The organism is Stenotrophomonas sp. GD03877, assembly GCF_029840555.1.
Lineage (GTDB): Bacteria > Pseudomonadota > Gammaproteobacteria > Xanthomonadales > Xanthomonadaceae > Stenotrophomonas > Stenotrophomonas geniculata.
In genome coordinates this window covers 1-57671 of the sequence record NZ_JAOCCT010000034.1, presented here as the reverse complement: position 1 = coordinate 57671, position 57671 = coordinate 1, and the positions used below count along the sequence as shown (strand labels likewise).

At 68.1% G+C, this 57671-nt stretch carries 49 protein-coding genes (1 of these 49 running past the window's edge); 26 read left to right on the top strand and 23 right to left on the bottom strand.

Annotated elements, in window-relative coordinates:
* The 3 genes from N5D20_RS20400 to N5D20_RS20390 form a co-directional block, all read right to left on the bottom strand.
* Window positions 1–382 carry the start of a Gfo/Idh/MocA family oxidoreductase gene (locus tag N5D20_RS20400; protein WP_197578197.1) on the bottom strand. 974 nt of this gene lie to the left of the window's left edge, so only the first 382 of its 1356 coding nucleotides appear in the window; the start codon lies at window positions 380–382; the stop codon falls past the left edge of the window.
* A 65-nt stretch (window positions 383–447) separates the two neighbouring features.
* A complete protein-coding gene (locus tag N5D20_RS20395) occupies window positions 448–3423 on the bottom strand; it encodes a TonB-dependent receptor (RefSeq protein ID WP_197578196.1) in 2976 nt (991 codons plus the stop codon).
* A gap of 133 nt (window positions 3424–3556) precedes the next feature.
* The gene (locus tag N5D20_RS20390; RefSeq protein WP_197578195.1) at window positions 3557–6916 is read right to left on the bottom strand and encodes a TIM-barrel domain-containing protein; all 3360 of its coding nucleotides are present in this window, start codon (window positions 6914–6916) and stop codon (window positions 3557–3559) included.
* Between the two features lie 322 nt (window positions 6917–7238).
* On the opposite strand from N5D20_RS20390, the gene N5D20_RS20385 reads away from it, so the two are divergent.
* The 6 genes from N5D20_RS20385 (at window position 7239) to N5D20_RS20360 (ending at window position 14569) form a co-directional block, all read left to right on the top strand.
* Window positions 7239–8393 (top strand): SIS domain-containing protein, encoded by a 1155-nt coding sequence (locus N5D20_RS20385; protein ID WP_197578194.1) that lies wholly within the window; start codon window positions 7239–7241, stop codon window positions 8391–8393.
* Entirely contained in the window at window positions 8386–9324 is a 939-nt protein-coding gene (locus N5D20_RS20380; RefSeq protein WP_197578193.1) for an ROK family protein, read from the top strand. The genes N5D20_RS20385 and N5D20_RS20380 overlap by 8 nt, the downstream gene beginning before the upstream one ends.
* Before the next feature lie 17 nt (window positions 9325–9341).
* Window positions 9342–10676 (top strand): D-tagatose-bisphosphate aldolase, class II, non-catalytic subunit, encoded by a 1335-nt coding sequence (locus N5D20_RS20375; RefSeq protein ID WP_197578192.1) that lies wholly within the window; start codon window positions 9342–9344, stop codon window positions 10674–10676.
* Window positions 10677–10709: 33 nt separating this feature from the next.
* Window positions 10710–11486 (top strand): DeoR family transcriptional regulator, encoded by a 777-nt coding sequence (locus tag N5D20_RS20370; RefSeq protein WP_043399720.1) that lies wholly within the window; start codon window positions 10710–10712, stop codon window positions 11484–11486.
* Window positions 11483–12598 (top strand): N-acetylglucosamine-6-phosphate deacetylase, encoded by a 1116-nt coding sequence (nagA, locus tag N5D20_RS20365; protein WP_197578191.1) that lies wholly within the window; start codon window positions 11483–11485, stop codon window positions 12596–12598. Before N5D20_RS20370 ends, nagA begins: the two co-directional genes overlap by 4 nt.
* Window positions 12599–12790: 192 nt before the next feature.
* Window positions 12791–14569: an MFS transporter gene (locus N5D20_RS20360; protein WP_197578190.1), complete on the top strand. Its 1779-nt coding sequence runs from the start codon at window positions 12791–12793 to the stop codon at window positions 14567–14569.
* A 42-nt stretch (window positions 14570–14611) separates the two neighbouring features.
* Here the strand turns inward: N5D20_RS20360 and N5D20_RS20355 are convergent, their stop codons facing one another.
* The 5 genes from N5D20_RS20355 to N5D20_RS20335 all read right to left on the bottom strand — a co-directional run bounded on the left by N5D20_RS20355 (window position 14612) and on the right by N5D20_RS20335 (window position 19117).
* Window positions 14612–15082, bottom strand: a complete 471-nt coding sequence (locus tag N5D20_RS20355; RefSeq protein ID WP_159360690.1) for a hypothetical protein — start codon at window positions 15080–15082, stop codon at window positions 14612–14614.
* The gene (locus N5D20_RS20350; protein WP_006399985.1) at window positions 15079–15630 is read right to left on the bottom strand and encodes an HdeD family acid-resistance protein; all 552 of its coding nucleotides are present in this window, start codon (window positions 15628–15630) and stop codon (window positions 15079–15081) included. Before N5D20_RS20350 ends, N5D20_RS20355 begins: the two co-directional genes overlap by 4 nt.
* A gap of 58 nt (window positions 15631–15688) precedes the next feature.
* On the bottom strand, window positions 15689–16378 hold the full coding sequence (locus N5D20_RS20345; RefSeq protein WP_197578189.1) for a ComF family protein: 690 nt from the start codon (window positions 16376–16378) through the stop codon (window positions 15689–15691).
* Between the two features lie 96 nt (window positions 16379–16474).
* Window positions 16475–17644: an L-dopachrome tautomerase-related protein gene (locus N5D20_RS20340; RefSeq protein ID WP_197578188.1), complete on the bottom strand. Its 1170-nt coding sequence runs from the start codon at window positions 17642–17644 to the stop codon at window positions 16475–16477.
* A gap of 147 nt (window positions 17645–17791) precedes the next feature.
* The gene (locus N5D20_RS20335; RefSeq protein ID WP_197578187.1) at window positions 17792–19117 is read right to left on the bottom strand and encodes a chloride channel protein; all 1326 of its coding nucleotides are present in this window, start codon (window positions 19115–19117) and stop codon (window positions 17792–17794) included.
* A 203-nt stretch (window positions 19118–19320) separates the two neighbouring features.
* Here N5D20_RS20335 and bioB point away from each other — a divergent pair, with 203 nt between their 5' ends.
* The 5 genes from bioB (at window position 19321) to bioC (ending at window position 24158) form a co-directional block, all read left to right on the top strand.
* Window positions 19321–20364, top strand: a complete 1044-nt coding sequence (bioB, locus tag N5D20_RS20330; protein WP_197578186.1) for a biotin synthase BioB — start codon at window positions 19321–19323, stop codon at window positions 20362–20364.
* A 67-nt stretch (window positions 20365–20431) separates the two neighbouring features.
* Window positions 20432–21655, top strand: coding sequence for an 8-amino-7-oxononanoate synthase (gene bioF / locus N5D20_RS20325; protein ID WP_197578185.1), 1224 nt, complete (start codon window positions 20432–20434; stop codon window positions 21653–21655).
* Window positions 21656–21672: 17 nt separating this feature from the next.
* Window positions 21673–22452, top strand: coding sequence for a pimeloyl-ACP methyl ester esterase BioH (bioH, locus tag N5D20_RS20320; protein ID WP_071305544.1), 780 nt, complete (start codon window positions 21673–21675; stop codon window positions 22450–22452).
* Window positions 22453–22481: 29 nt separating this feature from the next.
* The gene (locus N5D20_RS20315; protein ID WP_057502367.1) at window positions 22482–23261 is read left to right on the top strand and encodes an SDR family oxidoreductase; all 780 of its coding nucleotides are present in this window, start codon (window positions 22482–22484) and stop codon (window positions 23259–23261) included.
* 12 nt (window positions 23262–23273) lie between these two features.
* Complete coding sequence (gene bioC / locus N5D20_RS20310) at window positions 23274–24158, top strand: malonyl-ACP O-methyltransferase BioC (protein ID WP_010482174.1); 885 nt, start codon at window positions 23274–23276, stop codon at window positions 24156–24158.
* 164 nt (window positions 24159–24322) lie between these two features.
* On the opposite strand, the gene N5D20_RS20305 is transcribed toward bioC, so the two are convergent.
* Window positions 24323–24967 (bottom strand): YdcF family protein, encoded by a 645-nt coding sequence (locus tag N5D20_RS20305; protein ID WP_197578232.1) that lies wholly within the window; start codon window positions 24965–24967, stop codon window positions 24323–24325.
* A complete protein-coding gene (locus N5D20_RS20300) occupies window positions 24952–25914 on the bottom strand; it encodes a pyridoxal-phosphate dependent enzyme (RefSeq protein WP_049435790.1) in 963 nt (320 codons plus the stop codon). The genes N5D20_RS20305 and N5D20_RS20300 overlap by 16 nt, the downstream gene beginning before the upstream one ends.
* Before the next feature lie 159 nt (window positions 25915–26073).
* Between N5D20_RS20300 and N5D20_RS20295 the strand changes: the two genes are divergently transcribed.
* Both N5D20_RS20295 and mnmG read left to right on the top strand, forming a co-directional pair.
* Window positions 26074–26556 carry a hypothetical protein gene (locus N5D20_RS20295; RefSeq protein WP_197578184.1) on the top strand — a complete coding sequence of 161 codons (483 nt, stop codon included), beginning with the start codon at window positions 26074–26076 and terminating at the stop codon, window positions 26554–26556.
* 548 nt (window positions 26557–27104) lie between these two features.
* Window positions 27105–28994 (top strand): tRNA uridine-5-carboxymethylaminomethyl(34) synthesis enzyme MnmG, encoded by a 1890-nt coding sequence (gene mnmG, locus N5D20_RS20290; RefSeq protein ID WP_197578183.1) that lies wholly within the window; start codon window positions 27105–27107, stop codon window positions 28992–28994.
* A gap of 132 nt (window positions 28995–29126) precedes the next feature.
* Here the strand turns inward: mnmG and smeC are convergent, their stop codons facing one another.
* The 3 genes from smeC to smeA are packed head-to-tail and all read right to left on the bottom strand — an operon-like array spanning window position 29127 to window position 34897.
* On the bottom strand, window positions 29127–30542 hold the full coding sequence (gene smeC / locus N5D20_RS20285) for a multidrug efflux transporter outer membrane subunit SmeC (RefSeq protein WP_197578182.1): 1416 nt from the start codon (window positions 30540–30542) through the stop codon (window positions 29127–29129).
* On the bottom strand, window positions 30539–33688 hold the full coding sequence (gene smeB / locus N5D20_RS20280) for a multidrug efflux RND transporter permease subunit SmeB (protein WP_197578181.1): 3150 nt from the start codon (window positions 33686–33688) through the stop codon (window positions 30539–30541). Before smeB ends, smeC begins: the two co-directional genes overlap by 4 nt.
* Before the next feature lie 12 nt (window positions 33689–33700).
* Window positions 33701–34897 (bottom strand): multidrug efflux RND transporter periplasmic adaptor subunit SmeA, encoded by a 1197-nt coding sequence (smeA, locus tag N5D20_RS20275; RefSeq protein ID WP_049412402.1) that lies wholly within the window; start codon window positions 34895–34897, stop codon window positions 33701–33703.
* A 117-nt stretch (window positions 34898–35014) separates the two neighbouring features.
* Here smeA and baeS point away from each other — a divergent pair, with 117 nt between their 5' ends.
* The 9 genes from baeS to N5D20_RS20230 all read left to right on the top strand — a co-directional run bounded on the left by baeS (window position 35015) and on the right by N5D20_RS20230 (window position 44613).
* Window positions 35015–36418 carry a sensor histidine kinase efflux regulator BaeS gene (baeS, locus tag N5D20_RS20270; protein ID WP_197578180.1) on the top strand — a complete coding sequence of 468 codons (1404 nt, stop codon included), beginning with the start codon at window positions 35015–35017 and terminating at the stop codon, window positions 36416–36418.
* The gene (locus N5D20_RS20265) at window positions 36415–37104 is read left to right on the top strand and encodes a response regulator (protein WP_197578179.1); all 690 of its coding nucleotides are present in this window, start codon (window positions 36415–36417) and stop codon (window positions 37102–37104) included. Before baeS ends, N5D20_RS20265 begins: the two co-directional genes overlap by 4 nt.
* A gap of 116 nt (window positions 37105–37220) precedes the next feature.
* Window positions 37221–37751, top strand: a complete 531-nt coding sequence (locus N5D20_RS20260) for a gamma carbonic anhydrase family protein (protein ID WP_164191639.1) — start codon at window positions 37221–37223, stop codon at window positions 37749–37751.
* Between the two features lie 124 nt (window positions 37752–37875).
* Entirely contained in the window at window positions 37876–38565 is a 690-nt protein-coding gene (locus tag N5D20_RS20255) for an RDD family protein (RefSeq protein ID WP_010482196.1), read from the top strand.
* Entirely contained in the window at window positions 38562–39554 is a 993-nt protein-coding gene (locus N5D20_RS20250) for a stage II sporulation protein M (protein WP_197578178.1), read from the top strand. The genes N5D20_RS20255 and N5D20_RS20250 overlap by 4 nt, the downstream gene beginning before the upstream one ends.
* Complete coding sequence (locus N5D20_RS20245) at window positions 39544–41154, top strand: DUF4129 domain-containing protein (RefSeq protein ID WP_279914956.1); 1611 nt, start codon at window positions 39544–39546, stop codon at window positions 41152–41154. Before N5D20_RS20250 ends, N5D20_RS20245 begins: the two co-directional genes overlap by 11 nt.
* On the top strand, window positions 41151–42335 hold the full coding sequence (locus tag N5D20_RS20240; protein WP_197578176.1) for a DUF4350 domain-containing protein: 1185 nt from the start codon (window positions 41151–41153) through the stop codon (window positions 42333–42335). Before N5D20_RS20245 ends, N5D20_RS20240 begins: the two co-directional genes overlap by 4 nt.
* Complete coding sequence (locus N5D20_RS20235; RefSeq protein ID WP_014648782.1) at window positions 42332–43318, top strand: MoxR family ATPase; 987 nt, start codon at window positions 42332–42334, stop codon at window positions 43316–43318. The genes N5D20_RS20240 and N5D20_RS20235 overlap by 4 nt, the downstream gene beginning before the upstream one ends.
* A complete protein-coding gene (locus N5D20_RS20230) occupies window positions 43315–44613 on the top strand; it encodes a DUF58 domain-containing protein (protein ID WP_197578175.1) in 1299 nt (432 codons plus the stop codon). The genes N5D20_RS20235 and N5D20_RS20230 overlap by 4 nt, the downstream gene beginning before the upstream one ends.
* Window positions 44614–44717: 104 nt before the next feature.
* On the opposite strand, the gene N5D20_RS20225 is transcribed toward N5D20_RS20230, so the two are convergent.
* From N5D20_RS20225 to N5D20_RS20215, 3 genes are read right to left on the bottom strand one after another with little or no spacing between them, the layout of a single operon-like run.
* A complete protein-coding gene (locus N5D20_RS20225; protein ID WP_197578174.1) occupies window positions 44718–45365 on the bottom strand; it encodes a hypothetical protein in 648 nt (215 codons plus the stop codon).
* Complete coding sequence (locus N5D20_RS20220) at window positions 45365–46543, bottom strand: glutathionylspermidine synthase family protein (protein ID WP_197578173.1); 1179 nt, start codon at window positions 46541–46543, stop codon at window positions 45365–45367. Before N5D20_RS20220 ends, N5D20_RS20225 begins: the two co-directional genes overlap by 1 nt.
* A gap of 7 nt (window positions 46544–46550) precedes the next feature.
* Window positions 46551–47123, bottom strand: a complete 573-nt coding sequence (locus tag N5D20_RS20215) for a DUF1190 domain-containing protein (protein WP_014038869.1) — start codon at window positions 47121–47123, stop codon at window positions 46551–46553.
* 359 nt (window positions 47124–47482) lie between these two features.
* Between N5D20_RS20215 and ilvD the strand changes: the two genes are divergently transcribed.
* Both ilvD and N5D20_RS20205 read left to right on the top strand, forming a co-directional pair.
* Window positions 47483–49321 (top strand): dihydroxy-acid dehydratase, encoded by a 1839-nt coding sequence (gene ilvD, locus N5D20_RS20210; protein ID WP_197578172.1) that lies wholly within the window; start codon window positions 47483–47485, stop codon window positions 49319–49321.
* A gap of 104 nt (window positions 49322–49425) precedes the next feature.
* Complete coding sequence (locus tag N5D20_RS20205; RefSeq protein WP_197578171.1) at window positions 49426–49992, top strand: hypothetical protein; 567 nt, start codon at window positions 49426–49428, stop codon at window positions 49990–49992.
* Window positions 49993–50028: 36 nt separating this feature from the next.
* Here N5D20_RS20205 and dinG read toward each other — a convergent pair whose 3' ends face one another.
* The 3 genes from dinG to aroE all read right to left on the bottom strand — a co-directional run bounded on the left by dinG (window position 50029) and on the right by aroE (window position 53501).
* The gene (gene dinG / locus N5D20_RS20200; protein ID WP_197578170.1) at window positions 50029–52131 is read right to left on the bottom strand and encodes an ATP-dependent DNA helicase DinG; all 2103 of its coding nucleotides are present in this window, start codon (window positions 52129–52131) and stop codon (window positions 50029–50031) included.
* A gap of 167 nt (window positions 52132–52298) precedes the next feature.
* Entirely contained in the window at window positions 52299–52652 is a 354-nt protein-coding gene (locus tag N5D20_RS20195) for a hypothetical protein (RefSeq protein WP_043402795.1), read from the bottom strand.
* Window positions 52653–52655: 3 nt separating this feature from the next.
* Complete coding sequence (gene aroE / locus N5D20_RS20190) at window positions 52656–53501, bottom strand: shikimate dehydrogenase (protein WP_043402797.1); 846 nt, start codon at window positions 53499–53501, stop codon at window positions 52656–52658.
* 48 nt (window positions 53502–53549) lie between these two features.
* Here aroE and N5D20_RS20185 point away from each other — a divergent pair, with 48 nt between their 5' ends.
* On the top strand, window positions 53550–54422 hold the full coding sequence (locus tag N5D20_RS20185; RefSeq protein ID WP_197578231.1) for a PD40 domain-containing protein: 873 nt from the start codon (window positions 53550–53552) through the stop codon (window positions 54420–54422).
* A 55-nt stretch (window positions 54423–54477) separates the two neighbouring features.
* On the opposite strand, the gene N5D20_RS20180 is transcribed toward N5D20_RS20185, so the two are convergent.
* The 4 genes from N5D20_RS20180 to N5D20_RS20165 all read right to left on the bottom strand — a co-directional run bounded on the left by N5D20_RS20180 (window position 54478) and on the right by N5D20_RS20165 (window position 57077).
* A complete protein-coding gene (locus tag N5D20_RS20180; RefSeq protein WP_010482214.1) occupies window positions 54478–54747 on the bottom strand; it encodes a hypothetical protein in 270 nt (89 codons plus the stop codon).
* A gap of 32 nt (window positions 54748–54779) precedes the next feature.
* Window positions 54780–55769 (bottom strand): porphobilinogen synthase, encoded by a 990-nt coding sequence (hemB, locus tag N5D20_RS20175; RefSeq protein ID WP_010482215.1) that lies wholly within the window; start codon window positions 55767–55769, stop codon window positions 54780–54782.
* A 19-nt stretch (window positions 55770–55788) separates the two neighbouring features.
* Window positions 55789–56706 (bottom strand): bestrophin family ion channel, encoded by a 918-nt coding sequence (locus tag N5D20_RS20170; RefSeq protein ID WP_010482217.1) that lies wholly within the window; start codon window positions 56704–56706, stop codon window positions 55789–55791.
* A 122-nt stretch (window positions 56707–56828) separates the two neighbouring features.
* Window positions 56829–57077, bottom strand: a complete 249-nt coding sequence (locus tag N5D20_RS20165) for a hypothetical protein (protein ID WP_006475755.1) — start codon at window positions 57075–57077, stop codon at window positions 56829–56831.
* 184 nt (window positions 57078–57261) lie between these two features.
* Here N5D20_RS20165 and N5D20_RS20160 point away from each other — a divergent pair.
* The coding region (locus N5D20_RS20160; protein WP_279948006.1) for a hypothetical protein at window positions 57262–57671 on the top strand (410 nt) is incomplete at its 3' end.

Below are 57671 nucleotides of genomic sequence, written 5' to 3'. Positions count from 1 at the left end.
CCCCGGCATGCATGGCGGCAATCGCCATCGGTGCGTGGTATTCCCACGGCGTGGCGATGATCACGCCATCGATGCCCTTCTGTTCCAGCAGGCGCTTCCACGCATTGGTGTCGCGGTCCTGACCATAGGTCTTCGGGGCCGGCTTGCCAGCCTTGGTCACCATCTCCACGGCGCGACCGAGCATGATCGGCTCGATATCGCACACGGCGACCACCTCGACATCGTCGCGGCGCACCAGTTCCTTCAGCAGCACCAGCCCGCGCATGCCGGTACCGATCATGGCCAGGCGCACCTTGCGCCCGCGTGCCCATGCCGGGGTCTGCGGCAGCAGGCTGCTGGCGGCGACAGCGGCACTGGCCGCGATGAATTCCCTACGCTTCATGGCAAACATCTCTCCTCTTGGCAGCGTGCCGGCCGCAGCCGGCACGCCAGGTCACGCAAACGGAATTACTTGAACCGGTAGCCGATGGTCACACTGTAACCACGGCCGAAGATGGTCGCGTAGTCACTGGAGTCACCCAGGAAGCTGTTCGGATCGTAGAACGGCAGTCGATTGAACAGGTTCTTGACGGTGAAGCTCAGGTTCCATGCATCATCCGGGCGCCAGGTGACGCTCATGTTGGTGGTCCACCACGACGGCGCACCATCACACTTGCTCTTCTGCAGGGCCAGGTAGCCGCCGGTGCAGGTTTCCTTGTTGTTGCTCACTTCATCGACCTGGTCGGTGGCCCACTTGGTGCCGCCCACGTAGTTGACGAACATGCTGGTGGTGACCTGCTTGTACGTCCAGTCGGCATTGAGCGTGGCACGCAGGCGCGGGTTGTTGTAGTAGCCGACCACGTCGCCGTAGTACCAGCCGTTCTCCGCATCCATGTAGAAGCGGTTGCGGTTGGCAATGGTGGCGGCCAGACCGATGTTCAGGTTGCCCCAGTCACCCAGCGAGAAGCGGCTGCGCGCATCGATGTCGAAACCGTCGATCAGCGTCTTGCCACGGTTCTTGTACTGGCCCACCACGCTGGCCACGTTGCCGGCGGAGTAGCCCGGCAGCACCGACGGGCAGCTCACGCCACTGGCCGGATCGGCACACATCGCCGCCAGCTGTGCCAGGTTGGCGCGGTCACTGTCGGTGATCGGCGAGCGCGACGAGGAGATGATGTCTTCCATGCGGCGGTAGTCCGGCGCGACGATTTCATTGTCGCGATAGATGAACCAGTAGTCGGCCGACACCGACAGCCAGGTCGCCGGCTCGTAGACGAAGCCGAGGGTGGCGATCTTCGCCTTCTCCGGCTTCAGGTTCTTGTTCGGCTGGGTCATGCGCGCCACGGTGCGGCTGCAATCCACGTTCAGCAGGTTCTTGCCCAGGTCGACATCGCCCGGACGCTGCGAGCGCAGCAGCAGGTTGGCGATGGCGTTGGTCTCGTTGCAGCGCAGCTCGTCGCGGTAGCCACCCAGCTGCGCGAACACGCCGCCGTTGCCGGACTCGGCCAGGCTCGGTGCACGGAAACCGGTGGAGTAGGTACCGCGCAGCATCAGCTGGTCGAACGCCTGGTACTTGAAGCCGATCTTCGGCGCGACGTTGGCGCTGAAGTTCGGGTACTTGTCCACGCGCACCGCCGCATCCAGTTCCAGCTTGTCGGTAATCGGCGCCACGGTCTCGGCGAACAGCGCGTAGGTGTTGCGCTTGCCGTCGAACCAGGAGCCGCCCTGCTGGGAGATCAGGCCGTTGGCCGCATCGGCGTTGCCCGGGGTGTAGAAGGTCTCGCGGCTGGCGTTGAAGCCGAACGCGGCGCGCATTTCACCGGCCGGCAGCTGGAACAGCGGGCCTTCGATCTTGCCGTCCAGGGTGTGCAGACGGGTCCACGACTGGATGTCGAAGGTCGGGAACGCTTCACGGATCAATGCAGCGTTGGCTTCGCTGATCTCACCGAACTTGTATGCCGGGTGGTCGGAGATGATCACGCGGCCGGTGGTCGGATCGACCGAGTACGGGCCGAACGCCTTCTCGAAGCCCTTGATGTTGACGTTGATCGTCTGGTACGTGGTGGAGTGGGTGCCGGCACTGGCGAAGGCGGTCTCCCAGTTCCAGTCACCCCGGTTGCCACGCGCACCGGCCAGCACGCGGTAGCTCTTGTCGGTATTGCGCTGGCCAAAGTAGTTCGGGCCGGCATCCTGCAGCAGGTAGTTCAGGCCGACCACGCCGCCCATCATTGCCTTCATCTGCGGGCTGGCGTGGTTGTACTCGTTGTTCGGGCCCAGGAACGGGTACAGGAACTGGTTGACGGTGTTGCCGGTGTTGCGCGAGAACCAGCTGGTCGGGTTGCCGGTGGTGGTGCCGTAGGTGCGCGGCGTGCCGCCGTTGGCGCGCAGGTCGATGTCGGTGTAGGTCGCCTCGGCGAAGATCTCGGTGCTGTCACCCACCAGGAAAGTGCCGTTGAGGTAGGCGGTATTGCGCTCGGACTTGGCGCCGGCATCGATCTCGTTGTTCATCCAGGTTTCCCAGACGCAACGCGGACCGGCCGCTTCACTGGTCAGCACGTTCTTGCAGCCCGGCGCGGCTTCCTGCACGCGGCGGCCGGTGACCGGATCGAAGGCGAAGTAAGTGCCCGGATTGAATTCACCCGGCTTGCTGCCCACGCCCAGGCGCAGGTTGTTGAGGTAGTTCGGATTGTTGACGTAGTACTGGTCGGGCCGCTTGTCGTAGAAATCGCTCAGCGGAATCGCGTCGCGGCGGTACATGTTGACCGCACCGTAGATGTTGAAGCGGTTCTCGGCCAGGTCACCGAAGCCGGCGGTGATGCTGGCCTGGCGCTCGCCGTAGGAGTCGATGCGCGAGGAGGTGTCGTTGGTGAAGCTGACCTCGGCGCCCTGGAAGTTGCGCTTGGTGATCACGTTGATCACGCCGGCCACCGCGTCGGTGCCGTACACCGCCGAAGCGCCGTCGGTCAGCACTTCCATGCGTTCGATGGCCGCAGCCGGGATCGCGTCGATGTTGACGAACTGGGTCTGGAAGCCGGCCGGTGCACCGTAGTACGACAGGCGACGACCATTCAGCAGCACCAGCGTTCCCTGGGCACCGAGGCCGCGCAGGTTGGCCTGCGAGGCACCGTCGGAACCGGTGAACAACGAACGCGCATCCTGCTGCGCCGGACGTGCGGCAGGCAGGTTGTCGAGCACCTGCAACAGCGTGCGCGCACCCATGTTCTGGATGTCCTGCTTGCTGATCACCTGCACCGGCGACGCGGTTTCCACGTCGGTGCGGCGGATGTTGGAGCCGGTGACCTCGATGCGGGCCAGGTCGGTGGCCTTGTCCTTGCTCTCCTGGGCGAAGGCAGGAACGGCGACCGACAGCAGCACGCCGGCAATGGCCAGCGACAGCGGAGCGATCGAACGACAGGGGGGGCGGTGGTGGCGGGCGGGCAACATCGGGGTTCTCTCCTGGCAGGGGTGCGGCGCGAATGGTGAGCGCGTGGGCGTTCGGCGGGCAAAACGCTCCCGGGCCACGGCCATGAGGGCCGTAGTCGGAATGGGCGGGGGGAGGAGCGGTGTTACGAGGGGGTCATGGGGCGACGATGCTGGCGGAGTCGCCCTCCTGGCCGATCAGCACGGCATTGGCCCAGTTGGCGCAGACCTGGGCGGGTTGACTGCCCTGCGCACCCAGCGTGCGCAGGCTCAGGGTGGAAAGGCCACGGATGTCCAGCTCCGGCTTGACCACGCCGGGTGCCTTCACCAGGCCGCTGTCGTACAGCAGGCGGTTGTCACCCCAGACCTGGAACTGCAGGCCACCGGCGCTGCGGCAGGCGTCGTCGATGCCGAGGTCGGCACGCAGCAGGTGCCAGCCGCCCTGCAGGCGCAGGTCGATGCGGCTGTTGGCGCCGACGCCCAGGCCACGGCGGAACTGCAGGCCGTTCATGCGCATGCCGGCATCGCCACGGAACGACTGGTCGGCGCGCACCTGGCTGGCCAGCGCGGCCGGCACCGGCAGCTCGGAGAGATAGCGCTGCCGGGCCGGTCGCTCCGGTTCCTGGTGTTCGAGGATGTGGAAGGTGGACAGGGCGATCGGGCCGACATCGCGCGGCTGCAGCGCATCGAAGGCGCGGGCACTGCCCTGAGCGGCGGTGACCATCGGATCGGTGCTGCTGGCACCGTCACCTTCCGGGTTCTGCACGCTCAACACGCGGAAGCGCAGCAGGCGGCCGGCATGGGCCGGGAAGTCGATGCGCTGCACGCCTTCCTTCAACTGCAGGCGGCCACGCGCGATCGGCTCGCCCCACTCGCCGTTGCTGTCGCCCAGGTAGACCTCGTAATCGCGTACCTGGCCGTGCTTCCAGTTCTTGTCGTTGCGCGGCGCGATGTCGATGCCATCGATCATCCTGCGCTCGCCGAACCCGATCACCCATTCATGCGCACCGGTGCGCACGGCCTGGTTGCGCACACTGCGGAACCAGGTACCCGGGTCATCATCGAAGGCGTTTTCCAGCGCGTGGCCGGGCTCTTCGGCCGGGCGGTTGACCACCAGCAGGCTGTCGGCCGGCAGTTCGCGGCCGAGTACCGGTGCCGCCGGATACGCATCGTCGGCAGCGGCGGCGACGACCGCGAAGTCCAGCTGCAGTTGCAGGGGCTGGCGGATGTCCTGGCTGGCGGTGCGCACATGCAGCGTGCCGCGTCGTTCGGCGGCATCGAAGTACCAGCCTTCAGCAGCAGCGTTGAACGCAGCGGCATCAGCCAGCGCCGGCAGCGCGCGGCCAGCGGCCTGCACCGCACGCGGCGCCTGGCGGCTGAGCACGCGCAGGCCATAGCGGCGCTGCAGCAGCTGGCCGTTGTACTGGCCCTGCACCGCATCGATCTGCACCTGCACCGGGCCACTGCCCTGCGCTGGCGCCTGCACGCGGATCACCTGCGTGCTCGACTCGCCCTGCTGGTAGCGGCGCGTGTTGCCATCGTCTTCGTACAGCGTGTAGTGCGACTCGCCCTGCGGGTACAGGTCGAAGGTCACTTCATCGAGCGGCTTCTCACCGTCGAACAGCATCGACGGGTACATCGGCAGGATCGCTCCGGCACGCACGAACACCGGCAGCGTGGCCAGGTCCACCTGGCGGTCGAGCTGGCGGCCGTCGGCGCCGGCCTGCACGCGGCGGCCGTCCCAGTAGTCGATCCAGCCGCCGGCCGGCAGGTGGATATCGCGGCGCCAGCCACGGCTGGCCGCCTGGCTGCGGTACACCGGCGCCACCAGCAGATCGCGGCCAAGCAGGAACTGGTACTTGTAGGTTTCATCCTGCGCGTGCGGGTCGCGCGGGTTGTCCCACATCAGGCCACGCACCGGTGGTGCGCCGGTCTGCGCGGCCTCGTGCACCAGGCCGTACATGTACGGGGTCAGGCGCATCTTCAACTTCAGGTAATCGCGGTTGATGCTGCGGTAGGGCTCGTCGTACCACCACGGATGCTTGCGTGCGTTCGACGACCAGCCGCTCATGCCCATCAGTACCGGCGTGAACGCCTTCCACTGCAGGTCGCGGGTGAAGGTCTCGGCGCTGCCGCCGAAGATCGCATCGACGTCGCCGCTGGCATAGGCCATGCCGGACAGGCCGGAACCGACCAGGGTCGGCACATGCCAGCGGATATAGTCCCAGCTGCTGCTCTGGTCGCCGGTCCAGGCCACGGCATAGCGCTGGATGCCGGCCCAGCCCATCACCGTCCACAGGAACGGGCGCGAATCGGAATTGTCGAGGATGCCGTTGAACGCCTGGCGGTTGGCGTCCATCGCGAACTGGTAGCCCTTGCCGGTCCAGGCCACGTCCAGCTTCTGCACGCGGGTGCCGGCCTTGCCCACTTCCCAGGCGATCTTGTCGACGCCGTTCTCGGTCCACAGTCCGGTGCGGAAACCGTAGCCGGCCAGCCCCTTCACGGTTTCCGGCAACTGCTTGTAACCGCAGCCGTAGCCGTCGTTGGGCAGGATCCAGCCACCGGGCATGTCGTGGGCGCGGTACTGCTTGGCCACGCTGTCGATCACATCGGGGGTGGTGCCGGTCGGGCCGTCGCTCCAGCCTTCGGGCACGGTGCCGGGCTTCTTGCTGTTGTCGCCATCGTTGTAGCAATCGGCGTCGCCGTAGGACAGCGCCCAGCGCGCGACCATGTTCGGGCGGCCAGTCAGCTGGGTGTAGCGCTCGATCAGTTTCGGCAGGTCGGCGCCGACGAAGTAATAGGCATCGAAGCGGTCTTCGCGATGCAGCAGCGTGGCCTGGTCGCTCTGGCGCAGATCGTAGCTGCCATCGCTCCAGGTATTGCGCAGCATGCCCCAGCCACGGCTGCTCAGCAGCATCGGTGCTGGGCTGGGGCGGTCGCCCTCTTCCCAACCGCCGGAATAGGACACCTCCAGCTCGCGGCCCTTGAACTGGTAGCGGCCGTTCTGCTGGCCGCCACCGAAATAGCCTTCATCGGCCTGCGAGGACAGCACCTGCACGCTCTGCGCAGCATCCAGGTCCAGCGGCTGCAGTTCCTGCCACAGCGCGGTGGGCTGGCCGTTGTCCAGCCGTTCCAGGCGCATGCGCAGCGGCTGCCGCTGTACATGCAGCACCAGTGCATCAGTGCGCACGCGGATTTCCTGCGCGTCTTCTTCCAGCTGCGCCTGCACGTTCGCCTTGGGCTGCGGCAGCACGATCGGTGCAGCCTTGTCGCCGGCACCGGTCAGCGTGCCGTTGCGGCCAGCCTGCACGCGGATGATGTCGGTGGCCGGCAGTTCGATGCGGATGCGCGCGCCCTTGTCGGTCTGCAGGTCCCAGCCCTGCACGCCGTCGCGGCTGGCGCTGGCGGCAACCGAACGCAGGTTGCCGACCGACTCGGCCTGGGCCGGCATGGACGCCAACATCAATGCCGGCAACAGAGCCAGCATCAGCGGCGAGCGACGAACGCAGATTTCCACACGGACTCCCAACCCGTTCACCGGGCGTTTCGAAAGCGGTTGGGCCGACTCTAGGGCAGCGATTCGAAAGATGTCAACAAATTGAAAGAAAAAAGGAAGATATATTCCGTTGAAACGAAAGTTGTTGCGTCGCAATACTTTGTGTAATCGATTGCAGCTGCCTGTTAAGCATTGTGCGATACGGCATTCGCCCCGTTCTTTCGTTTTCCCGAGCGCCCGGCAGCGGGAAAAGTCATCGCGTCATTTTCTTTCTTTTTACTTTCGATGTTTGACATTTCGAAAGAAAACGCAGATGGTGCGCTGGCCCAACTGGAACCTCCGAATGGACGTCACCCTGCTTTCCGACGTGTCCGCCTGGCAGCGCCTTGGCGGAGCCGATACCGCTACCGAAATCGCCCAGCAGCCAGCGCTGTGGGAAGCCCTCGCCCAGGATCTGTCGCGTGCCCGCGACCGCCTGCAGGCCTTCCTCGGCGGCAGCCTCAACGATCCCAAACAGCGCGTGCTGTTCACCGGCGCCGGCAGCTCCGGCTTCATCGCCGAGATGGTGGCCGATGCGATCAACGCGCAGTGGCCGGCCGAGGTGCGCGTGGTGCACACCACCAGCCTGCTGACCCATCCGGCGCTGTACCTGCAGCGCGACCGCCCCACCCTGCTGGTCTCGTTTGGCCGCAGTGGTTCCAGTCCGGAAAGCGTGGCCGCGGTGGACCGCGTGCGCGCCGATGTGGATGAGGCACGCTTCCTCGACATCACCTGCAACGCCGATGGCGAACTCGCCCGTCGTGGTGCCGGCCGTGCCGATACCTGCACGCTGCTGATGCCATCGGCCAGCTGCGATCGCGCCTTCGCCATGACCAGCAGCCTGACCTGCATGCTGCTGGCCGCACTGACCGTGTTCGATCGTTCGCCGTGGGATGCGCGCGTGGCGCGCCTGAAGCAGATTGCCGGTCTCGCCCGCGAAGGCCAGGCGCAGTGGGACGCACCGGTAGCCGCGCTGGCGCAGCGCCCGTTCAACCGGGTGATCTACCTTGGCAGCGGCCCGCTGGAAGCACTCGCACGCGAAGCCGCGCTGAAGGTGCTGGAGCTGACCGCCGGCCGCGTGCTGGCGTTGGCCAACACACCACTGGGCTTCCGCCATGGCCCGAAGTCGACGCTGGATGGCAACACCCTGGTGGTGGTGCTGCGCAGCGTGCAGCCGCTGGCGCGCCGCTACGAACAGGACCTGCTGGAAGAACTGCGCCGCGATGGCGTGGCCGGCCAGGTACTGGCGATCGGCCCGCATTCGGACATCGGTGCCGATGACGAGTACACCCTCACCGTGCCGGCCCTGGACGACCCGTGGCTGGCGCCGGTATGGCTGGGCTTCGCGCAGCTGTTCGCGCTGCAGCGCTCGGCCGCACTCGGCCTGACCCCGGACAACCCGTTCCCGGACGGCACCGTCAACCGCGTCGTCAAGGGTGTCACCATCCACCATGGCTGAGCTGATCGCCCATGCCTGCTACGGCATCGACATCGGCGGCACCAAGATCGAGCTGGTGGCGTGCGATGCGGCGACGCAGGTCACCTGGCGCCGCCGGGTCAGCACGCCGCAGGGCGACTACGACGGCTTCCTGCAGGCGGTGGTGACACTGGTCGCCGAGGCCGATGCCGCGCTGGGCCGCGGTGATGCCGCCATCGGCATCGCCCTGCCCGGTGTGCGTGATCGTCGCAGCGGCCGCCAGCTCAGCGCGAACGTGCCTGCACTGACCGGCCACAGCGTGGCGGCGGATCTGCAGGCACGCCTGCAACGCCCGCTGCACTTCGGCAACGACCTGCAGTGCTTCGCCCTGTCGGAAGCGCATGGCGGGGCCGCCGACGGCTACCCCAGCATGTTCGGCGCCATCCTCGGCACCGGTGCCGGTGGCGGCTTCTGCCTGCAGGGCCGCCTGCTGTCCGGCTTCAACGGCCTGGCCGGCGAATGGGGCCACTGGAGCGTGCCCGGCCACCTGCTGCAGCGCCACGGCCTGCCACTCATCGACTGCGCCTGCGGCCTGCAGGGCTGCGTGGAGCGCTACGTGTCCGGCAGCGGGCTGGCAATGATCGAGCGTCACCTCGGTGGCAGCGCCACCGACGCCAGCGCAGTGATCGCCCTGGCCGAAGCCGGTGATGCGCGTGCGCGCAAGGCGCTGGACATCCATCGCGACCTGCTTGGCCACAGCCTGGCCGCGCTGGTGCTGGCGCTGGACCCGCACGTGATCGTGCTCGGCGGTGGCCTGTCGCAGTACGCGCCGCTGTACCAGCAGCTGCCGGCGGCCATCGCCGCACATCTGTTCAACGGCGTGCAGGTTCCGCCGATCGTGCCGCCGCGCTTCGGTGATGCCGGTGGCGCACGTGGTGCCGCCCTGCTCGCCTGCCAACCCTCGTTTTCCTGATTGACCGGAGCCTGACCATGTCCCCGTTGCAGACCCTGCTTGCCTCCCACCGCGCCGGTGCCAACGTCGGCCTGTACAGCGTCTGCTGCAGCAACGAGCAGGTGCTGCGGGCGGCCATGCACGTGGCGCTGGCGCACGGCACCGTGCTGCTGATCGAGGCCACCTCCAACCAGGTCGACCAGTTCGGCGGCTACACCGGCATGACCCCGCCGCAGTACCGCGATTACGTCGGCGCCCTGGCCGATGAAGAAGGCTTCCCGCGCGAGCGGCTGATCCTGGGCGGCGACCACCTCGGCCCGAATGCCTGGCAGAAGCGCCCGGCTGCCGAAGCGATGACCCACGCCCGCGTGCTGATCGAAGCCTACGTCGCCGCCGGTTTCCACAAGATCCACCTCGATTGCAGCATGTCCTGCGCCGATGACCCGGTGCCGCTGCCCGACGCCATCGTCGCCGCGCGCTCGGCCGAGCTGGCCGAGATCGCCGAACGCACCGCCGCCGATCATGGCCTGCCGCCGCCGGTCTACGTGATCGGTACCGAAGTGCCGATTCCCGGTGGCGAAGCCTCGCTGGCCGAAGGCCTGCAGGTGACCACGCCCGCTGCTGCCGCGCAGACCCTGGCGATTCATCAGCAGGCGTTCGATACGCCGCAGCTGCGCGATGCGTGGCAGCGCGTGATCGCCATGGTGGTGCAACCGGGCGTGGACTTCGACCACAGCAGTGTGCACGAGTACGACCCGGCCGCCGCCAGCACGCTGGCCGGCTTCCTCGAACAGCAGCCGCGCATCGTGTTCGAAGCGCATTCCACCGACTACCAGCGCGAAAGTGGCCTGCACGCCTTGGTGCGCGACCACTTCGCCATCCTCAAGGTCGGCCCGGCGGCGACCTTCGCCTACCGCGAAGCGCTGTTCGCGCTGGCCGCGATCGAGGCCGAACTGCTGCCGGCGGCGCAGTGCTCGCGCCTGCCGCAGGTGCTGGATGAAGTGATGGTGGCGCAGCCGAAGTACTGGCAGTCCTACTACCAGGGCGATGAGGCAGCGCTGCGCCTGCTGCGCAGCTATTCCTTCAGCGACCGCTGCCGCTACTACTGGGGCGAGCCGGCGCTGGTGGAGGCGGTGCAGACCCTGTTCGCCAACCTGGAACAGCATGCGCCGCCGCTGGTACTGCTCAGCCAGTACCTGCCGGAGCAGTACCGCGCCGTGCGCGAGGGCACCCTGGCCAATACGCCTACCGCGCTGGCGCAGCATCGCGTCGGCCTGTGCCTGGGCGAGTACGCCCGTGCGTGCAGCGCCAACCAGGCCGGAACCCGCACGCATCACGCAGACGCGGCTGCCGCCGTTGCTGCGAACGGCTAATCTCTACCTTTCCCCGCGACACCGAGAATGGCCATGCGCAACACCCGCTCCCGCCGGCAACAGATCCTGCAGCTGCTGATCGAGCACGGCTCGGTGCAGGTGGCCGATCTGGTCGAGCGCTTCGGCGTGTCGGCGGTGACCATCCGTGCCGACCTGACCCACTTCGAATCGCAGGGCCTGGCCAACCGTACCCACGGCGGTGCGACGCTGGTGCGCACGCCGCCGCAGGAACAGGACATCCACGAAAAGGACGCACTGAACCTGCCGCTGAAGGAATCGATCGGCGCCTGTGCCGCGCGCCTGGTGCGGCCCGGTGACAACATCATCATCGACTCCGGCTCGACCACGATGACCCTGGCCCGCCACCTGCGTAGCCAGCGCGACGTGACGGTGATGACCAACGGGCTGAACATCGCCTGGGAACTGGCCAACGCGCCCGGCATCAACGTGCTGCTGACCGGTGGGCTGCTGCGCCAGCAGTCGCTGTCGCTGCAGGGCAGCCAGGCCGAAGCCAGCCTCAACTCCTACAGCTTCGACACCCTGTTCCTGGGCGTGGACGGCCTGGACCTGCAGTTCGGCCTGACCACCCACGATGAAGCCGAAGCCCGCCTCAACCACCGCATGGTCGAGCGCGCGCGCCGCATCGTGGTGCTGACCGACGCCTCCAAGTTCGGCCGCGTCAGCCTGCACCGCATCGCACTTCTCGATCAGATCCACGCCATCATCACCGACGCCGGCATCGACGACGCAACCCGTGAAGGGCTGCAGCGGCTGGGCATCGAAGTGATCATCGCCGAGCCCACTGCATGACCGACACCCGCACCCTGCATGGCCGCATCCTCACGCCGCTGGGTTGGCGGCGTGGCCACGTCCACTTCGATTCCCACGTGCGCCAGCTGCAGGTGGACGACCACAGCGGCGCTGACGACCTGCAGCTGCCGGTGATCCTGCCCGGCTTCATCGACCTGCACGTGCATGGTGCGGCCGGCGTCGACCTGATGCAGGGCGGCGACGTGGCCCGCACCATTGCCCGCACCCACCTGCGCTTCGGTACCACCACACTGCTGGCGACCACCATGACCGCCGGCCTGGATGAGATCGAGCACGCGCTGCACGGCGTGGCCGCGACCATGGCAGCGCCCGATGCCGACGCCGCCTGCATTGCCGGCGTACATCTGGAAGGGCCGTTCATCAGCCCGCAGCGCCTGGGCGCGCAACCCAACCGCACCATCGAGGCGACGCTGGCGCTGGTGCAGCAGCTGCACGCGCTGGCACCGATCCGGGTGATGACGCTGGCGCCGGAAATCGGCGAGCACACCGCACTGATTCCCGCGCTGGCGGCAATGGGCATTCGCGTGCAGCTCGGCCACAGCGCCGGCACGTACGAAGAGGGTGTTGCTGCGCTGCAGGCCGGGGCTTCCGGCTTCACCCATCTGTTCAATGGCATGACCGGCGTCGACCACTACCGGCCTGGCATCGCCGCGGCGGCGCTGGCACATGCGCAGTACGCCGAGATCATTCCCGACCTGCAGCACATCCATCCCGGCGTGATCCGCCTGGCCGCGCGCGCGATCCCGCGCCTGTATGCGGTGACCGACGCGACTGCCGCCACCGGCATGCCCGATGGCGAGTACGCCCTGGGCGAACAGCGCGTGCACAAGTGCGGCGGCTGCGTGCGCCTGGCCACCGGTTCGCTGGCCGGCAGCGCACTGACCATGGACCAGGCGCTGCGCAACCTTGTGCGTGTGGGATTGGAACTGGCCGATGCCTCGCAGCGCGTGTCCACCTTCCCCGCCGATTACCTGGGCCTGGATGATCGCGGTCGCATTGCGCCCGACGCCCGTGCCGACCTGGTGGTGCTGGACGCCGAACTGCGCCTGCAGCAGGTGGTCATTGGCGGGCGGGTGGTCGATCTGAACTGACGCACGCCATGCGGCCCGGACGCCGCGCAGGCTCCCTGTAGAGCCGAGCCATGCTCGGCTCACCGCGCGAAGCGCGGCATGGGGGACCTCGATATCGGAACGGAAAGCAGCCGAGCATGGCTCGGCTCTACAGAAAGCACTCTGCGACGAACCGCCGCCGGGCGTGGCCCGGCGCTACCACAGGAACTGCCGATGACCGCAAGCACCGCTCCGCGCTGGCCCGTACGCTACCTGCTCTTCATCGGCGGCCTCGGTGGCCTGCTGTACGGCATCGACATCGGCATCATCGCCGGTGCCCTGCCCTATCTTGAAGCGACCGCCAGCCACGCCTGGCAGCTCAGCAGCCAGCAGCTCGGCTTCGTGGTGGCGGCCGTACTGCTGGGCAGCGTGCTGTCCTCGCTGTTCGCCGGCATGATCGCCGACCTGATTGGCCGCCGCGGCGCGATGCTGCTGGCCGGCCTGCTGTTCACCGCCTCGATTCCGATCATGGCACTGGCCTCCGGCTACACGCCGCTGCTGCTGGGACGCCTGCTGCAGGGCATCAGTGGCGGTCTGATCGGCGTCGTGATTCCGCTGTACCTGGCCGAAGTGCTCAGCCCCGAACGGCGCGGGCGCGGCGCGGCCATGTTCCAGCTGCTGCTGACCGTTGGCCTGGTGCTGGCAGCCCTGATCGGCCTGTACCACGCCCATGCCGTGGATGCCGCCGCCGAGGCCGTGCGCTCGCTGCCGGTCGCGCAGCAGGCGCAGGAACTGTTCACGGTGAAGGACCACGCCTGGCGCACCATCTTCTGGACCTGCCTGGCGCCCGGCCTGCTGTTCTGCGCCGGTATCTTCTGGCTGTCCGAATCACCACGCTGGCTGGTGCGCCGCGGCCGCATCGATGAAGCCCGCCGCAGCCTTCAGCGCGTCCTCCCCGCCGCAGACGTCGAGCCCACGCTGGCCCAGATCCAGACGCCGGAATCGAGCAGCAGCGACGGCAAGCGCGACCCGCTGCTCAGCCGCCGCTACGTGGTGCCGTTCGTGCTGGCCTGCGTGGTGCTGGCATGCACCCAGGCCACCGGCATCAACTCGGTGCTGGCCTACGCGGTCAACATCCTCAACCAGGCCGGCCTGTCCGGTTCAGTGGCCAACGGTGCAGACGTGGCGATCAAGCTGCTCAACGCGGTGATGACCGTGGTCGCGCTGCTGCTGGTCGACCGCAAGGGCCGCAAATTCCTGCTGATGCTGGGCAGTGGCGGTATCTGTGTGGCCCTGCTGGCGGCGGCCACGCTGTTCTTCCAGGCCGAGCGCGGTCGTGCCGACGTGCAGCCGCAACTGCAGGCGGCGGTCAGCGGCGACGGCCTGCAGCTGGTGCTGGATGACGCGCAGTGGCAGCGCTTGAGCAATGGCATCGACAGCCAGGGCCGACCGATGCAGCTGACCGTGTCGTACGCCTATGGTGATTTCACCAACGTGCGCGCCCTGCGCAGCGACAACTTGATTGATCGCGAACTGCACATCGAGCGTGCCGGCACCGTGCAGCCCGACAGCGTGATCGGTGCGTTCTTCCGCAAACTCCATCTGAACCCGTTCGCCGACCCGGCCAGTGCCGCGCAGGCAACGCTGCGCATCGAGCAGGCCCGCATCGGCCCGGTGCCGCCACCGGCACACGGCTGGGCCGTGGCCACCTGCATCCTGGTGTTTGTCGCCTTCTTCGCCGTCGGCCCCGGCGTATGCGTGTGGCTGGCACTGTCGGAGCTGATGCCGAACCGCATCCGCTCCAATGGCATGAGCATCGCGCTGCTGATCAACCAGTTCGTGTCCACCACCATCGCCGCCATCTTCCTGCCCACGGTGGGCCACTACGGCTACGCCAGCATGTTCGTGTTCTGGGCGGCGTGCACCTTCGTGTTCTTCCTGGTGGCCGCGTTCTGGCTGCCGGAGACCAAGGGCAAGTCACTGGAAGAGATCGAAGCCCGGTTCGCCCGGTAGCGGTCGACCTCCGCGCGCAGCGTGGGGGTGTTGGCGCGCCCGTCACTCGCCCGTGATGTGCTTGGCCAGCGCCTGCGCCTCGGCAACGCTGGGCAACCCGCTCAGCATCATCGATTCGCCGAACGGTCCCTGCACCGTCGCCACCATCAGCACGCGGCCATCCACGCTGAGCGCCGCACGCTGACCGACCAGTGCTGCCGTGCCATCGTGGATGCGCTGGTGCGCTTCGGGCCGATAGCGGATCTGCAGGCCGGGCTGCTTGGCCTCGTCCAGTACGTAGCGCACATCGGCGATGTCGGCACTGCCGGCAATCGGCGGCTCGCGCAGGGCTAGGGTTTCGCCCTGCCACTGCACCGATCTGCCCTTGCCGGCTGCATCGACCGCACTCAGGCGCACATCCACGCCGGGGCGTGGCGCATGATCCTTCCCTGCCAAGGTACCGGGCGCAGCGCCCGGCATGCATCCGGTCAGGGTCAACGCCACGCCCAGCAACAGCGGAAGCGCAGCCCTCACTTCAGCTTCCGCAGCTTGAAGGCCACCAGTACCTGCAGCAGCCCATACAGCAGGCTGCCGATACCGATCCACAGCGTGGTCACCGCCACGCCCGCATACGGATTTGCAGCAAACAGCAGGCCCAGCACCACCGCCAGCACGCCACTGAGGATCAGCAGCCACTCGCCCTGGATCTGCTTGCGCACGCGGATCGCGAACACGATGCGATAGATGCCGGCCACCAGCAGCCACGCGGCCAGGAACAGCACCAGCACGCTGGCGGTGGCCAGCGGGTTGATCACCGCAAGGATGCCGAAGCCCAGCGAAGCGATGGCATACAGCGCCAACCAGCCACGCGAGGCACCACTGCCGCCGCTGACCAGTGCGAACAGGCTGATGACGCCTTCAACGATGGCCATCACGCCCAGTGTCCACGCCAGTGCCATCGCTGCGGACAGCGGCCAGCCAATGGCAACGATGCCAAAACCCAGTGCGACGAGCCCGTACAGCAGCAGGATCCACCAGCTGCGCCCAACCGCCGACAACAAGGGAGACAAGGGGGAATTCATGACCACTCCTTCGATCCGGAACCGGCCTCATCCTAGCCCCTGTGGATGAAGAGGGCGATCACGGCGCCCGCGCACATACCCACACGCGCACCTCCCCAGCGCCGACCAGGCGCAGCGTCTCGGCGACCTCCATCACCGTGCTGCCGGTGGTCATCACGTCATCGACCACGGTCAGCCGCGAGGGCACCGGACCACGGACAGCAAACGCATCGAACAGATTCTCCCTGCGCTGTTCGGCCGTGCGTTCGGACTGCGGCGCGGTGTGGCGACGCCGGTACAGGCCCTGCCAGACCGGCATCGGCAGCAGGCGACACAGCTCTGCGGCCTGGTTGTAGCCGCGCTGGCGCAGGCGTCGCCTGTGCAGCGGCACCGGCACCAGCGGCGGACACCACCACGGCGGCGGCGCGCGCTGCATCAGCTGCGCCAGCAGGCGCCCCGCCGCCAGATCCTGATGGAACTTGTAGCGGACCAGCAACTGGTCGACCGGCGGCAGGTACAGCAGGCTCGCATGCGTGGCGGCCTGTGGCGGTACCTCCTCGCGGCAGGTGCCGCAGACGATCAATGCGGTGTCCGGCAACGGCAGCGCGCAGCGCAGGCAGGCCCGGCCGGCCCAGGGCAGTCCGGCCAGGCAGGCATCGCAGAGATCGAGTCCATCGTGGCCCGGGTCACCGCAGACCAGGCAACGGAGCGGTAGCAGCACACGAAGTGCGGCCTGCACGTGGCGGCCCACGTCGAAGAAGGCAGACATGCGCTTCAGCATGTCGCCGCCGTCAGCGCGTTGCCATCGGGGGGGCCCTCAACGACCCGTAGGCATTTTCATCTCCCACCTTTTGCCCCGATCACCTCACCGCGTCGGCGCAGGCTTCGCATCCACCCGGGTGCGATACACCATGTACGGCGTCTGCCGGCGATCAACGCCGCCATTGAATCCGGCCTGCCGATGCAGCTGGTTGGCGGTGAAGTACAGGTAGCCATCCGGCCCCATCGACAAGGTATCCGGCCACAGGATGCGCGGATCGTGCACCACGGTCGTCCAGCGCCCCTGCGCATCGCGGGCATGGATGGCATTGTGCTCGTAATCGCTGGCATACAGCCGGCCGTTGGCGTCCATCTCCATGCCATCGGAGGCGCCCTTCTCGCCCAGGTCAACGACCGCAGCAGCCAGCGCCGCCTCGCTCACCTTCGGATCGCGCAACAGTGCGGTTGGCACGCTGTACAGATGGCGGCTGGACAGTGGCGTGTAGAACAGCGTACTTCCATCCGGCGAAAGCGCGATGCCATCGGCGGCAACGGTGAACGGTGCCGACGAACCGTCGGCCTTGCGCAACCGCATCTGCCGGCCCTCCACGATCGGCACGAACGCGGGATCGGCCGAGGTGGATACATGACCGATCAGACGCTTGGATGCCGCCCCCGTAGCGAGGTCGATGACGATGATGCTGCCAATGCCGCTCAGTGACGAGTCGGTCACGTAGGCCACGCCCTCGCGGCCGACACGGAAATCGAAGCGCACGTCGTTGACGTAGGTACGCGCGTCGATGATGTTGGCCGGGAACACCAGGGTCTTGGCCACGGTATTGGTGGCCAGATCGATTGCCACCAGCTTGGCGCCGCCGGCCTGTGGCGCAGAGAACCCGGGCGCGGCGGTATCCAGCACCCACAACCGGCCCTGGCCATCGGCCACCACGCTCTGCACGCTGATGAAGTGTGCTGCCGGGTCGGGATCGTCCTTGCGGTTGATGCGCGCATCCGGATAGGGCACGGCACGGCCATCGCGCCACTCGGCCACACTGTAGGCCACCTCATCGCCCCAGCGCGGGAAGTTGACGAAGATCCGCCCGGTCTCGGACACCGCCACGCTGGTGGGCATCGCACCTTCGAAACGCGCCACCGGCTCGATGACACCGATGCTGCGTTCGCTGGGAAGCACAGGCGTGCCTGCCAGCGCCAGCGCGGGGGAACTGGCCAGGGCTAGGACGGCAGCCGCCAGGCTGCGGATACGACAGTTGATCATGGTTGCTCTCGATGCAAGTCCGGGTACAGCCCCGGTGTCGACGCATCTTCAGCGGCGCACCCGGCATCGGGTAGACGGTGCAACGGGTAATCAGCTTCACTGCAAAAGTGAAGATTTCGACCTGATTGATCCTGTTGATCAAGGTAATCAGTGATGCCTATCCGCTGGCTCTGCTTTCGGCACCATCAACAACTCCGCCAACCCACGGTAGATCGGCACCCGGCAGACCAGCCCGGACACGCCACGGGCGATCAGCACCGTGGCCAGGATCGGCAGCAGCAGATCACCACTGTCGGTCAGCTCCAGCGAGATCACCGCCGAGGTCAGTGGCGCCTGGGTGACGCCGGTCAGGTAAGCACACATGCCCAGCAGCACGAACGCGCGCGGGTCCACGCCCGGCATCAGCACCGCCAGGTTGTGGCCCAGTCCCGCGCCGACCGCCAGCGCGGGTGAGAACAAGCCACCAGGAATACCGGCTACGTAGGATGCGAGGTTGGCCAGCAGCTTCATCAGCCCGAATTCGTGGCCGACCATCGCCTGCCCCTGCACCAGGCTGCGCGCCTGCTCGTAGCCGGTGCCGAACGCGCCTTCACCGAAGACCAGGGCGAGCAGTACCACCACCAGGCCGCAGCCTGCGGCCAACAGAACCGGATGCCGCTGCCGCAGTTGACCGAGCCAGCGCGGGCGGCCCGCCGCACTGGCCAGCACCGCACGCGCGAACAGGCCTCCCAGCAGGCCCGCCACCACGCCGCACAGCAGGATTGCCAGCCAGCCCTGGCCAAGCGGCAGGCGTGCGCTCACATGGCCGAAATAGGTGTAGTTGCCCAACAGGCCCAGCGACACCACGCCACCGACGATCACCGCAGTCAACAGGGTGCCCGAGAAGCGATGCTCGAAACGACCGCTGAGCTCCTCGATGGCGAAGACGATGCCGGCCAGCGGCGTGTTGAACGCCGCCGCGATACCCGCCGCACCACCGGCCAGCAGGAAGTGCGAGAGCTCGCGGGGATCCTTGAAACCGAACCAGCGGCCGAACAGGTACATCAAGCTGGCGCCTACGTGCACAGTCGGGCCCTCGCGGCCCACCGAGGCGCCACCCAGCAGTGACAGCGAGGTCAGCAGCAGCTTGCCGGCCGAAACCGCGGGTGAAAGGTTGGTCTTCCGGAACGGCTCATCGGCCTTGTCCAACGCGACGATGACCTGCGGAATGCCGCTGCCGCGCGTGGGCTTCAGCACACCGGCGGTCAACCAGGCCAGCAGCGCGAAGATGCCCGGCGTGAGCAGCAGGGCCCACCACGGCGAGTGCGACGTGATGCGCTGGAACAGATGGAACGCCGCGTCGCTGGCCTTGGCGAACAGGATCGCCACCAGCGCCACGGCCACGGCGCCGCCCCAGAGCGCGGCGCGGCGGCGCCAGGCTTCGCTGAGAACCAGCGCGGTGATGCGGCCGCGAAGGCGATGGAGATCGGTCATGGGAAAGAGTCTGCGCGCCAGCGCTTCCGTTGGGCAGCGGCCACTTTGGCCGCAGCCCTTGCAGGATGCGGTGAAATGCGGCGTTTCCGCCAAGCTTGATGGGAGCGGCCAACCGTAAACCACAATAACAACATTGAGGTTGACAGGGTTCATCAACCCACCCACACTGCCGCCCTCGCTCCACTCGTACCCAAGGTCCCGCCATGGCTGCTGCCATCCGCCACGACTGGCAACACGACGAACTGCAGGCGCTGTTCGAGCTGCCGTTCCCCGAGCTGCTGTTCCGCGCCGCAGCGGTCCATCGCGAGCACTTCGACCCATCGCAGGTGCAGGTGTCCACGCTGCTGTCGGTGAAGACCGGCGGCTGCCCGGAGGATTGCGCGTACTGCCCGCAGGCACAGCGCTACAGCACCGGGGTGAACGCGCAGAAGCTGATGGACACCGATGCGGTGCTGGCCAAGGCACGCCAGGCCAAGGCCGCCGGTGCATCGCGCTTCTGCATGGGCGCCGCATGGCGTTCGCCGAAGGATCGCGACATCCCGAAGGTGGCGGCGATGATCGCCGGGGTGAAGGCGCTGGGTCTGGAAACCTGCGCCACGCTGGGCATGCTCAGCGGCAAGCAGGCGCGTGCGCTGAAAGATGCAGGCCTGGACTACTACAACCACAACCTCGACACCGCGCCGGACTACTACGATTCGATCATCCACACGCGCCAGTACCAGGACCGTCTGGATACGCTGGAGCACGTCCGCGATGCAGGCCTGAAAACCTGTTGCGGTGGCATCGTCGGCATGGGCGAGACGCGCGCGCAGCGCGTCGGCCTGCTGCTGGCACTGGCCACGCTGCCGGCGCATCCCGATTCAGTACCGATCAACAAGCTGGTGCAGGTGGCGGGCACGCCGCTGCATGGCAGTGCCGAGCTGGACCCGTTCGAGTTCGTGCGCATGATCGCGGTGGCGCGCATCGCCATGCCGCGTTCGATGGTGCGGCTGTCGGCCGGGCGCGAGGCGATGAGTGACGAACTGCAGGCGCTGTGTTTCCTGGCAGGTGCCAACTCGATCTTCTACGGCGACAAGCTGCTGACCACCGGCAACCCGGAAAGCGAGCGCGACATGACCCTGTTCGCTCGGCTGGGGTTGCAGCCGATGGCGGTGCAGGTGGATGCCGAAGGCCACGACCACGGCGGTACCGTGCACGCCGATATCAGTGCCGATACGCCCGGCTGCGGCCGCGCTCACGCGGCCTGAGACGGGCCGCAAGCAGGCGCCGCGGCAACGCGCTACCCTAGCCGCCCCGTCGACGCATTCAGCCACCATGGCCCGCCCCGACCTGACCGCCCGCCTCCACGCCCAGCGCGCTCTGCGCGATGCCCAAGGCCGTCGCCGCCCGCGACGCACGGTCACCCGTCGTGATGGCGTGCGCCTGGAAGTGGACGGCCAGTGGCTGACAGGCTTCTGCAGCAACGATTACCTGGGCCTGGCCCAGCAGTTCAGCGTGGTCAACGCGCTGCAGGACGCCGCCGCACGCGAAGGTGCTGGCGCCGGTGCCTCGCACCTGGTCTGCGGCCACCACGCGCTGCATGAGGCGCTGGAACGCGAGGTGGCCGAGTGGCTGGGCTACCCGCGTGCGCTGCTGTTCGGCAGTGGCTTCGCCGCCAATCTGGCGGTGCAGCAGGCACTGCTGAGCGAAGAGAACGATGTCTGCGTGCAGGACAAGCTCAACCACGCCAGCCTGCTCGATGCGACCCGGTTGGCCGGTGCACGTCTGCGCCGCTATCCGCACCTGGATGCGGAAGGCGCAATGCGCCAGCTCAAGCACGCGCCCGATGGCGCGGCAATGCTGGCCACCGACGGTGTCTTCAGCATGGATGGCGACATCGCACCGCTGCGTGCATTGTCGCTTGTGGCACGCCTGCAGCAGGCGCTGTTCTATGTGGATGATGCGCACGGTGTCGGCGTGGTCGGTGATGGCCGTGGTGCCGTGGCCGCCGCCGGGCTGGGCGTGGACGACGTACCGCTGCAGCTGGTCACACTGGGCAAGGCATTGGGCGGTTCCGGTGCGCTGGTGCTGGGCCGCGACGACCTGATCGAGCATCTGGCCGAAACCGCGCGCCCGTACATCTACACCACCGCCGTGCCACCCGCGATGGCCGCCGCTGCGCTTGAAGCAGTGCGCCTGGCGCGCCGCGACCACTGGCGTCGCACCAAGCTGACCGACCTGATCGCGCTGTTCCGCAGTGAAGCGCGTCGCCATGGCCTGGACCTGATGGCTTCGGAGACACCGATCCAGCCGCTGCTGTGCGGCGATGATCACAGCGCCATGGCGATGTCCACGGCGCTGGAACAGGCCGGCTGGCTGGTCGGTGCAATCCGCCCGCCGACGGTACCGGAAGGAAAGGCACGCCTGCGCGTGACACTGTCCGCGCTGCATACGCCGGAACAGGTGCGTGGCCTGGTGGAGGCCATCGCCAGCGCGCGCGATCGCGTGACCCTGGCCGTGCGTGAAGCCGCGCCACCGCCGCTGCCCGCTTTTGCCTGAGTTCCGTGTCGTTGCCCATGCATATTGACGTCACCGGCCGTGGGCCGGACCTGGTACTGATCCACGGCTGGGCCCTGCAGGGCGGTGTATTCGCGCCGCTGGTGCAGCGCCTGGCAGACCAGTTCACCCTGCACCTGGTCGACCTGCCCGGCCATGGCCACAGCCGCGACGACACCACGCCGCTGCGCCTGCCGTTCGTGGTCAGTGCCATTGCCGCGGCCACACCGCCGGCGGTGTGGTGCGGCTGGTCGCTGGGTGGCCTGTTCGCACTGCATGCGGCGGCCACGCTGCCGAAGGTCCGCGGCCTCGCGATGATCGCCGCCACGCCGCGCTTCGTGCGTGGCGAGGATTGGCCGCACGCGGTCGAACCGGCAGTATTCGAGCAGTTCGGGCGTGAGCTGGCGACCGACTTCGGGGGCACGCTGGAACGCTTCCTCGCGCTGGACGTGATGGGCTCGGCGCATGCCCGCGAGGAACTGCGCACCCTGCGCCAGCGCCTGGTCGAGCGCGGTGCGCCCACCGAACGCGCCCTGCTGGAAGGCCTGCGCCTGCTGGAGAGCACCGACCTGCGCGGGGCACTGCCGACGCTGGGCAAGCCCAGCCTGTGGATCGCCGGCCAGCGCGACCGCCTGGTGTCACCGGTCGCCATGGAGGCCGCTGCGGCGCTGGCCCCGGGTGCGCAGGCGCTGACCATCGCCCACGGCGGCCATGCGCCCTTCCTCGGCCATGCCGACGAAGTGGCTGCCGCCCTGCAACACTTCGTTGCCGGCCTGTCACCGGCCGATGGCGGACAATGAGCCCCCTCCGAATTCCGCAGGATTGACGCATGGATCTGGGTATCAACGGCCGCTGGGCACTGGTCTGCGGCGCAAGCAAGGGGCTGGGCCTGGGCTGCGCGCGTGCGCTCGTACGCGAGGGCGTGAACGTGGTGATCGTGGCGCGTGGCGAGGCTGCACTGAAGGTCGCCGCCGACGAACTGCGTGCACTGCCCGGTGCCGGTGAGGTGCGCGCCGTCGCCGCCGACGTCACCACCGAGGCCGGCCGTACGGCGGCGCTGGCCGCCTGCCCGCAGGTGGACATCCTGGTCAACAATGCCGGTGGTCCGCCGCCCGGTGATTTCCGCAATTTCGAACGCGACGACTGGATTGCCGCGCTGGACGCCAACATGCTGGCGCCGATCGCGCTGATCCGCGCCACCGTCGACGCGATGATCGAGCGCGGCTTCGGCCGCATCGTCAACATCACCTCGTCGGCGGTGAAAGCCCCGATCGACATCCTGGCGTTGTCCAACGGCGCGCGCAGTGGCCTGACCGGTTTCGTCGCCGGCCTGGCGCGCCGCACGGTGGCCCACAACGTCACCATCAACAATCTGCTGCCCGGCCAGTTCGACACCGACCGCCTGCGCGCCAACTTCGCCCACAGTGCGGGCAAGGACGGCGATGCCGGCGAAGTCGCCGAACGCCGCCGCCAGCAGATTCCCGCCGGCCGCTTCGGCATGCCTGACGAATTCGGCGCCGCCTGCGCCTTCCTGTGCAGTGCACAGGCCGGTTACCTCACCGGACAGAACCTGCTGATCGACGGCGGCGCCTACCCCGGTACGTTCTAAGAGACTTTCGCAATGCCGTCCCACTTCGATGCCCGCCATGTCCGCCGCGCGTTCGCGCGTGCCGCCAGCAGCTATGACGCCGCTGCCGCCCTGCAGCGCGAGGTGCAGTCGCGGCTGATCGAATCGCTGGACTACCTGGAGGCACGCAAGCCCGAGGTGGTGCTGGACATCGGTGCCGGCACCGGCCACGCCAGCGCGTTGATGAAGAAGCGCTGGCCGAAGGCGCAGGTGATCGCGCTGGACGTGGCGCTGCCGATGCTGGACCAGGCCAAGCGCCAGGCCGGCTGGTGGAAGCCGTTCCAGCGCCTGTGCGGCGACGCCGCCGCATTGCCGTTGGCGGACAACAGCGTGGATGTGATCTTCAGCAACCTGTGCCTGCAGTGGGTGGACGACCTGCCGGCGGTGTTCGCAGGCTTCCGTCGCGTGCTCAAGCCCGGTGGCCTGCTGCTGTGTTCCACCTTCGGCCCGGAAACCCTGATCGAACTCAACGAAGCCTTCGCGGCCGCCGATGACCGCCCGCACGTGAGCCGCTTCGCGCAGATCGCCCAGTTCGGCGATGCGTTGATGATGGCGGGCTTCCGCGACCCGGTGCTGGATCGCGATCTGTTCACCCTGACCTACGACGACCTGCCCTCGTTGATGCGCGAACTGCGCGCGATGGGCGCGACCAACGCGCGGGTGGACCGCCGCCACACACTGACCGGGCGTAGCCGTTTCGCGGCGGCGGCAGCGGCGTATGAACCGATGCGGCGCGCCGACGGCAAGCTGCCCAGCAGCTGGGAAGTGATCTATGCCCATGCCTGGGCACCGGACCCCGGCGCACCAATCCGCGAAGGCGGGCATGACGTGGCCTCGGTGCCGGTGTCGGCGATTCCGATCCGGCGCAAGCAGACCTGATCGAGCGACCGCAGGTCATGCGCCAACCACGGTCGGCGACTACCGATTCATGCACGGAACCCGCTCCGGTAGGTGCCGACCTTGGTCGGCACAGTGCCGGCGGCATCGCGATCTGACAGATTGTGCCGACCAAGGTCGGCACCCACCCAATGCAGGCTTCCGCCTCAGGTATTGGCCGGCGAGCTCAGCGGCGGGCGCACCAGGTCGCGGTGGAAGAAATAGATTTCCTGCACCAGGAAGCGCCAGCTGGTGTGGAAGCTGCGGAAGCGCGTGCTGGGCGTGGACGAGGCCAGCGCATCGATGCCCAGTGCCTTGCTCAGGCGCAGCGCGCGCGCCATGTGCAACGGGTCGCTGACGATGATCACGCGGTGCAGGTCGCGCTGGTCCATCAGTCGCTTGGCTTCGACCAGGTTCTGCACGGTATTGCGCGACGCGGTCTCGATCAGGATCGCGTCGTCCGGCACGCCATGCTTGAGCGCATAACGCCGCGCCACCTGTGATTCGGAAAAGCGCGCGCCAATGCCGCCATAGCCGCCGGTGAAGATCAGCAGCGGCGCGTACTGGGCCTCGTACAGGTCCAGTCCATGCCGGATACGTTCTTCGAACACCGGAGATGGCTTGGCGTCATAGGCGGCCGCACCCAGCACGATGATGGCATCAGCCTTGGCGGCCTGGTCGCGCTCGCCGACCCAGACAATCCAGGCAGTCACGCCCAGCAGCCAGATCACCAGCAGGACAAACAGCCGCCACAGCCAGCCCAGCAGGCCGGTGCGAGGCCGATGCCGGTCGCGGCTCATGGCGCCCCCCAGCGCAACGCGGGCAGGTCGACGTTGCCGCCGGACAGCACCAGGCCCACGCGCAGGCCGGCAAAACGCTGCGGCTGTGCCAGCACCGCGGCCAGTACGGTGGCCGAGGACGGCTCGACCACCTGCTTGAGCACCTCCCACAGCAGGCGCATCGCTGCCAGCGTCGCGGTGTCATCGACCACGATCACCTCGGCACCGGCGGCACTCAGCAGTTCGAAATTGGGCGCACCGATCAGGGTGCGCAGGCCATCGCAGACCGTGTCCGGGGTGAACGCGCCCTGGCGCACGCCAGCGGCCAGCGAGCGCGCGGTGTCATCGGCACCGGCCGGCTCGGCCAGCACCAGCCGCGTGTGCGGACTGGCGTGCTGCAGGGCCAGCGCGGTACCGCTGGCCAGGCCACCGCCGCCCACCGGCACCACCAGCACATCGAACGGACCGTCGCTGTGCAGCAGTTCCAAGGCCGCCGTGCCCTGCCCGGCCATCACCGCCGGGTCCGCATACGGATGGACCAGGGTCGCGCCGGTATCGGCCTGCACCCTGGCGCAGGTGGCCTCACGGTCGGCGATGGTCGGCGGGCAGCGCCAGAGCGTGGCGCCGTGGCGGGCGATGTTGGCCAGCTTGGCCGCCACCGCCCCTTCCGGCACCACCACATGGCAGGGAATGCCACGCGTGCGCGCGGCCAGGGCCAGCGCGGCACCGTGGTTGCCGGAGGAATGGGTCACCACACCGGCACTGGCGCGATCGGCATCGAGCGACCACACCGCATTGCAGGCACCACGGAACTTGAACGCGCCACCGCGCTGCAGGTGCTCGGCCTTGAACGCCAGCTGCGCGCCGGCCAGCGCATCGAGCGTGCGCGAGCGCAGCACCGGCGTCACGCTGGCGTGCGGGGCGATCCTCGCCGCAGCAAGCAGGACGTCATCGGCGCGGGGCAACAGTGAATCGCTCATGACGCAAGATTAACGTATGGCTTCGCGCTGGCGACCGGGACACAGGTCATGCCAGCATGCAGCCCTACGCCTCCATTCATCCTGGCCGGCGGAATTAAGGGCCGATTCAACGCTGGCGCCCGAAGCTGACTGCACACCCGTCCTCTGGGGGGACCCACCATGAAAACGCGCCTGATGCTTGCCGGTGGCCTGTTGCTGGCCCTGACCGGCTGCACCACCTACGACTATGTCGGCGGCGGCCGCAGCGGCAGCTACTACCACGGTGCGCCGTCGGTGGAGTACCGCTACCCGGCCGGCTATCCCTACAACTACGGCCCCTACTACGGTGGCTATGGCGGCTACTACGGCGGCTACGGCAATCCGTATTACTCGCGCCCGATCTACCGCCCGCCGCACAACCATCGCCCGCCGCCGCGCCCGGGCAATGGTGGCGAGCACCGTCCGCCGCCGTCGCGACCGTCGTACAACGGTGGTTCGCCGTGGCGGAACATGGACTCGATGCGCCGTCCGCCGCAGTCGAACGCGCAGCCGTCGGCGCCCCCGCCGCAGGCCCGTCCGGCACCGGCACCGAGTGCGCCGAGGATGAACGGTTCCCCCTGGCGCAACATGGATCGTGCGACGCAGCGCACAGTTGAGCGCTGAACCGTCTTGCATTTCACACGGTCTAAGCCGCAATCTACGCGGACAGTGACAGCCCGCGTCACAAAGTGACAAAAACGACACGGGCCGCCGCAAAAAGCTCTACGTCGATATCCGACAGGAACATCTGGATCCCCCCTGTTCCGGCCCTGTCGGATGTCGGCACCTCTGAAGGCAGACGGCCCCGCAATGCGGGGCCGTTTGTTTTGTCAGGTCGCCAACCGGCGAAGGCCCCAGCTTCAGTAGATCCACGCCATGCGTGGATGGCGCCTTCCCGACAGCCCAAAAAAACAGGGCCGGACAGTCCCCCGACTGCCGGCCCTCTGCTCCCCCACCGTGCGCCTGTACCGGCCCCTGTTCCAATTCCGGTCACGGGCGCCTACGGCGCCAGCCACGGTGGGTGCTATTGGGTTATCTGCAAAAATCCTGCCAACTTTAGGGCCGATTTCGCCGCCAACCGGCCTGCACCGGCGTCCCGGCCCCGAATGGCGCTAAAATCGCCACCCCGGCGCCGCCCCCCGGCCGCGCCCGCCCCCAGCTGAACAGCCCCCATGAACCCGTCCTTCCATCGTTACGACGTCATCGTCATCGGCGGTGGCCACGCCGGCACCGAAGCCGCGCTGGCCGCGGCCCGCACCGGCGTGCGCACCCTGCTGCTGACCCACAACATCGAAACGGTGGGCGCGATGAGCTGCAACCCGGCCATCGGCGGCATCGGCAAGGGCCACCTGGTCAAGGAAATCGACGCCCTGGGCGGTGCGATGGCGCATGCCGCCGACCGCGCCGGCATCCAGTGGCGCACGCTCAACGCCTCCAAGGGCCCGGCCGTGCGCGCCACCCGCTGCCAGGCCGACCGCAACCTGTACCGCATGGCGATCCGCGCCATCGTTGAAGGCCAGGCCAACCTGACCGTGTTCCAGGCCGCCGTCGATGACCTGGTCATCGAAGGCGACGCCGTGCGCGGGGTCATCACCCAGACCGGCCTGCGCTTCGACGCGGAAGCCGTGGTGCTGACCGCCGGCACCTTCCTGGCCGGCAAGATCCATGTCGGCCCGACCCAGTATGCCGCCGGCCGCATGGGCGACCCGCCGGCCACCACGCTGGCCGCGCGCCTGCGCGAGCGCCCGTTCCAGGTCGACCGCCTGAAGACCGGCACGCCGCCGCGCATCGATGGCCGCTCGCTGGACTACAGCGTGATGGACGAGCAGCCGGGCGACACGCCGCGCCCGGTGATGTCCTTCCTCGGCTCGGTGGAGGAGCATCCGCAGCAGGTCAGCTGCTGGATCACCCACACCACCGAACAGACCCACCAGATCATCCGCGACGCGCTGCACCGCTCGCCGCTGTACAGCGGCCAGATCGAGGGCATCGGCCCGCGCTACTGCCCGTCCATCGAAGACAAGGTGGTGCGCTTCGCCGAGAAGGCCAGCCACCAGATCTTCGTCGAGCCGGAAGGCCTGGGCATCGTCGAGATCTACCCCAACGGTATTTCCACCTCGCTGCCGTTCGACGTGCAGCTGGAGATGGTGCGCAGCATCCGCGGTTTCGCCAACGCGCACATCACCCGCCCCGGTTATGCCATCGAATACGACTTCTTCGATCCGCGCGGGCTGAAGGCCTCGTTGGAAACCAAGCTGGTCAACGGCCTGTTCTTGGCCGGCCAGATCAACGGCACCACCGGCTATGAAGAAGCCGCCGCGCAGGGCCTGCTGGCCGGCCTCAACGCTGCACGCCAGGTGCGCGGGCTGGACGGCTGGTGCCCGCGCCGCGACGAGGCGTACCTGGGCGTGCTGGTGGATGACCTGATCACCCACGGCACCAACGAGCCGTACCGCATGTTCACCAGCCGCGCCGAGTACCGCCTGCAGTTGCGCGAGGACAATGCCGACCAGCGCCTGACCCCGGCCGGCCGCGAAATGGGCCTGGTGGATGACCGCCGCTGGAACGCGTTCGAGACCAAGCAGGCCGCCGTCGCCGCCGAGCGCGCACGCCTGGGTGCACTGTGGGCAACCCCGGCCAATGCGCTGGGCCGCGAAGTGCAGGACACGCTGGGCGTGGCGGTCAGCCGCGAAACCAACGTGCTGGACCTGATCAAGCGCCCGGAGCTGGACTACGCGCAGCTGATGCAGGTGCCGTCGCTGGGCCCGGCGGTAGCCGACGCCAAAGTGGCCGAACAGGTGGAGATCGGCGTGAAGTACGCCGGCTATCTGGATCGCCAGCGCGAGGAAATCGAGCGCCAGCAGCGGCACGAAGCCACGCCGATCGCTGAAGCCTTCGATTACGCGACGGTGCGCGGGCTGTCGGCCGAGGCGCTGCAGAAGCTGGAGCGCGTACGCCCGCAGACCATCGGCCAGGCACAGCGGATTCCCGGCATGACGCCGGCGGCGATCTCGCTGCTGCTGGTGCATCTGGAACGCGCACGCCGCGGCCGCGTGGCATAAGCGGTCGCACCTGCCTCTGGTGGGTGCCGACCTTGGTCGGCACAAATCATCCGATCGCGATGCTCCATGCATGTGTGCCGGCCAAGTTCGGCACCCACCGGAGCGGAACACACACCCACATTGGCGAACGCGTTACCGTGCGTCCGCGCCGCCGCCCAGCACCTTGAACAAGGTCACCCGGTTGCCCGCTTCCTGCTGCTGGAGTGCGATCAGGTCCTGCTGCGCGGCATACAGGTTGCGCTGTGCGTCCAGCGACTGCAGGTAGCCGTCTAGCCCGGTGCGGTAACGCGCATCGGCCAGCATGTAGCTGCGCTGGCTGGCAGCAACCAGCGCGCGTTGCGCGTCCATCTGCGCGGCCAGATGATCACGCGTGGCCAGCGCATCAGCCACTTCGCTGAAAGCCTGCTGGATCGCCTTCTCGTACTGCGCGATGCCGATGTCCTTGCCGATCTTCGAGGCATCCAGCGACGCCTTCAGTGCGCCGGCATGGAAGATCGGAGTAGTGATACTGGGCGCGAACGACCAGCCACGGGTACCAGCCGAGAACAGCGTCGACAACGCGGTGGAGCTGTGGCCGTAGTTGGCAGTCAATGTCAGCGTCGGGAAGAACGCGGCGCGCGCGGCGCCTATATCGGCATTGGCCGCCTGCAGCGCGTGTTCGGCGGACAACACGTCCGGGCGCTGCAGCAGCACGCTGGAAGGCAGGTTGGCGGGCAGCGGTGCCAGCGCGACGCTGCCATCCAGCGTCTGCGCGGTCGGCAGCAGGGCCGGATCCAGCGGCGCCCCCACCAACAGCTGCAATGCATCACGATCCTGCGCCTGCTGCGTCTGCAGCTTGGCCAGCGCTCCGCGCGCGGCTTCCACGCTGGTCTGTACCTGCGACAGGTCCAGCCCCGAGGCCAGCCCCTGCGCATGGCGGGCCTCGGTGCGCTGCAGAGTCTGCTGCTGGCTGTCCAGGGTCTGTTGCGTGAATGCCAGCGACTGCCCATCGGCCGCCAGCGCCAGCCACGCCGTCGCCACTTCGGCGACCAGGCTGGTGCGCGCCGCACGCTGGTTCTCGGCACTGGCCAACCAGTTCTGCAGGGCCTCGTTCTTCAGGCTGCGGATGCGCCCGAACAGGTCCAGCTCCCAGCTGCTGATGCCGACCTGCACCGCGTCGGATTCGGTCACCTGGGTGGCACCGGTCTCACTGTTCGCATCGCTGACCCGCGAACGGGTGACGCTGCCGCTGGCATCCACCGGCGGCAGCAGCGCCGCACGCTGGATGCGGTACTGCGCGCGTTCCTTCTCCACCTGCAGCACCGCTACGCGCAGGTCGCGGTTGTTCTGCAGCGCCAGCGCGATCACCTGCTGCAGGCGCGGTTCGAGGAACACCTCACGCCATGCCGGCATCGCCAGTACCGGCCCGGCGTCGCCGGCAGCGGCATTGCCGAACTGCACCGGCACCGGCGCCTCGGGACGCTGGTAACGCGGCGCCATGCTCACGCAGCCACCGAGCACAGCGGTCATCGTCGCGGCCGCCAGGACGCGCAGCAGCATCGGCTTCATGGACTTGCCTCCTGGGCAGTGGCGTGAGTCGCTGCGCGCCCCGGGAACAGGCGGCGCACCAGCAGGTAGAACAACGGCACGAAGAACATGCCCAGCACCATCGAGGCAACCGTTCCGCCGGCCACGCCGGTACCCAGCGAACGGCGCGCGGCCGAACCGGCGCCGGTGGCGAACACCAGCGGCAGCACACCCATCAGGAAGGCCAGCGAGGTCATCACGATCGGCCGCAACCGCAGGTAGACCGCCTGCAGGATCGCCTCGCGGGTGCTCTTGCCCTGCTGTTCGAGGATGCGCGCGAACTCGACGATCAGGATGCCGTTCTTGGCCGCCAGGCCAATCGTGGTCAACAGGCCGACCTGGAAGTACACGTCGTTGTTGAGGCCGCGCAGGTTCATCATCAGCACCGCACCGAACACGCCCACTGGCACCGCCAGCATCACCGCGAACGGCACCGCCCAGCTTTCATACAGCGCGGCCAGGCACAGGAATACGAACAGCAGTGAGATGGCGTACAGCATCGGCGCCTGGTTGCCCGACAGCTGTTCCTGGTAGGCCATGTCCGACCAGGCGTGGCTGAAGCCTTCCGGCAGCGTATCGGCCAGGCGCGCGATCTCGGCCATCGCCTCGCCGGAGCTGACGCCCGGCGCCGGCTGGCCGGTGATCTCCATCGCCGAGATGCCGTTGTAGCGCTGCAGCGCGGCCGGTGCGCTGGACCAGTGCGCGCTGACCAGCGATGAGAGCGGCACCATCTGACCGGCCTGGTTGCGCACGCTCCAGCGCTCGATGTCCTGCGGCTGCATGCGCGCTTCGGCGGTTCCCTGGATGAAGACCTTCTTGATGCGGCCCTTGTAGATGAAGTTGTTGACGAAGTCGCCGCCCAGCGCGGCATTCAAGGTGTCGTTGATGTCCTGCGGATTTACGCCCATCGCCTGCGCCTTGGCGTCATCCACCTTCACTGCGTATACCGGCGCGTCCTCCAGGCTGGCATAGCGCACGTTGACCAGCTTTGGATCCCTTGCGGCCTCCTTCAGCAATGTGTTGCGTGCAGCCACGGCGGCGGCATGGCCGGCACCGCCTTCGTCCTGCAGTTCCAGGGTGAATCCGCCCGCGTCACCCAGGCCGAGGATGGCCGGCGGCGAGGTGATGAACACCTGCGCATCGGGCACGCTGGCCATGGCCTTGGTCAACCGTGCGGCGATGGTATCGGCATCATCCTTGCGGTCATCCCAGTCCTTCAGGCGGATGAAGGCCTGGCCGACATTCTGGCCGCTGCCGGTCACGCTGAAGCCGGCGGTGGCCTGGATCGACAGCACGCTGTCGTCTTTTACTGCGGCGGCACTGAGGCGATCCATCACAGCACGGGTCTGTTCCAGCGTGGCGCCGGCCGGCAGCTTCACCAGCGCGTTGAGCATGCCCTGGTCCTCGTCGGGCAGGAACGCGCCAGGCAGGTGCCACAGCAGCAGGCCGGTGACCACGCTCAGCACCAGGTAGAACACTACGCCGAGCGTGCGCCGACCGAGGAAGCCATCCACCCGACGACGCAGGCCGTTGGAGGTGCGCTCGAAACGGTGGTTGAACCAGATGAAGAACTTGCCCAGCAGGCTCGGTTCGCCGCCGTGGTCGCCGTGCGGATGGCCGCCCTTGGGAATCTGGTGCAGGATGCTGCCGCACAGCGCCGGGGTGATGGTCATCGCCACCAGCACCGACAGGATCATCGCTGCAGCAATCGTCACCGAGAACTGGCGGTAGATCACGCCGGTGACACCGCTGAAGAACGCCATCGGCAGGAACACCGCGGTCAGCACCAGCACGATGCCGACCAGCGCGCCGGTGATCTGGCCCATCGCCTTCAGCGTGGCCGGCTTCGGCGCCAGCCCTTCGAAGGTCATCACCCGTTCCACGTTCTCCACCACCACGATGGCATCGTCCACCAGCAGGCCGATGGCCAATACCAGCGCGAACATGGTCAGCGTGTTGATCGAGTAGCCGAACGCGGCCAGCACGCCGAACGTGCCCAGCAGCACCACCGGCACCGCGATGGTCGGGATCAGGGTGGCGCGCCAGTTCTGCAGGAACAGGTACATCACCAGCACCACCAGGATGATCGCCTCGATCAGGGTGATCACCACTTCCTTCAGCGAGATGGTCACGAACGGCGTGGTAGTGAACGCCACGTGGGCGGTGTAGCCATGCGGCCAATACTTCTGCAGCTGTTGAAGCCGTGCATCGATGGCCTTTGACACGGCGATGGCGTTGGCACCGGCATTGAGTTCGATACCCAGCGACGCAGACGGCTTGCCGTTGAAGGTGCTGATGCTGTCGTAGCTCTCCGGCCCCAGGCCGATCTTCGCCACGTCGCCCAGGTGCACCACGCTGCCGTTGGCGTCGGCCTTCAGCACGACCTGCGCGAACTGTTCGGGCGTGTGCAGGCGGCTGCGCGCGGTCACCGTGGCGTCGAGCTGCTGGCCCTTCAGCGCCGGCTGGCCGCCGAGTTCACCGGCCGATACGTCGGTGTTCTGCGCCTGCAGCGCGGTCTCGATGTCCGACGGCATCAGCGCGTACTGGCGCATCTTCTCCGGGTCCAGCCAGATGCGCATGGCGTACTCCTGGCCGATCGGCTGGATGTTGCCGACACCACTGACGCGGCTGATCTGGTCATCGATGCGCGCTTCCATGAAGTTGGCGACATCGAAGTTGTCCATGCTGCCGTCTTCGCTGGTGAACGACAGCACCTCGAAGATCGAACCACTGGACTTGGTGATGGTCAGGCCGTTCTGCTGCACCGCCTGCGGCAGCGTGGCCATGGCCGCCTGCAGCTGGTTCTGCACCTGCACCTGCGCGGTGTCCGGATTGGTGCCGGTGGCGAACACCAGGTTGACCTGCGCCGAGCCGTCGGAGGCACTGGTCGAGGTCATGTACATCAGGTGATCGAGGCTCTGCTGCGACTGCTCGATGACCTGGGTGACCGCATTTTCCACGGTCTGCGACGAGGCACCGGTGTAGGTGGCACGGATGGTGATGGTGGGCGGGGCGATCTGCGGGTAGCGGTCCACCGGCAGGATCAGGATCGCAAGCAGGCCGAGCAGGCTGACCGCAATGGCGATCACCCAGGCGAAGATCGGCCGGTCGATGAAGAAACGAACCATACGCGGCAGGCCTCAGTGCGACTTTTCGTCGGTGTTGCCGTTCGGGTCGATCGCCGGCATCGCCGCCAGCTGCGCCGTGGTGGCCGCCACCGCCTTCACCTGCTGGCCCAGTGATACCGCACTGCCGTTGCTGACGATCACCCGTTCGCCGGTCTTGAGACCATCGGTGATCTGCCACTGGTTGCCGACCACCTGGCCGGTGCTGACCCGACGCTCGACCACATGATCCCTGGCGTCGAGCAAGCGCAGCAGCGGCTCGCCGCGTTCGTTGCGCGTCACCGCCTTCTGCGGCACCAGCAGCGCGCGCGCGTCGGTGGCCATCGGCAGCACCGCCTTCAGGTACATGCCGGGCAGCAACAGGCCGTCCGGGTTCGGAATGACCGCACGCAGCACCACATTGCCGGTACCCGGATCGACCGCGCTGCCCACGAACTCCAGCGTGCCTTCGTGCGCATAGGTGCTGCCGTCCTCCAGCAGCACCTTCACCTGTGCCTTGCCATCGATGGCCTTCACCAGGCCGGCATCGAGCTGCTTGCGCAGCGCCAGCATCTGCGTGCTGGACTGGGTGACATCCAGGTACACCGGGTCCAGCCGCTGGATGGTGGTCAGCGCGGCGTCCTGCCCGGCCGCGACCAGTGCACCAGCGGTCACGCTGGAGGTGCCGATGCGACCGTCGATGGGCGCGGTCACCCGCGTGTAGTCGAGGTTGATGCGGGCGGCCTGCAATGCAGCGCGCGCGGCAATCACGTTGGCCTGCGCCTGCTTCAGCGCCGAGGTGGCGTCGTCGGCATCCTGCTTGCTGGCCGCATCCATGCTCACCAGCGCGCGGGTGCGCTCGGCCTTCGGCTGTGCCGACAACACGGTGGCCTCGGCCTGCGCCAGCTGCCCGCGGGCGGTATCGAAGGCCGCCTGGTATGGCGCCGGATCGACCTGGTACAGCAGCTGCCCCGCCTTGACCTGCTGGCCTTCGGTGAACAACCGCTGGCGGATCAGGCCGCCGATCTGCGGCCGCACCTCGGAGATCTCGAACGGCACGGCGCGGCCGGGCAGCGTCTGCTGTAGTGCCAGCGGCTGCGCGCTGGCCGTGATGACGCCCACTTCGGGCATGGCCGGTGCTTCAGTCCTGCCCGCCGAACAGGCCGCCAGGGCCAGCAGCAGGGGCAGCAGCAGGGGACGCGGGGAACGGGACAGCGGGCGCAGGAGGGACATGGGGGGCGTGGGGGCCTTGCGTTGACCCGTGCACGCTGCCGTGGAACTGTGCAGAGAATATGGAGATTGTGCGACCGGCTCAGCTGGCGCTTGCTTTCGGCGCCGCATGCGCCGCTAATGGCCTCCGCGATGGCGAAGATTCGACTCAAATTCGGCCTGACCGCGAAGACCTTCCTCGCGATCTTCACCGCCTGCCTGCTGGTGCTGGCAGTGAACGGTATTGCCAGCCGCGTGGCCTTCCAGACCGGCTTCCTGGACTACCTCAACGACCAGGGCGACCTGCGCATGCAGCGGCTGATGCCACACCTGCAACGCGAGTACCGCGAGCACGGTGGCTGGGAACATCTGCACGGTGATGGCGACCGCTGGGCGCGGCTGCTGCGCCCGGATCTGGCCCACGGCCACGAAGGACCGGTGCCGCCGCTGTCCGACCAGACCGGCGTGCCATCGCGGCTGGGCCTGTTCGATGCGCAGCACCGCTTCGTGGCCGGCAACCCCGATGCCACCAGCGATGACGAGCCGCACGCGGTGCAGGTGGACGGGCAGACCGTAGGTTGGCTGGGCATGGTGCCGTTCCAGACCGTCATCGCCACCAACGACCTGAATTTCTACAACACCCAGGTGCGCGCCTGGTGGGTGATCGGCATCGCCCTACTGCTGGTGACGGTACTGCTGGCCTGGCTGGTATCGCGGGCGCTGCGCCAGCGCCTGGCCAAGCTGGCCGCGGCCACGCACCGGCTGGCGGCCGGTGACTACGCCATCCGCATCGAGCGCACCAGCGACGATGAGCTGGACGCACTGGTCAACGACTTCAACCGGATGGCGCAGGCGCTGGACGATACCGAGCGCAACCGCCGCGCCTTCATCGCCGACATCTCGCATGAGCTGCGCACGCCATTGGCGGTGGTGCGCGCCGAGCTGGAGGCGATCGAAGATGGCATCCGTCCGCTGGACCGCTCCAACCTGGTGGGCCTGCAGGGCGAGATCCGCCAGCTGGGCAAGCTGATCGACGACCTGCACGACCTGTCGATGACCCAGTCCGGCGGCCTGGCGTACCGCTTCGCGCCACTGGACCTGGCGGCGCTGCTGCGCAGCGAACTCAACGGCATGCGCGTGCGCTTCGCCAATGCAGGCCTGGCGCTGGAGGAAAATCTGCCCGCCATGCCGTTGCAGGTGTCCGGTGACGAACGGCGCCTGCAGCAGGTGCTGGCCAACCTGCTGGAGAATGCACTGCGCTACACCCACGCCGGTGGCCGCGTACTCGTGCAGGCAGCGCACGTGCCTGCCGGCGTGCAGCTGATCGTGGAAGACACCGCGCCGGGCGTGCCGGCCGACAAGTGCGCGCTGCTGTTCGAACGCTTCTACCGCGTGGAGAGTTCGCGCAATCGTGCCAGTGGTGGCAGCGGGCTGGGCCTGGCCATCAGCCACAACATCATCCTCGCCCACCACGGCGTCATCCACGCCGAGCCCTCGCCACTGGGCGGGCTGCGCGTGGTCATCACCCTGCCGGAGCCTGCATGAGCACGTCGCCCGCCACGTCCGCGAAGATCCTGATCGTCGAGGACGAGCCACGCCTGGCCTCGGTACTGCGCGACTACCTGGCCGCTGCCGGCATGGCCAGCGAGTGGGTGGACGACGGTGGCCAGGTGATCGACGCGTTCGCGCGCTACCAGCCCGATCTGGTGCTGCTGGACCTGATGCTGCCGCGGCGCGACGGCGTGGACCTGTGCCGCGAACTGCGCGCCAGCAGCGATGTGCCGGTCATCATGGTCACCGCACGGGTGGAAGAGATCGACCGCCTGCTGGGCCTGGAGATCGGTGCCGACGACTACATCTGCAAGCCGTTCAGTCCGCGCGAAGTGGTCGCTCGGGTAATGGCGGTGCTGCGCCGCTACCGCCCAGACCCGGGTGCGCGCGCCAATGGTGGCCTGCACATCGACGAGCCGGCCGCACGCGCCACCTGGAACGGCAAGGGCCTGGACCTGACCCCGGTGGAATACCGCCTGCTGCGCACGCTGCTGGCCACGCCAGGCCGGATCTGGGCGCGCGATGAACTGCTCGACCGGCTGTACCTGGACCATCGCGTGGTGGTCGACCGCACCGTCGACAGCCATGTGCGCAACCTGCGCCGCAAGCTGGCCGACGCCGGCATGGAAGGCGAGCCGATCCGTTCGGTGTACGGCATGGGCTACAGCTACGAACCCTGAGCTCCCTGTAGAGCCGAGCCCATGCTCGGCTGTGCTGGGAGCCGAGCATGAGCTCGGCTCTACAACGCACCACGCAGGTATCATCGTCGCGAACGCACTGATTTCCGGAGACTTCGATGAACCCGCTGCGCCCCTTCCGCGACAAGATGCCCGTCCTCGGCGAGCGCGTGTACATCGACCCGGCCTGCACCGTCATCGGTGACGTGGAGCTGGCCGACGACGTGTCGGTGTGGCCGGGCACGGTCATCCGCGGCGATGTCAATTACGTGCGCATCGGTGCGCGCACCAACGTGCAGGACGGCACCATCATCCATGTCAGCCACCACAGCCCGTACAACAAGGCCGGCTACCCGACCCTGATCGGCGAAGGCGTGACCGTCGGCCACGGCTGCATCATCCACGCCTGCACGATCGGCGATTACAGCCTGATCGGCATGGGCGCCTGCATCCTCGACGGCGCCCGCGTGGAGCGCCATGGCTTCGTCGGCGCCGGTGCGGTGGTCGGCCCGGGCAAGGTGGTGGGCGAAGGCGAGCTGTGGGTCGGCAACCCGGCCCGGCCGGCACGCACGCTGAGTGACAAGGAGATCGAGGCGCTGCATTACTCGGCCGACCACTACGTGCGGCTGAAGGACGAATACCGGGGCTGAGCCCCCGACGCTGCCATGCGGCTCTGCTAAAGTCTGGGCCCGACCAGGACCTGTCGAGACCCCCCATGCCTGTGGCTGCCTGCCGGAGAGGACTCCGGCGCCCACAACGAAGGCCATCGCGCTGATGGCCGCACCGATGCTCGATACCTACCGCGAGGTGGTGACGCCAGAGGGTGTGCCGCTGCAGTTGCCTGCCGCCGGCCCGGTACCGCGGGCGATGGCCTGGCTGGTCGATCTCGGCGTGCGCATCGCGGCACTGGTGCTGGTGTCCATTCCGCTGGCGCTGCTGGACAAGTTCGGCTCCGGCCTCTACCTGGTGCTGATGTTCCTGGTCTACTGGGCCTACCCGATCGTCTGCGAAGCAGTGTGGGGACGCACCCTGGGCAAGCGTGCGCTGGGGCTGCGCGTGCTGTCCCGCGATGGCGCGCCGGTAGGCTGGATGGCGGCGATCACCCGCAACCTGCTGCGCACGGTTGACATGCTGCCCTTCGGCTATGCGCTGGGCCTGATCAGCAGCCTGTTCGATCCGCATGGCCGCCGCCTGGGCGACCTGGTGGCCGGCACCGTGGTGGTGCATGCACCCGCGCTGTACCTGCCACCGCCACCGACCATCGACAGCGTGCTGGCCCCGCCGCAGCCCCTGCGACCAGAGGAACAGGCCGCGCTGATGGCCTTCGCCGAGCGCGCGCCCCGCTTGTCGGCGGCGCGCCAGCAGGAGCTGGCCGGTATTGCCGAACCACTGACCGGCACCCACGGCCAGGTCGGCGTGCTGCGCCTGTATGCGATGGCCAACTGGCTGCTGGGGCGGCGATGAAACAGGAGCAGTTCGTCGCCCGCTACCAGCAGGAATGGCAGGACCTGGAGCAGTGGCTGCTGCTGCGTGCCGGCGCCTCACGCCGCACGCGCCGCAAGGCCAGCGGCCTGGCACTGGACGACACGACCTTCCCGCAGCGCTACCGGCGGCTGTGCCAGCAGCTGGCGCTGGCCCGCGAGCGCGGCTACAGCCCGCAGCTGGTGCAGCGCCTGCAGCAGCTGATGCAGCAGGGCCACAGCGTGCTGTACCGCACGCCGCCGACACGCTGGCGGGGTGCCCTGGAGTTCCTGGTGGCCGACTTCCCGCTGCTGGTGCGCAGCGAGGCGCGCAGCATGTGGGTAGCGCTGGCGATGTTCGCGCTGCCGGCGGTGGCCTGCTTCGTGCTGGTGCAGGTCTATCCGGACCTGATCCACATGCTGATGGACAACCGCCAGATCGCCGAGATGGAGCGCATGTACGATCCCGCCGCCGAGCGCCTGGGGCGTGACAGCGGCACTGACTGGATGATGTTCGGCCACTACATCATGAACAACATCAGCATTGCCCTGCGCACCTTCGCCAGCGGACTGCTGGCCGGGCTGGGCACGCTGCTGGTGCTGCTGTTCAACGGCGTAATCATCGGTTCGGTGGCAGGCCACCTGCAGCACATCGGCCATGGCGACCCGTTCTGGCGCTTCGTGGTCGGCCACGGCGCCTTCGAGCTGACTGCGATCGTGATCGCTGGCGGTGCCGGCCTGCAGCTGGGCATGAAGCTGCTGGCGCCGGGCCGGCGCAGCCGCCTGGATGCACTGGTCGACGGCGGCCGCATCGGCGCGCGGCTGTGCCTCGGCGTCGCCTTCATGCTGTTGGTGGCCGCCTTCATCGAAGCCTTCTGGTCATCGATCGCCGAAGTACCTGCATGGGGCAAGTTCAGCGTGGCCGGTGTGTTGTGGGCCGGCGTGCTGCTGTGGCTGTGGCGCGGCGGACGTGGAGCTGGCCATGCGCATTGACCACCTGGACGTGGCGCTGCGTGCCCGCAGTGGCTGGGAAGCGATGGAGCTGGGCACCGCGCTGTCCCGCCGCCACGCACGTGCGCTGTGGGGCAGCTGGCTGCTGGCCAGTGCACCGCTGTTCGTGATCTTCAACGCGCTGGGCTGGTGGCTGGATGCCTTCGGCTGGGCCTGGCTGGCGATGTGGTGGTGCAAACCGCTGTTCGAACGTGCGCCGCTGTATGTGCTGTCGCGCGGCATCTTCGGTGAGCCGGTCGGCACGCTGGCCGCGCTGCGTGCGCAACGTCACTGGGGCAACAGCGGCTTCTGGGGCTACCTGGGTTGGCGTCGTTTCAGCGTGCTGCGCAGCCTGTGCCTGCCGGTGAACCTGCTGGAAGGCAACACACCGGGCCAGCGCGGCCCACGTCGTCGTGCGGTGGCAGCCGGCGCAGCGGGCGCGGCACTGGTACTGACCGTGACCTGCATCGCGTTCGAAGCCGTGCTGGTGTCCGGCGCGATCGGTGCGGTGTTCATGTTCATGCCGCTGGAGCTGATGTCCGAATCCTGGCGCGCCGCATGGGACATGATCGGCCAGGACACCCCCGCATGGGCACGGCTGGGCTTCAACCTGGCGTGCTGGCTGGCCTCGGTGCTGATCGGCCCGTTCTTCGTCGGTGCGGGCTTTGGCCTGTACTTGAACCGGCGCACGCAGATGGAAGCCTGGGATGTGGAGATCGCCCTGCGCCGCCTGCGCGAGCGGCTGCTGCCGGCGGCATCGACGCTGGCCCTGCTGCTGTGCCTGGCACTGCCGCTGGTCTCCGCACCGGTGCATGCGCAGGACACAGACGCCGAGCCCGAACGAGCCATGGGCAAGCCCAACGACCGTGGCATCGACGCCGAGGAAGGCGACGAAGCACCGACCATCGACCCGGCCAACACCCCGGCAACGATCTTCGGCGGTACGCCGGTGGACACCGCCGGTTTCCGTCAGGCAGTGAACCGCGCCTATGAAGACCCGCTGCAGCGCCCGACCCGCCAGGTCACCCGCTGGAAGCCGATCGAACAGGCCGAGGAAGAGAAGAAGGAAGACAAGCAGCTGCAGCGTGACACCAACAGCAACGGTGAACGCAAAGCGCGCAAGGACGGCATCGCTTGGCTGGCGCGGCTGGCCGAATGGGGCCTGTGGGGGCTGCTCGGCGTCCTGCTGCTGGTCCTGCTGCTGACCGCGCGGCTGTGGCTGCCGTGGCTGCGGGGCAGTGGCCGACGCAAGGCCGAGGCCGCACCGCCGGTGGTGGAGTTGCCGGTGGTGCTGCCGCCGGACGTGGCCACCCAGGCCGGCCTGCTCTGGGACCAGGGCCGGCCGCGGCAGGCGCTGGCCCTGCTGTACCGCGCCAGCGTGCGCACGGTGGGCGAGCGCAGCGGCATCGCGCTTCCACCCGGTGCCACCGAAGCGCAATGCCTGCGCGCGTCGCGGCGCATGCCCGAGGCCAGCGACCGTGACCTGTTCGCGCGCATCGTGCGCATGTGGCAGTACGCCGCCTACGGTGGCCGCCTGCCCAGCCGCGCCGATTTCGATGCATTGGCCGATACGCTGCGCCAGCAGTACGGGTGGCAGGCATGAGCCCGCGCCTGTTCTGGTCGCTGCTGCTCGGTGCATTGGTGCTGTTCGGTGTACCGCTGACGATCCTTTACCTGCGCACGCATGAGCGGGTGACCGAGACCGTGCAGCTGCCGCCGCAGGGCGAAGCTGGCTACAACCCGCTGTACGTGCTCGGCCAGGCCCTGCGCGCCGATGGCATTGACGTGCACTCGCGGCCACGGCTGGAGCTGCAGCAGATGACGCTGGGGCGCCACGATACGGTAGTGCTGCTGCAGGACAGCAGCGAACTGCCGGCACCGGCGGTGAAACAGCTGCTGGACTGGGTCGACCAGGGCGGCCACCTGCTGGTGCGTACACCGCCACCGGCCGAGGACGATGCCGGCAGCACGCAGGGGCCCCTGCTGGATCAGCTGGGCGTGGACAGCCTGTTCCAGCGCAGCGACTGCCAGCCGTTCCATGTCGACGACGATCCTGGCCACGTTGAGTTCTGTGGTGGCCGCCGCTTCACCCTGGGTTTTGCCGCCAGTGCACAGGCCGAACGTCGCTGGGGCACGGATCGCGACCTGGTGTTTGCGCGCCTGCGCCATGGCCAGGGCAAGGTGAGCGTGCTGGCCGACATGGAGTTCATGCGCAGCGAGGTGGACTCACCGGCAGCGCGCCTGGCATCGGCAGGGGGCAAGGCCAGCGACGGCCTGCACGACAGGGCCCACCGCGACCTGACCCGCTACCTGCTCGATCCGAACTACGGCAAGGGTGCGGTCTGGCTGATCTACGCCAGCCGCCCGCCGTCGCTGTGGTCGCGCATGTTCTACCAGGGCTGGCCACTGTGGGCGCCACTGCTGCTGGCCCTGCTGGGCTGGTTGTGGGGCCGCTCGCAGCGCTTCGGCAGCCTGCTGCCGTCACCGGTACTGGAACGCCGTTCGCTGCTGGAACACGTGCGTGCCAGTGGTGAACTGCTGCTGCGTTTCGGCCACGGTACGCGCCTGTACGAGGCCGTACTCGCCCTGTTCCTGCACCGCCTGCGCCTGCGCGCACCGGTTGCGGCCGCACTGGACGGTGCGCCACGCGATCAGGCCATCGCCGAGCTGCTGAAGTGGCCGCAGGCCCGCGTCGCCAGCGCGCTCACTCCCCCTCCGCCACACGATTCCTCCGCCCTGCGCGAGCGCATCCGCTTGCTGCTCCAGATGAGATCCCTGCTATGACCGAAGTCCCCGAGCTGCCGGCGGCCGCCAACGCCCGCCTGATCGAACGCGTCGATGCCATCCGCACCGCCGTCGGACACGCCTTCATCGGCCAGGCCGATGTGCTGGACCAGATCCTGGTGGCGCTGCTGGCCGGTGGCCACGTGCTGATCGAGGGCGTGCCCGGGCTGGGCAAGACGCTGCTGGTGCGCGCGCTGGCCCAGGCCTTGGAGCTGGACTATGGCCGCGTGCAGTTCACCCCCGACCTGATGCCCAGCGACGTCAGCGGCCACGCGGTGTACGACCCGAAGAGCGAAAGCTTCAAGATCCGCCGCGGCCCGGTGTTCACCAACCTGCTGCTGGCCGACGAGATCAACCGCGCACCGGCCAAGACCCAGTCCGCGCTGCTGGAAGTGATGCAGGAAGGCCAAGTGACCATCGAGGGCAAGGCCTTCACCCTGGCACCGCCTTTCATGGCGCTGGCCACGCAGAACCCGCTGGAGCAGGAAGGCACCTACCCGCTGCCGGAAGCACAGCTGGACCGTTTCCTGCTGAAGGTGCTGATCGATTACCCGCAGCTGGAGGACGAGAAGCGCATGGTGACCGCGATCACCAGTGGTCGTGCCGCCAGCGATTTCGACCTGAGCCAGGTGCCGCGCGTGCTCGGTGCCGGTGAGCTGCTGGAGCTGCAGCGCGCCACCGCGGCGATCACCGTCGATGACGAAGTGATCGACTACGCGGTACGCATCGTTGCCGCCACCCGGCAGTGGCCGGGCATCGCGGTCGGTGCCGGTCCGCGCGGCAGCATCGCGCTGGTGCGTGCCTCGCGCGCGCAGGCGGTGCTGGCCGGCCGCGACTTCGTCACGCCGGACGACGTGCGCGACATTGCGCGCCCGGCGCTGCGCCACCGCATCGCGCTGGCCCCGGAACTGCAGATCGAAGGCCAGGACGCCGACGACGTGCTGGGCGCGCTGCTGGCCAAGGTGGAAGCGCCGCGCCGATGAGGCCGGCCCCGCTGCTGTTGGCGCTGCTGCTGGCCTGGGCTGCCCTGGGCGGTCTGGTGCTGGGCGGGTTGCTGCCGCGCTGGAGCTGGGCGCTGGCGGCGCTGGCGATTGCCGTGCCCGCGTTGATGGATCTGTGGCGGCAGTCGCGGCGTCCGTCACCGCAGGTGCAGCGAGAACTGCCCGAAGCGCTGGCACTGGGCGTGCGCCGCGAGGCTGCACTGCGGTTGCAGGCAGACGCGTCGATGACGGTGCAGGTGTTCGACCTGGTGCCCGGCGGTTGGCCGTTGGAGTCGCTGCCACAGCGCGTGCACCTGCAGGCGGGCACCGCTGCCACCCTGCACTACCATCTGCAGCCGCTGCAGCGCGGGCATTTCCGCTTCGAGGGCGTGCACCTGCGCATGCGCTCGCCGTGGCGCCTGTGGTGGCAGCAACGCACGCTGCCCCCCGCGCTGGACGTGCGGGTCTATCCGAACTTCGTGCCGCTCACCCGCTTCGCATTGTTCAGTGCCGACCAAGCCTCGCGGCTGGTCGGTGCGCACGTGAAGCGCCGCCGCGGTGAGGGCACCGACTTCCACCAGATGCGCGAGTACCGCATCGGCGACAGCCTGCGCCAGCTCGACTGGAAGGCCACCGCGCGTGCGCGCAAGCTGATCTCGCGCGAGTATCAGGACGAGAAGAACCAGCAGCTGCTGCTGATGCTCGACAGTGGTCGGCGCATGCTGGCCAGCGAAGGCGGTCTCTCGCACTTCGACCACGCATTGAACGCCTCGCTGGTGGTGGCGTACCTGGCATTGCGGCAGGGCGATGCCGCCGGCCTGTTCGCTGCCGGTGGCGAGCGCCGCTGGGTGGCGCCGCAGCGTGGCATGGGCACGGTCGAGCACCTGCTGCGTGCCAGCTACGACCTGCAGCCGCGCGCGGTGGCCACCGACTACCTGGCTGCGGCCACCGAGGTATCGCTGCGCCAGCGCCGGCGCGCGCTGGTGATGCTGGTCAGCAACGTGCGCGACGAAGATATCGAGGATCTGCTGGCGGCAGTGCGCCTGCTGCAGCGACGTCACCTGGTATGCGTGGCCAGCCTGCGCGAGCGCGAGCTGGACGGCGTGCTGGACAGCGAAGTGCAGACACTGGAAGACGCCACCCAGGCCGGTGCCGCCGCACTCTACCTGCAGCAGCGTGCGAAGGCACACGACGCGCTGCGCAGCGAAAAGGTGATGGTGCTGGACGTGACCGCCGATGCCCTGCCCGGTGCACTGGTGGAGCGCTACCTGGCGGTGAAGCGCGAAGGGCTGCTCTGATACCAGTGATCGCTCTGGTGGGTGCCAACCTTGGTTGGCACGAAACCCACAGCGCCGACCAAGGCCGGCATATACCAACACCGGCTGCCGGCCAGCGGCCGGCACTACCCCTGCAACAACCGACGCTGCAACCGCTCCACCGCACGTTGCAGCAACACCCGGTTGCGGGCCAGCTTCATCCACTGCGGCAGGCGCGAGAACATGGATCGGTGATGGCCGCGGCTTTCGCGCAGCATCGCGCTCGCGTACTCGTGCAACGCATGCAGATGTTCAGCGTTATAGGCCCAGAGCAGGCCCGCGCGGGTCGGTTCGACCAGGCGCAGCGGCAATCCGAAGTGCGGATCGGCAGGCTCGGCGTCACGCAACGGACGCACCGCGACCGAAACATCAGTACTGCGATCACATTGCGCACATCGAGCAGCGAAGGAGGCCGGTGCAGGCACGCCAGCGGGAACCCGGCGGCGCACATGCAGCCACTGATGCCCACAGAATCCACAAGGTTGGCGGCCCAGGATGTAGACCGCACCGACCCAGTCACCACTGTCCAGCGCTGAACTGCAGCCTGTGCAGCGGAATCGCGCCGTCCACCGGTAGGGTTTCCAGCTGGCGATCACCCAACCGGGGGTGTCGCAGCGATGGCAACGCACAGCGACGCGGTCCGCGAAGGCCTGCAGGCTGCGCCCGTCATCGAAATGCCGGCCCGGCACGGGCGTGGGACGCCCATGCCGGCCAGGCCAACGCCGCACCGTCATCAGACGTAGATCCGCGTCGGCGCCTCATCCACGATTGCGTGCGGCACGAAGCGCGCACTGTCACGGGTGATCGCGCTGTCGTCCTCGCGGATGCCGATGCCGCAGGCGTGGTCACCGATCACCCAGCTGCCGATCAGCGGGTAGCCGCCTTCGAAGCGGGTGAGCGGATGCGCGCGCTGGATGATCGCCGGTCCGTCGTAGGGACCGTCGCTGCGCTGGGTGCTGCCATCGGCCAGGTGCATCTCGATGTTCGCGCCTTCGCGCGAGAACAGCGGCTTGCGCACCCAGCCCGAGGCCAGTGCACTGCCGTCATCGAAGTGCGCTTCCAGCAGATTCGGATGGCCCACGTTGCGTTGCCACAACAGCGGCAGGATGCCCTTGTTGCTCAATACCGCCTTCCAGGCCGGTTCCAGCAGCTGCACGCCCGAGCCGGGCAGCGCGCGGCCGAACTCTTCGGCCATCAGGTCTTCCAGCGGATACAGCTTGAACAGCGTGCCGATCACCGAATCATCCAGCGCGGTGAAGCGGCCGTCTTCGGACAACCCGATATCCTCGACGGCGATGGCCTGGCCGTGCAGGCCGGCCTGCGAGGCGCAGTCGCGCAGGTAGTCAACCGTGCCACGGTCTTCTTCGGAACTGCCCACCGCGCTGAAGTACAGCGGCGGCGGCAACTGCGTGGCCAGTTCGCCGAAACGCTCGACCAACGCCTCGTGGATCGCATTGAACTGGTCGGCGTGCTGCGGCAGGCGGCCGGCGTTGCGCTGGTCTTCCAGCCACTGCCATTGGAAGAAGCTGGCCTCGAACAGCGAGGTCGGCGTGTCGTAGTTCAGTTCGTACAGCCTGGCCGGGCCGGTGCCGTCGTAGGCCAGGTCCAGGCGCCCGTACAGGTGCGGCTGGCGCTGGCGCCAGCTGTCGGCTATCCAGTCGCGGTAGTGCGACGGAATCGCCAGCTGGTCCATCAATCGTTCGCTGGCGATGACATCGCCGACCAGATCCAGCGCCATCTGGTGCAGCTCGGCGCTGGGGTCTTCGATGTCCTGCTCGATCTGGCGCAAGGTGAACGCGTAGTACGCGCTTTCATCCCAGTACGGCTGGCCGTCGATGGTGTGGAAGCGGAAACCCGCTTCGTCCGCGCGTGCCCGCCACTGGGCACGCTCGGCAATCCGGATACGCTGCATGGGTCGATCAGCCGCCGTAGCTGCCGCTGGTGCTGCGGCGCGCGCTGGTGTTGCCGAAGCCACCACGGCTGGCAGTGACCGCACGGTTCGGCTCGCTGGTGACCGGCGCCAGACCAGCCTTGCCCGCGCCGATGCCGCTGGCGGTGTTGAGGCCGCCGCTGCCGCCCGGTGCCGGGCGTGCCCAACCAGCACTCTTGTCCTGGTACGCCGGCGACGCCGCCGGCGCCTGCGGGGCCAGGCCGCCGCGGTTGCTCAGCATCTGCGACATGAAGAAGCCCATCATCATCGGGCCGATGAACGAGGTACCCGCCGACGTGTGCTGCTGCACGCACTGTTCCGGCTTGTAGTCCTTCTCGCAGGCTTCCTTGCTGGCGTACTTCGGCGCCGCATCGGCGGCCTGCTTCTGCGCTTCGGCGAAGGCATTGCGGCACGACGACGGATCGCCGGTGGCCTCGGTGCAGGCTTCCACCGAGGTGTACAGGCCTTCCTGCACCTTCACCTCCGGCTCCTTCTGGCAGGCGGTGAACAGCAGCGGCGCAGCGCTCATCAGCAGCAGCGCGGTGGTGCGGGAACGTTTCATGGCCTCATGCCCTGTCGACGGATCAATGCCCCAATGATGCCAAATCCGGGCCAGCAACCGGAATCGGCAAAGTGGGAAAGATGAACGGCCTTTCATTTTCGTCGTTCCCCATCATCCCCGCATCGCGTGGATCCATCGTGTCGACCAAGGTCGACACCTACCAAGAGCAGAGCGCCGGCCCCCGACAGATCGCAGGAAAACTGTCGAAGGCGGGTGGGTCCGCTATTGCATCGGCCGTTGCTTCGGCAGGTGCCGGGCGCAGCCCGGCCGGACCACCTCCGGTGGTTGCAGCAGCAACCGAAAAAATTGGCCATGATCGGCTGACCCCCACGTCGTACGGCCCGCCCGTTCCGCCAGCCATGCCCGAATACCGCTCCCGCACCTCCACCGCCGGCCGCAACATGGCCGGCGCCCGCGCCCTGTGGCGTGCCACCGGCATGAAGGACGGCGACTTCCACAAGCCGATCATCGCCATCGCCAACTCCTTCACCCAGTTCGTGCCCGGCCACGTACACCTGAAGGACCTCGGCCAGCTGGTCGCGCGCGAGATCGAACAGGTCGGCGGCGTCGCCAAGGAATTCAACACCATCGCTGTGGACGACGGCATCGCGATGGGCCACGACGGCATGCTGTACTCGCTGCCCAGCCGCGAGATCATCGCCGACTCGGTCGAATACATGGTCAACGCGCACTGCGCCGACGCACTGGTGTGCATCAGCAACTGCGACAAGATCACGCCCGGCATGCTGATGGCCGCGCTGCGCCTCAACATCCCGGTGGTGTTCGTCTCTGGCGGGCCGATGGAAGCGGGCAAGACCAAGCTGTCCGAGCACAAGCTGGACCTGGTCGATGCGATGGTGGTGGCCGCCGATGCCAGCGCCTCCGACGAGAAGGTCGCGGCGTTCGAGCGCAGCGCCTGCCCCACCTGCGGATCCTGTTCGGGCATGTTCACCGCCAACTCGATGAACTGCCTGACCGAAGCACTGGGCCTGTCGCTGCCCGGCAACGGCACCACGCTGGCCACCCACGCCGACCGCGAGGCGCTGTTCCGCCGTGCCGGCCGCCTGATCGTCGAACTCTGCCACCGCTGGTATGGCGGCGAAGACCCGAGCGCGCTGCCGCGCGGCATCGCCACCCAGGCCGCGTTCGCCAATGCAATGACCCTGGATATCGCCATGGGCGGTTCCACCAACACCATCCTGCACCTGCTGGCCGCCGCGCAGGAAGCGGAGGTCGACTTCGACCTGACCCATATCGACGCGCTGTCGCGGCGCGTACCGCAGCTGTGCAAGGTGGCGCCGAACACACCGAAGTACCACATCGAGGACGTGCATCGCGCCGGCGGCGTGTTCGGCATCCTGGGTGAGCTGGACCGCGCCGGCCTGCTCGAAACCACGGTGCCGACCGTACACAGCACCAGCCTGGCCGACGCGCTGGAACGCTGGGACGTGGTGCGCAGTGACAACGACACCCTGCACACCTTCTTCAAGGCCGGCCCGGCCGGCATTCCCACCCAGGAGGCCTTCAGCCAGGCCACGCGCTGGCCGACGCTGGACATCGACCGCGCTGAAGGCTGCATCCGCTCGCTGCAGCACGCGTACTCACTGGAAGGCGGCCTCGCCGTGCTGCGCGGCAACCTGGCCGTCGATGGCTGCGTGGTGAAGACGGCCGGCGTGGACGAGTCCATCCACATCTTCGAAGGCCCCGCGCGCGTCTACGAAAGCCAGGACGCCGCCGTCGCCGGCATCCTCGCCGACGAAGTGCAGCCGGGCGAGGTGGTGGTGATCCGCTACGAAGGCCCGAAGGGCGGCCCCGGCATGCAGGAGATGCTGTACCCGACCAGCTACCTGAAATCGAAGGGACTGGGCAAGCAGTGCGCGCTGCTCACCGACGGCCGTTTCTCCGGCGGCACCTCGGGCCTGTCGATCGGCCACGTCTCGCCGGAAGCTGCCAGCGGCGGTGTCATCGGCCTGGTGGAAGATGGTGATCGCATCCGCATCGACATCCCTGCCCGCCGCATCGATCTGCTGCTGGACGAGGCCGTGCTGGCCCAGCGCCGCAGCGACGCCGATGCGCGTGGTTGGAAGCCGCGCGCGCCACGCCCACGCAAGGTCACCAGTGCATTGAAAGCCTACGCCCTGCTCGCCACCAGCGCCGACAAGGGGGCCGTTCGCAACACCGCCCTGCTCGGCGATTGATCAAAAAGGGGACGGAGGGGATTAAGTCGTTTGTGGCACAAACGACTTAATCCCCTCCGTCCCCTTTTCCTTCACCATGTGTGGCTCCGCACAAGGACGTGACGATGTATTTCCGCCACCTGATGGCCCTGGCGCTCGCCGTGAGTTCCGCGCCCGCGCTGGCCGACGACTGCCGGTTCGACGATCGCGCCGGACTGCTGGCGATATCGCCAGAGGCGTTCAACCATGGCCCAGGCGAGGGCTGGGATGCGCTGGCCGAGCGTGCAGGCTGCCAGCTGGAAATCGCCGGGTTGTTCGCTGCCTATCGCCAGCAGGCGAAAGCGGCTGGGCATAGCGGGCTGGCCTGGCATGAGGCAACGATGCGCGCCGATGCAGGACAGCGCGATCCTGCCATTGCCCTGATGCGCTTGACCTACAAGCCCCACGGTGCCGATCCGGAGGGATGGAATCACTATGTCGATGCCACCATCGCCTTCCTCGATGATGATCTGCCGGCACTGAAACGGGCACGTGCGCGGCTCGCGAAACTCCCGATGCCCGCAGGCAGCGCGCGTGAGCAGGGCGATGATCGGCGATCCGCATGGCCACCGCGACTGCAGATCGTGGATTCACTGATCCGCTGCATGTACCAACCCTACGCGCTTGCCTCCCAATCCTGCCCGGAAGCCTAGTATCCGCCAGGCATGGCCCGGCGCTACCCGTGCGCCTCAGCCGATCACGCGCTTGAACGGCGGCAGTGCGTCGATGATGCGCTTGCCGTAGCGGCGGGTCAGCAGCCGCGAATCGAGGATGACCACGCGGCCGGTGTCGGTGGAGGTGCGGATCAGGCGGCCGGCGAACTGGGTCAGCGTGCGCAGCGCGTGCGGAATGGCGATCAGGTTGAACGCATTGAGCCCGCGTCCCTCGAACCATTCGCTGAGCGTGGCGGTCTGCGGATCGGTCGGCACCGCGAACGGCACCTGGGTGATCACCACCGTGGTGCAGGCCTCACCCGGCAGGTCGAGGCCTTCGCCGAACGAGTTCAGGCCGAACAGCACCGAGCCCTCGCCCGCCGCGACACGGCGCAGGTGTTCGTCGATCAGCCGGGTCTTGGACATCTCGCCCTGCACCAGCACCTGCTTGCGGCGCGCGGCCGACATCAGGCCGGCTACCTTCTCCATCTTCCAGCGCGAGGTGAACAGCACCATCGAGCCCTTGGCCCAGTCCAGTTCGGTGTCCAGGTAGCGCGCCACTTCGCGCGGATGGCCTTCGCGGTCGTCCGGGGTGACCGGGAACCTGGGCACGATCAGTTCGGCCTGGTTGGGCAGGTCGAACGGCGACGACAGCGAGACCATCTCGGCCTCTTCGGGGATGCCGTTGTCGATCGCCAGCGACTGGAAATCGCCGCCGCCGGTCAGCGTCGCCGAGGTCATCACCACCGAATCCACTTCATCCCACAGCAGCTTGCGCAGCACGTGCGCGGCCGACACCGGCGAGCCGTGCAGCACCAGGTCGCCGTCGCGGGTGGCGGTGACCCAGCGCGCCATCGGCGGCGCGCCGTCCTTGTCCTCGCGGCGCCAGGCCTGCCACAGGTTGTACTGCTGCTCGATCATTTCCAGCGCCATGCCCAGGTTGCGCTGCAGGCGCTCGCGCGCGGCGTCGTCCGGCTTGCCCTTGGCCACCTGCGCGGTGGCCGCATGCGCCCAGTTGTACAGGCTGCGGGTATCGTCGGCCAGTGCTTCGATCGGCTCGCGCCAGGCCTCGGGCAGGCGGCCGTTGGCGGCGCGCCACATCGGCTCCTCGTCGGCCGGTGCCGGCATCCACACCCGCTCGATGTGGTCACGGAACGCGCGCAGCTGCTTGGCCACGTTGCTGGCCACTTCGATCGCTTCGTTCGGCAGCAGGTTGCCAAGGCGGTCCTTGTCGACCGCGCGGTAGGCACCGGCGATCAGGATCTGCAGGCGGCCGGTGCGCTTGGCCATTTCATCCAGCGCCAGGCTGGCCGCGCCCTGGTCGATCGCCACGTTGCCAATGTGGTGGCCTTCGTCCAGCACCAGCAGCATGTCCGACGGCGGCGCGATCAACGGCTGGCCGTTGTCGCTGTCGCCGATCGACAGCGCCGACAGCAGCAGTGCGTGGTTGGTGACCACGATCTGCGCGTCGCGCACCGTATTGCGCGAGCGCAGCACCGCGCACTGTGCCGAATAGGCACAACGGCGCCCGGCGCAGCCCGAGGCCGGCGTGGTGATGCGGCTGCGCAGGCCGGGGCTGATGGTCTCCGGCGCGTTGTCGATGTCGCCGTCCCAGCTGCCGCCGGTGAAGGCGTCAGTCAGGCGCTTGGCGATGTCCATCTCGATCGGCGCCAGTGGCCGGTCGAACAAGGGCGCGTCGTCCTCGAACATGCCGCCCTGCGCGCCCTCACCCTGCGCTTCGGCGGCATTGCGCGTGCACAGGTAGCGGGTGCGGCCCTTGGCCAGCGCCACGGTCGCGTCCAGGCCGGTGGCTTTGAGAAAATTCGGGATATCGCGCTCGACCAGCTGCGACTGCAGGGCCACGGTGCCGGTGCTGATCACCAGCTTCTTCTTGGTGGCCAGCGCGATCGGTACACCTGCGGTGAGGTAGCCCAGGCTCTTGCCGACGCCGGTGGGCGCCTCGACCACGCCGACGCCGCCACTTTTCGACAGCGCACGCGACACCACGCCGATCATCTGGCTCTGCGAGCGGCGGGTGGAGAAGCCGGGGGTATTGGCCTGCAGCGTGGTGTACGCCTTGCGGATCGCGTCCTTCAAGGCGTCATCAAGCGTGCGCGGAGCGGCGACGGTTTCGGTCACGCCGGGAAGTACCGTGGCTGGATCAGGCCGGTCATTGTCGCATGGCCGGCCACGTTCACTGCTGCTGGCACCCTGAACGGGCCAGCGACGACGCCTGGCGGCGGTCACGGTCCGGTAGCCGGACCGCCCAAGGGCCAGATACGCCGGGCATGGCCCGGCGCTACCGCTCAGGCCGCCGGGATCGTACGGCTACGCAGCAGGCGCACCAGTGCCCACACCAGCAGCACCACGCCGATGGCCTCCACCATCGCCAGCGCGAAATGCAACACGCCGAGGATGGCGCCCATGCCCGAGATGGCGCTGAAGTTGCCACTGCTGACCAGCCACATCGGCAGGACACCCGCCGCCAGGCCGCCCAGGCTGGACAGCAGCAACAGCACCAGGCCGACCAGGGCGCCGGTGCGGGTGGCATCGCGCGGTGCGCCGACCACCCAGACCAGGCCGATGCACAGCGCGATCAGTACCGGCAGGCGCACGCCGACCATGCTCAGCACGGTCACCATCAACGTTGTGCTGTCCATCGATCAGTCCTCGCCGGCCAGCACCGCCGAGCCCTGCCGCAGCGACTGGTAGATCTCGTCGGTCTGCGGGCGCACGCCATGCCACTGCAGGAAGCTCTCGGCCGCCTGTTCGACCAGCATGCCCAGGCCATCCACTGTATTGCGGCAGTTCGCCGCACGCGCCCAGGCCAGGAAGGCGATGGCGGCCTCGCCGTAGTTCAGGTCGACGGCGGTGGTCATCGAATTGACCAGCGACAGCGGCAGCTTGAACTCGACGTCGCGGTCGCGGCCGGCCGAGGTGGCATTGACGATCAGTTCGAAGTCGCCCAGGTCACGCAGGTCTTCCCAGTAGCGGCTGATCGCGCGGCCCGGTTCGCCCATCGCGTCGATCAGTTCATCGGCGCGTTCCGGCGTGCGGTTGACCACCACCAGCTCGGTGATACCGGCATCGAGCAGCGCCGGCGCGACGCTGCGCGCGGAGCCACCGGCGCCGATCAGCAGCATGCGGCGGCCACGCAGATCCAGGCCATGGCGGTCGGTGAGGTCACGCACCAGGCCGATGCCGTCGGTGGTGTCACCGTGCCAACGGTCGCCCTTGCGCAGCAGCGTGTTGACCGACCCGGCGCGGCGCGCACGTGCGGTCAGGGTGGTGCACACCGAGAACGCGGCTTCCTTGTGCGGCGAGGTGACGTTGGCGCCGACACCGCCGTCGGCGGCGAAGGCTTCCAGGCCGGCCAGGAATGCATCCGGGGCCAGGTCGATCGCGCGGTAATCCACCGCGATGCCTTCCTGGCGACCGAACGTCGCGTGGATCTGCGGCGACTTCGAGTGGGCAACGGGGTGTCCGAAGACGGCGTAACGGTCGGTCATGGAATCCTCAAGCTGGCTAGACTGATGCTCTTTCGTGCACGGACCCGGATGATGCGCATCACCCCGCCCCTGCTGGTGCTTGCCGCCAGTCTACTCTCTGCCCCCGTGGCGATGGCGTTGAACGAGTACGGCATCGAAGGCATGGGCGTGGTCTCCACCCGTGCCGACGAGGGCCGCGCCACGATCAGTCCCGATGGCCAGCGCATCGTCTTTGCCCGCCGCGGTGAGGCTGGCTGGGGCCTGTGGGAGGCGCGCGTGGTCGGCGGCCGCTGGCAGCAGGCGCAGGCCCTGCCGGTAGGCGTGGCCGGTGAGGTCCGTGATCCCTACTTCAGCCGTGACGGCCGCTGGCTGCTGTTCGCGGCCGGCCGCGAGGGCAGGCTGGCGCTGTACCGCGCCGCAGTCTCCGCCGATGGCCAGCTGGGCAAGGCGCAGCCTTTGGCGGGCGACGGTGACCGCCGCGAAGAGCGCGGACCAGCCCTGAGCGTGGATGGCAAGCGGCTGTTGTTCACCCGCCAGCAGGGTCGCGGCGCGGGCTGGGACCTGTTCGTGGCGTCATTGGACGCGCAGGGCGTGCGTGGCCCAGCCACCGCGTTGGCCGCGTTGAACAGCGCCGACGACGAGACCGACGGCGACTGGCTGGGCAACGACGGCGCCGTGGTATTCAGTCGTGGCAGCGGCGCGACCGCGCAGGTGTGGAGCAGCGGCTGTGCGTGGACCGGCGCGGCGCTGCAGCCATTGGGGCTGTCATTCAACCAGGCCGGCGGCTGGACCGGCGCGCCGGTGATCGACAACGCCAAGCCGGGCGAGATGATGGTTGCCAGCAGTGCGGCGAAGGCGCCACGTGCCGGTGGCGTGGATGTGTACCGGTTGGCGGTGCCGAAGGTGGCGGCGGTTGCGGGGTGCGTGCCTGCCGCCCGGTAGATGCCAACCTTGGTTGGCATGCGGGAAAGTGCCAACCAAGGTTGGCACCCACCCGTCAGCGCGACAACACCTTCGCGCGCTGCTGCTCGTACTCGACTTCGCTCAACTGGCCGTTGTCCTTGCGCTGGTTCAGCGCGGCCAGCTCGGCCTGCACGCTCTCCGGCAGGGCCTGCTCACGGGCCACGTGGCGGGCGGCGGAGAGCTGCTCCGGCGGGCGCTTGCCCGCGCGCCATGCGGCGATGAAGACACCGACGATGATGGCGCCGAACACCAGCGTACCGATGCCCCAGATCAACCATTGCATCCATCCCAGTTCGGGTCCCATCGCGCAGTCCTCCGTCTATCGTGGCGCTATTGTCAGCGCTCGCGCAGCCATCGCGCCACCTGCGGCGCGAAATAGGTCAGCACGCCGTCGGCACCGGCCCGCTTGAAGCCCAGCAGCGACTCCAGCACGCAGGCGCGCTCGTCCAGCCAGCCGTTGGCGAAGGCGGCCTTCATCATCGCGTACTCGCCACTCACCTGATAGGCGAAGGTCGGCACGCCGAACGTCTCCTTCACCCGGCGCACCAGGTCCAGGTACGGCATGCCCGGCTTGACCATCACCATGTCGGCGCCCTCTTCCAGGTCCAGCGCGATCTCGCGCAGGGCCTCGTCGCCGTTGGCCGGGTCCATCTGGTAGGTCTTCTTGTCGGCCTTGCCGAGGCTGGCCGCGCTGCCCACTGCATCACGGAACGGACCGTAGAACGCCGAGGCGTACTTGGCCGAGTACGCCATGATGCGCACATTGATGTGGTTGCCGGCATCCAGCGCACGGCGGATCGCGCCGATGCGGCCGTCCATCATGTCCGACGGCGAGACGATGTCCACACCGGCCTCGGCGTGCGACACCGACTGCTTGACCAGCGCTTCGACCGTGATGTCGTTCAGCACATAGCCCTTGTCATCGATGATGCCGTCCTGGCCGTGGGTGGTGTACGGGTCCAGCGCCACGTCGGTCATCACTCCCAGCTCCGGGAAGCGCGACTTCAGCGCGCGGATCGCACGCTGCGCCAGACCGTCCTCGGCCCACGCCGCCGATGCATCCAGCGACTTCAGCGACGGGTCGATCACCGGGAACAGGTCGATCACCGGAATGCCCAGCTCCAGCGCTTCTTCGGCCACCTTCAGCAGCTCTTCGATCGACAGCCGCTCCACGCCCGGCATCGACGGCACTGCGGTGCGGCCGGCCAGTTCGTGCACGAACACCGGGTAGATCAGGTCGTCGGTGGTCAGCGTGTTCTCGCGCATCAGGCGGCGCGAGAACTCGTCATGGCGCATGCGGCGCGGGCGGTAAAGCGGGTGGGACATGGCAGGCTCCGAGGAGTGGCTATTGCAACAGGTAGCCCTGCGGCAGCAGGGGTTCGGGCAATGGGCGTTCGCCGAGCGCGTCGAGCTGGTCGATCTCGATCGTGCGCACCAGCGCGTCCAGCGGCAGGTCGTTCGGCTCCAGGCCGAACGGGTCTTCCATTTCTTCGCCCAGCTGGTCCAGGCCGAAGAAGGCATAGGCCAGCACCGCCGACAGCACCGGCGTGCCCCAGCCCAGCGAACTGGCCAGGCCGAACGGCAGCAGCACGCAGAACATCCACGCGCAGCGGTGCAGCAGCAGGGTGTAGGCGAACGGCAGCGGGGTGGTGAGGATGCGCTCGCAGCCGGCCTGGATCGACGACATCGCGTGCAGGCGCTCTTCCAGCTGGGTGTAGAGGATCGGGTCGAGGTCACCGGCGCGCAGGGCTTGGGCCAACTCGGCCGCGATCATCGACAGCAGCGCGTCGGGCACGTTCTCACGCTGCCCGAGTTGTTCGCGCTGGCGCTTGTCCAGCCACGGCAGGGCCATCAGCGCCACGATGCGCCCGCGCAGGCGACCGGCCAATGCATGGGCGAAGGCGGTGGTGAGATAGGCGATGCGGCGGCGACGGCCGGTGTCATCGGCCAGCAGCAGGTTCACCTGGCGGGCCAGCGAGCGCGATTCGTAGACCAGCTGGCCCCACAGCTTGCGGCCTTCCCACCAGCGCTCGTAGCAGGCGCTGTTGCGGAAGCTGAGGAAGATCGACAGCACCAGGCCAAGCAGGGTGAACGGCGTGACCGACACGCGTTCGATGCCGGTGGGCGGCGCCAGCTCGACCACCGCGGCCACGGCGATGGACAGGATCAGGATGGCCAGCACCTTGGGCGCGATCGCTTTGACGATCGAACCGCGCAGGATGTACAGCAATTGCCAGCCGTGGGGACGGGGTCGGATGATCATGGGGCAGCCGCGCCGGGCGCGGATTCACAGGCACGCGGGGGGCTCGCGCAGCCATTCATTGTACGCCCCTGCCCGGCCATCGGCCGTGCGCCTGCGACGCCCTGTCGCACCCGGGCGCGGGCTCAGATCACGCCGCCACCCAGGCCGAGGCGGAGGATGCCCACCACCACCACGATGCCGTTCAGGACCAGGCCGGCCCAGGCCCGGCCACGCTTGCTCGGGTGGGTGAACAGGATGCCCAGCGCTGCGATGACTGCGCCCACCGCAGCGAACGGGATCAGGAACCAGTTGCCCCAGCCGAGCAGTGGAATCAGCGCCAGGATCATCCACAACAGCGCCAGTACGCCCCACAACAGACTGATCACACCCATGCCGCTCTCCCGCAGTTGGTTCCTGCCCCAACCATAGACGTTCCCGCTGCCGCCGCCTACTGCCATTGGCGGGGCTGTCACCCGCACCGTGCTAGCGTGCTGCCGTGCGTGCCCTGGCCCGGGTGTTGGCGCCGATTCAGAGTGGCCCGCCGATGATCGCAACCAGTCCTACAGGGGTCGTGCCATGAACATCCGTTGGGCCGCGTTGGCGGCCATCCTGCTGGTCGCCGCTGGCTGTGCCAGCACCTCCAAGGTGATGCTGGGCCGCGCCCGCGCACCGATCGATCCGGCGCTGGTGCAGATCTATTCGACGCCACCGGCCGGTTCCCAGGAAATCGCCCAGCTGGAATCGGCGTCCGCCGTCGGCTTCGGCACCCAGGGCCAGACCGATGCCGCCGTGGCCCGCCTGAAGCGCGAGGCCGCCGCGCTCGGCGCCAATGGCGTGGTGCTGATGGGTGTGGGCAGCAGTGGCTCGCCGGTGGGCATGTCGGTGGGCGCCGGCACGTTCGGTTCGCACGTCGGTGGCGGCGTCGGCATCGGTATTCCGACGACGCAGAAGCGCGCCGCCGGCGTCGCGATCTGGGTGCCGAATCC

Bases quoted from the DNA above. Each gene is read 5' to 3' on its own strand.
- N5D20_RS20395 (WP_197578196.1), bottom strand. From the start codon at position 3,423: ATGTTGCCCGCCCGCCACCACCGCCCCCCCTGTCGTTCGATCGCTCCG.
- N5D20_RS20385 (WP_197578194.1), top strand. From the start codon at position 7,239: ATGGACGTCACCCTGCTTTCCGACGTGTCCGCCTGGCAGCGCCTTGGC.
- N5D20_RS20380 (WP_197578193.1), top strand. From the start codon at position 8,386: ATGGCTGAGCTGATCGCCCATGCCTGCTACGGCATCGACATCGGCGGC.
- N5D20_RS20375 (WP_197578192.1), top strand. From the start codon at position 9,342: ATGTCCCCGTTGCAGACCCTGCTTGCCTCCCACCGCGCCGGTGCCAAC.
- N5D20_RS20370 (WP_043399720.1), top strand. From the start codon at position 10,710: ATGCGCAACACCCGCTCCCGCCGGCAACAGATCCTGCAGCTGCTGATC.
- nagA (WP_197578191.1), top strand. From the start codon at position 11,483: ATGACCGACACCCGCACCCTGCATGGCCGCATCCTCACGCCGCTGGGT.
- N5D20_RS20360 (WP_197578190.1), top strand. From the start codon at position 12,791: ATGACCGCAAGCACCGCTCCGCGCTGGCCCGTACGCTACCTGCTCTTC.
- N5D20_RS20350 (WP_006399985.1), bottom strand. From the start codon at position 15,630: ATGAATTCCCCCTTGTCTCCCTTGTTGTCGGCGGTTGGGCGCAGCTGG.
- N5D20_RS20345 (WP_197578189.1), bottom strand. From the start codon at position 16,378: ATGTCTGCCTTCTTCGACGTGGGCCGCCACGTGCAGGCCGCACTTCGT.
- N5D20_RS20340 (WP_197578188.1), bottom strand. From the start codon at position 17,644: ATGATCAACTGTCGTATCCGCAGCCTGGCGGCTGCCGTCCTAGCCCTG.
- N5D20_RS20335 (WP_197578187.1), bottom strand. From the start codon at position 19,117: ATGACCGATCTCCATCGCCTTCGCGGCCGCATCACCGCGCTGGTTCTC.
- bioB (WP_197578186.1), top strand. From the start codon at position 19,321: ATGGCTGCTGCCATCCGCCACGACTGGCAACACGACGAACTGCAGGCG.
- bioF (WP_197578185.1), top strand. From the start codon at position 20,432: ATGGCCCGCCCCGACCTGACCGCCCGCCTCCACGCCCAGCGCGCTCTG.
- bioH (WP_071305544.1), top strand. From the start codon at position 21,673: ATGCATATTGACGTCACCGGCCGTGGGCCGGACCTGGTACTGATCCAC.
- N5D20_RS20315 (WP_057502367.1), top strand. From the start codon at position 22,482: ATGGATCTGGGTATCAACGGCCGCTGGGCACTGGTCTGCGGCGCAAGC.
- bioC (WP_010482174.1), top strand. From the start codon at position 23,274: ATGCCGTCCCACTTCGATGCCCGCCATGTCCGCCGCGCGTTCGCGCGT.
- N5D20_RS20300 (WP_049435790.1), bottom strand. From the start codon at position 25,914: ATGAGCGATTCACTGTTGCCCCGCGCCGATGACGTCCTGCTTGCTGCG.
- N5D20_RS20295 (WP_197578184.1), top strand. From the start codon at position 26,074: ATGAAAACGCGCCTGATGCTTGCCGGTGGCCTGTTGCTGGCCCTGACC.
- mnmG (WP_197578183.1), top strand. From the start codon at position 27,105: ATGAACCCGTCCTTCCATCGTTACGACGTCATCGTCATCGGCGGTGGC.
- smeC (WP_197578182.1), bottom strand. From the start codon at position 30,542: ATGAAGCCGATGCTGCTGCGCGTCCTGGCGGCCGCGACGATGACCGCT.
- smeB (WP_197578181.1), bottom strand. From the start codon at position 33,688: ATGGTTCGTTTCTTCATCGACCGGCCGATCTTCGCCTGGGTGATCGCC.
- smeA (WP_049412402.1), bottom strand. From the start codon at position 34,897: ATGTCCCTCCTGCGCCCGCTGTCCCGTTCCCCGCGTCCCCTGCTGCTG.
- baeS (WP_197578180.1), top strand. From the start codon at position 35,015: ATGGCCTCCGCGATGGCGAAGATTCGACTCAAATTCGGCCTGACCGCG.
- N5D20_RS20265 (WP_197578179.1), top strand. From the start codon at position 36,415: ATGAGCACGTCGCCCGCCACGTCCGCGAAGATCCTGATCGTCGAGGAC.
- N5D20_RS20260 (WP_164191639.1), top strand. From the start codon at position 37,221: ATGAACCCGCTGCGCCCCTTCCGCGACAAGATGCCCGTCCTCGGCGAG.
- N5D20_RS20255 (WP_010482196.1), top strand. From the start codon at position 37,876: ATGGCCGCACCGATGCTCGATACCTACCGCGAGGTGGTGACGCCAGAG.
- N5D20_RS20250 (WP_197578178.1), top strand. From the start codon at position 38,562: ATGAAACAGGAGCAGTTCGTCGCCCGCTACCAGCAGGAATGGCAGGAC.
- N5D20_RS20245 (WP_279914956.1), top strand. From the start codon at position 39,544: ATGCGCATTGACCACCTGGACGTGGCGCTGCGTGCCCGCAGTGGCTGG.
- N5D20_RS20240 (WP_197578176.1), top strand. From the start codon at position 41,151: ATGAGCCCGCGCCTGTTCTGGTCGCTGCTGCTCGGTGCATTGGTGCTG.
- N5D20_RS20235 (WP_014648782.1), top strand. From the start codon at position 42,332: ATGACCGAAGTCCCCGAGCTGCCGGCGGCCGCCAACGCCCGCCTGATC.
- N5D20_RS20230 (WP_197578175.1), top strand. From the start codon at position 43,315: ATGAGGCCGGCCCCGCTGCTGTTGGCGCTGCTGCTGGCCTGGGCTGCC.
- N5D20_RS20225 (WP_197578174.1), bottom strand. From the start codon at position 45,365: ATGACGGTGCGGCGTTGGCCTGGCCGGCATGGGCGTCCCACGCCCGTG.
- N5D20_RS20220 (WP_197578173.1), bottom strand. From the start codon at position 46,543: ATGCAGCGTATCCGGATTGCCGAGCGTGCCCAGTGGCGGGCACGCGCG.
- N5D20_RS20215 (WP_014038869.1), bottom strand. From the start codon at position 47,123: ATGAAACGTTCCCGCACCACCGCGCTGCTGCTGATGAGCGCTGCGCCG.
- ilvD (WP_197578172.1), top strand. From the start codon at position 47,483: ATGCCCGAATACCGCTCCCGCACCTCCACCGCCGGCCGCAACATGGCC.
- N5D20_RS20205 (WP_197578171.1), top strand. From the start codon at position 49,426: ATGTATTTCCGCCACCTGATGGCCCTGGCGCTCGCCGTGAGTTCCGCG.
- N5D20_RS20195 (WP_043402795.1), bottom strand. From the start codon at position 52,652: ATGGACAGCACAACGTTGATGGTGACCGTGCTGAGCATGGTCGGCGTG.
- aroE (WP_043402797.1), bottom strand. From the start codon at position 53,501: ATGACCGACCGTTACGCCGTCTTCGGACACCCCGTTGCCCACTCGAAG.
- N5D20_RS20185 (WP_197578231.1), top strand. From the start codon at position 53,550: ATGATGCGCATCACCCCGCCCCTGCTGGTGCTTGCCGCCAGTCTACTC.
- N5D20_RS20180 (WP_010482214.1), bottom strand. From the start codon at position 54,747: ATGGGACCCGAACTGGGATGGATGCAATGGTTGATCTGGGGCATCGGT.
- hemB (WP_010482215.1), bottom strand. From the start codon at position 55,769: ATGTCCCACCCGCTTTACCGCCCGCGCCGCATGCGCCATGACGAGTTC.
- N5D20_RS20170 (WP_010482217.1), bottom strand. From the start codon at position 56,706: ATGATCATCCGACCCCGTCCCCACGGCTGGCAATTGCTGTACATCCTG.
- N5D20_RS20165 (WP_006475755.1), bottom strand. From the start codon at position 57,077: ATGGGTGTGATCAGTCTGTTGTGGGGCGTACTGGCGCTGTTGTGGATG.